Genomic DNA, 57,671 nt, shown 5'->3' with positions numbered 1-57,671 from the left:
GAATTGTTGCCGCACACGCTGCCGCACAAGCACACGTTTCCAAGGCGCAATCGTTTGGTTGCTGGACTGAGCCTCGCGACTATTGTGACAGAAGCTACGATTCAAAGTGGCTCGCTGATTACTGCTAGGCTTACCTCGGAGCAAGGCAAGCAAGTCTTTGCCATTCCTAGTCATATTGATAATAGTAATGCTGAGGGTTGTCATCATTTGATACGTGAAGGCGCAACCTTGATTTATCATCCTCAGCAAGTACTCGAAGATGTTAATAGTCAATTAGGCTATAATAATGATTCACGTGCACCAACACACCTACCTAAATCTGATAACGATTCATCGAATAACAATCAATGGCCTAGCAGTCAGCCTTCTAATTCTATAGATATAGACCGAAGCGTTGGCAAAGCTACGGGTCAGCCACCACCTTCTAATATCAAATCTCCTCCTAGTGCTATTGTCGTACCTGAGCATCTAACGCTCGTTTATGAGCAGCTTGATTGGCATGGGCAGGATTTAGATGCGCTTATCGTAACTACCAAGCTTGCGCCACCGCAGCTGATTGGACAATTAATGGAGCTTGAGTTGCTGGGTGTTGTCAGTGTGCATGGCGGGCGTTATCTACGCGTTTAGTCTTATATTGCAATACTTTTAACTTTCTAAAAACATTCTATTGATTTCTAAGTATCACTATCTTAGTCAGTCTTTCTACTGTGCTATGATTAGCGCCTACTTCTCTATCATCCTGAACGTTCAAGCTATGAGCCAATCCAAATTATTCATCACTGATTCTGTCATTCAAGCTGCTAAGTGGCTCAAAGAAGGACAGCTGCTCGCTTATCCAACCGAGAGCGTGTGGGGAATTGGCTGTGACGCTTATAATAAAAAAGCCGTTCAGCGTATTTTGGCCATCAAACAACGTCCACAAGCTAAAGGCATGATCGTTATTACTGATAGCATAGAGCGTTTGGCACCTTTATTAGCCTCTTTAAATGAGGCGCAACGTTACCCCATCCTCAAGAGTTGGCAGACAGATAGTGAGTATATAGATCTACAATATCAGCAAGCGCATACCTGGCTATTACCTATCCCGCAGACGCTTGCTGTGACTATTCCGCCTTGGATCACAGGTCAGCACCAAACTGTAGCTGTTAGAGTTATTAGTCATCCTATTATCCGTCAGCTCTGCCAACAGCTGGTCAGTGCCCATAATCCATTTGGGCTCTTGGTTTCCACAAGCTGCAACCCATCAGCTCAACCTCCAGCGATTAACTTTATTGAAGCATATGCTTATTTTGGTGAGCAAATCAGTTACTTACAAGCTAAGACATTAGGTTATACTTTACCCAGTCAAATACGTGACGCGACAACAGGCTTAATATTGCGTTAAAACACATTTAGCTATTAGACAATAAGTAATATTTTATAATTTCACTCTTGACAGAAATAAAAGAATAGTGCAATATGAATTATTAAGATAACCAAATTATTCAAGATAGTGAGTAGATAGTAATCATGAAACTAAATCCTGTGACCGAAAAATTTATCTTACATTGGGGCGAAATGGGCTCGCAGTGGGGGGTCAATCGCACCATGTCACAGATTCATGCGCTGTTGTTTATTATTGGCAAGCCATTAAATGCTGAAGAAATCACCGAAACGCTTGGCGTTGCACGCTCTAATGTTTCAAACAGTATTAAAGAACTACAGCACTGGGGATTAGTACAAAAGGTTTCGATATTGGGTGATCGTCGTGATCACTTTACCACCAATACCGATGTTTGGGAGTTGGCGCGCATCATTGTCGTTGAAAGGCAAAAGCGCGAACTGGAGCCAACGGTGCAGTTTTTACAAGAGTTGATGGACAGCCCTGAGTTTGAGCATGAGAATAATGAAGTAAAAACTCGTATTCGTGAGACGCAAGAATTCGTTGAGACCGTGACTACTTGGTCTTCTGAGATGCTTAGGTTGCCGACAAGCGCACTTAAAAAGATATTGAAATTGGGCGCTAGCATTAAAAAAGTTTTACGTTAGTGGTGCGTTAATAGTGCCATAGCTTATTTAAAATAAAAAATTTATATATTTGTTTCTGTTATGACAGAAATTTATGTAATGAATTGAAGTTTTATTAGCTCTTTTCATAGTAATAACAAATGGATGTGTCATATGAAAGCGAATAACACACAGGGTAATAAAAGCATAGCGATTAAAAATGCGATCAACGTAGTGCAGTGGCAAGACTTGCGCCAGTTAACTCGCGGTCAAATCGTTTATAACGTTATTCTACCTTATCCATTTTTATTGCTGTCATGGTGGTTTGCCAGTCAATCTTGGTATGTACTAGCGTGCGGCGCTTCTTATTTATTCTTTGCCGCGGCTTTTCGCCAAGCTCATGATGGTTATCATCATAGTTTAGGAACGGGTAAACGCACGACTACTGGGATATTGCTGTTGCTTAGCGTGCTCTTGATGACCAGTTTGCACAGCATTCGAGCCACTCACATGGCGCATCATCGTGACCCATTGGGCGACAGTGACATTGAGGGCAGTCTGGCAAAAGTATCGTGGTGGCGAGCGATGTTAGGTGGTGTCACTTACCGACTGGATATTTATCGCCAAGGACTACGTCTAAGCAGTCGTCGTAATCAGCGTATCGCGTATTTAGAGTTTGGTTTGATTGCTTTGGTCGTCTTGGTTGCTCTCGTATTGACCGCCTTTACTTTTCCTGCTCTTGCTATGTTAGCGCAAATATTGATGTATCACATATTGACCATGACATTGGCCAATGCCAGCGTCGGTATCATTGCCGTGTGGGGCGTACACCATGATTGTGATGAGACGATAGCCCGCACCGAGCGTAATCCATTGGTCAACTTGCTGACCTTCAATTTACTCTATCACGTGGAGCATCATCTATTCCCTGCTGTACCATCCAAACATTTACCGGCGCTCGCCAAGCGTTTAGATGCGGCAACGCCACACCTGACCAAGCAGCATGTATTGCCAACAATGGCTACTATCATGGAATTTATTAATAATTGCTGGAATAAATTAAAAGACAAATATCAAAATAATAATAATAGTGACTGTCCTATTCGTAAGCGTTTTGCCTAAAATTTCGCTAAATATTAACGAAAAATTTCATACTATCAATTTTTTATTCATCAGTTCTTCATAGCAAATTCATCATCGCTACTAACGCACTATTTATACTCAATTAACGACGAATGTTAATAGGATAAATATAATGAAAGCGAATAATAATTTAGGTGCTTATCCTTACTTACCAGTGATTATTTTGTTTGCAGGGCTTGGTAGCATAGTTGGTGGATTAATTGCAGAGCTGGCTTTATTGTTTATCTTTCGAGAAGCAGATTTTGCCCAAATTGGTTATCAGCCATTAGTATACGTCGGTTTATTGGGTTTTATCCCTGCTTTATTAACGGGCGTTATCATCGCTAGTCAAAAGCTATGGCGCGAGGATCATAAAAGTATACGCACGACGTTTTTAGTAGGGTTTATAACCTCAGCAAGTTATATGGGTGCAATTGTCCTATATTTAGGCATCAACTCATGGATAGAGGTTGGCGTGCTGTTGGCATTTATGGCTGGTGTTGGGCTATTTGGTGCTATTAACTCAGCTATCGCTGGCTGCATAGCTTTACCAAAAGTATGTAAAACTGGTTTTGATATCAGCGCTAAAAAAGAAGACGATGGTTATAAAGGATTAAGTTTTACTGAACAATAAGTAATAAATAAAATAATTCATACATATAAGGAGTAGGACATGGATATTTTAATTAGCGGTGGCTCAGGATTTCTAGGGAGCGCTTTTAGTAAAGAGATTATGGCACGTTATCGTGCGCAGAATAAAACCGTGCATATTACTTGGCTCACGCGTGATAGCAGTCAGGCACATCCTAACGATATTGAAATGGTGACTTATGATGAGCTGGCGAGTTCTGATAAACGCTTCGATGTGATTTTAAATCTAGCAGGTGCGGGGATTGCTGACGCACGTTGGAGCGATGCACGCAAAGAGCAACTACTTGCCAGCCGTATGAAACCTACCGAATCATTATTGTCATTCATTGCCCGCAGCAGTATTAAACCCAAACTGTTGGTCAGTGGTTCAGCGATTGGCTGGTATGGTGCACAAGGCAATAAACCACTGACCGAAAGCAGTGGCTTTGAGGTGGATTTTGCTCATCAATTATGTGATAAATGGGAGCAATTAGCATTGACAGCAATCGAATATGGCGTACCGGTGGCTATCGTGCGTACCGGTGTGATTATCCATCCTGAAGGCGGTATGCTCGGCAAGCTTTTGACACCATTTAAAATGGGTGTCGGTGGGCAGTTGGGCGATGGTCAGCAAATCATGAGCTGGGTGAGCCGCGAAGATTGGGTAGGGGCAGCCATATTTATCATTGAGCAGCATCTGGCTGGCAACAATGCTACTAATAATGCTGGGCAAACTAACAAATCCACCACACACGATAATACGCTAAAGACAGCAAATGATACGCCAGCCGTCGTTTATAATCTGACTGCGCCGAATCCAGTGACCAATCATACTTTTACTAAAACATTGGGGGCATGGTTACATCGTCCGACCTTTTTTACTTTACCAGAGTTTTTACTCAAACTGATGTTTGGCGAGATGTCGACATTATTGATCGATGGACAAAAAGTAATACCACAAGCATTACAGAGCGCAGGTTATGAGTTTAAGCAGCCAACGCTGAAGCAAGCGTTAGAGCAGCAAGTATTATAGCAATAGTGGTTAAGAAAGTAGTTTTTAGGATTAAAAATAATAATAATTAAAAGTAATTGTCATCAAATAAGCAGTGGATTGTTTCACATGAAACAATCCACTGCTTATTTTTTTCGAGAACCGATTGATATACAAGCTCTATAAAGTTTCAATAAACTAAGACTCTGTCTTCAATAGGTAAGAATCTTGACGTACTATACGTCCGTCTTCGTTTGATTGAATTTTACTATGTGGCTTTTTATCCTCATCACCCAACTGCTTGCGATTATGAGCAGCATCGTCTTCTACTGGCTGATCCAACCAAAACAAAGCTTTGGTAAAGTCCTTTTGGTCTTAAGTGCTTTTCTGATTAATAATCTCTTTCTCATCTACGGGCTCAGTGAATTTTGGCATGAGCGTTTCCATGTTTATCTGGTTGTTAGTATTTTGCAAGGTTTTATGTTTTATGCGGGCTTAATAACGGCTGTAATTGCAGTAGTTTATGCTCTAATTCTTAAACAAAAACTACGACCAATATCTATCCGTGCGTTTGCCGTTGTCGTTTATATCAGTATTGTGAGCTTGGCAGTATTTAATGCCTATTCGCCAGTCGTACATCGTCTGACGGTAACGACAGATAAAGCTTTAGACAAACCAATGGAAATTGCCTTGGTTTCTGATACGCATCTGGGGAGATGGTTTGGTAATCGGCAGATAGATAAAATGGTTAAGCTGATAGATGCGCAAAATCCTGATGTGGTGGTCATCGCTGGTGACGTTATGAATGATTCCACTGATGCTTATGAAAAAACCAATATGCATGAGCATTTATCAAAATTGAGAGCGCCGCTTGGTGTCTATGCAACCTTAGGCAATCATGATTATTCCGGTAATGAGGTTGCTATTGCCAAAGCAATTGAGCGTGCAGGCATACAGGTTATTGATAATAAAAGTGTCTGGTTGGACGATGCAGTCTTGTTGGTTGGACGTTCAGATGCAACAGATCCTGTACGTCCTGCAGCCGCCGATTTATTAACTAGGGTGGAGGGCAAAAAACCTGTGATTTTTTTGGAACACAGCCCTGACGCCTTAGAAGAAATAAAAGATTTACCCGTTGATTTGCATCTATCAGGGCATACGCATGGTGGTCAGATATTCCCTTTAACTGTGTTGTTAAAATGGTTCACGCCTTTAGTTTATGGTCATGAGCAGATAAATGGCACACAGTTTTTGGTAACGTCAGGTTATGGTATTGGAGCAGTGCCGTTTAGGCTAGGTACGCGCTCTGAGATATGGATGATTACTTTACAATCGACCTAATGCACTTCGATACATTATTGTTAGATAAATTTAGCTCAACATAAAAGAGATAGCAGTTAATTAGTGCTTAAACCCCGCCCAAGGATATCCTCATGCGTTACGCCTTTATTCTCACCATTATTGTGCTGCTAGAGCTTTTTAGTACAGGCGCAGCGCTCAGCTTGCAGTGGTGGCTGCAGCCTTGGCTCACATCGCAACCAGCATCAGCAACTATTGCGGTGTGGATGGCAGTATTTGTCATCACCAATTTTTTATTACTGTTGAGCGTCACCAAACTATTCGCTAATAGCTATCGCTGGATCAGTGGCTGGATGTTAGTCATGCACTTTATGATGCTGACGGCTTTATCTACCAGTCTATTATATGGAGGCTATTGGCTGTTGACACCCTTGCTTGATAGTACGATTGACTATTCAGAGGTGGTTGCTATAGGATTACGCATTTTTGCACTGATGTTCTTTGTAGCGTTGTTTGTTTACGCCTTATATAGTGCTTATATGCCGATTGTGCGTGAGTTGTCTATTCATATTAATAAACCGCTGACTAATCCATTACGTATCGCGGTAGCCAGTGATTTGCATTTAGGTCGCTTGTTCGGTAATAAGGCTATTAAACAGCTGCAGACTATGGTTAATAAGCATCAAGCAGATATTTTATTGATGCCAGGCGATATCATGGATGATAACGTGCAAGCCTTTAGCACGTACCATATGGCAGATAATCTAGCAAAACTTGTGAGTAGTTTGCCATACGGCAGCTATGCAACCTTAGGTAATCACGATTTATACGGTCATGAGCAGCCGATTAGTGATTCTCTACGTGAGGCTGGCGTGCAATTGTTAAATGATGAGGTAACAAGCCTAACACATAAAGGAGAAGCTATTTGGCTGATGGGGCGTTTTGATAATCATAAACGTCAACGTGTAGCAACCACTGATCTATTGGCGCAAGTTGATAGCACCAAACCGGTTATTCTGCTCGACCATAGGCCCAGTGATATCATGGAACATAGCCAATTACCGGTTGATTTACAAGTCTCAGGACATACTCATAATGGTCAAATATTTCCCGCTAACTTTATCGTAAGCGCCATCAATCGTTTGGGCTATGGTTATGAGGTTATTGGTAACGGCCACTTTGTTGTCTCCTCAGGCTACGGCTTTTGGGGCATACCGTTTCGCTTAGGGTCACGCTCTGAGGTTTGGATAATTACCTTTACTGGTAACACTGCTAATAAAAATACCGATGACATTATATAAACGAATCAATAGCTAGGCAGTTAACAAAGCTTGTGTCCTTATCATTTCACGGACAAACCTCGCAAAACCGTTAATGATATGCTTAGTCTCTTGCTCAAGCGCTGCATGAACGCTCATAAAATGGATAAATCCGTGTGGTGCGCCAACCACAGTATAGGTCTGAACAGCCACCCCATAGTCTTTTAATTGGCTAGCATAAGCAAACGCTTCATCACGCAATACGTCTAATTCTGCGGCGACGATATAAGTAGGGCAAATTTGTCGATTATCACCTAGCATAGGTGAGGTAAGAACATGCTGACGCGGTAGCGGGCTATTCTCTAAACAAGCAGCATCAAAAACCGCAACGTCAGCATGGTCTAACAATAAACCCTCACCATATAATTCCCAGCTCGGATAATCAGTCTCAATATCAGTCACCGGATACAAAGGCATTTGCGCCATTGGATGTGGTAAGCGCTGCAATATATCAAAGGTTTTTTGACCATCAGCACCCAAATCACACCAAGCATCTTTTCTCGGACTGATGATTTGTTGCGCAATCATAGTCGATAGCCCGCCACCAGCACTATCACCTGCTAGTACGATACGTGATGGCAACGCGCCAAGCGACTGACAATGCTCAACCAACCAAGCATAAGCAGCAATACAATCTCTTAATGCCGTAGGAGCGGGATGTTCAGGCGCTAAACGATAATCAACACTGACGACTGGCCAGCCAGTTTGCTCGCAAACGGCATGACAAAATTCATGGTGCGTATTGATATCACCGATACAAAACCCACCACCATGAAAGAACAATAAAACCGTCTCATCAGGATTGTGTTGTTGTGCTTTTTTAAAGCCAAAGCCAGTAGCATTAGCTCGTTTTTGATAGCAACGAAGCGTCATATCACCGTCGTCAGCATTGGCAATCGTTTTGTCTTGCCAACGGATAGAACTCTCACCTTTTTTAGCAAACGGCTTAATATTGCTAAATAGGTTATCACTGGCTTGCTGCCATACCTTTGGTGCTTGCATAGCCACCGCATCTGTGGCAAATCGTTTACGTAGTTCGGTCATTTCTACAAGGTGTAAAGGCGTTTTAAGCTTGCTATTGATTGCAAGAATTAAGCGTAGATGGGCATCGACGTGCATGTATTGCTTAGAATTAGGACCATTCAAATAATCGACTAAACTTTCTAATACAGGCGTTGGCAAGCAGCCTATGCCTTTTATGGCATAATGCAACAGATGCGGTTGGTAGTTTGTCATTAAGTGATGACCTAGCATCTTATCCTTAATAGATAAATACTTATCATCGGTAGCTTGCAACTCAATACTTTCTATTCTAGCGCTTTCTACTTTAATATTCTCTGGCTCATTACTATCAACTTGTTGATGACAGTTTGTTTTTCCCGCACTTTTTTCTTGACCTAAAGACGTTAGGTTCAGTGTCTTCACCGCTTTATTAAGTAAGGTGTTGACTGACAATACCGTTGAATTAGACATAACACCTCTTATAAATCATTACCAGCATCCACTGTCATAACATTGCTATTTTTAGTTATGCTATGAGTCAGCGTTTACTTGTGTTTAATTAATTATATTTACAGTCATAATAAGACAATCAAAAATTAAGTTGAGCACTCTTTGGTAATAGTTTGGGTACAAAGCGTAAATGATTTGGAATAAATGACGGCTTTTTGTACCTTTTGTTAGCAAAAAAGTATTTTAATTAACAATAAAGACAAACACGGTATAGGGCACTTTTTTTGCACTTTAGCGAGTATTTGTCTCTATCTGCCTAGCATTTGTCAGTATTAAGAAAAATTCCTCGTATTAGGCTTGAAATTTGGCCTTGCAACCTTTATCAATCAGCTATTGAAAGATATCTATAAAAACAATGAGTGATAAAGGTTAATCAAGTAATATAAGCCTATAAGCTATTGATAAACACACTAGGGCTAGCAATTAGCCAATTTTTTGTTTTATAAAGTCCATCATTATTATATCAATATTAGGGAGCTATCATGAGCGAGCAAAACACCAACCACGAATCGATTGACCAAAATATCTCACACGACAATGTTTCACACGATAACGTTGTACACGAAGAGAGTATCTTAGAAGAGACCTTGAAAGAATTTGATCCACAGAATAACTCAGGTGAAGAAAGTGTTATCGAAAACGATATTAATCTTGATACTTTTAAAGCCCGTATCGCTGAGCTAGAAGGTGAAGTTAAGCAAGCTAAAGAAAGTACTGCCCGTGCCAATGCTGAAACTTACAATGCGCAAAAACGCATTGAGCAAGAAGCGGATAAAAGTAAGCGTTTTGCGCTACAGAAATTTGCTAAAGAGCTGTTAGAAGTGGTCGATAACTTAGAGCGTGCGATTGAAAATGCCAATGCAGACGATCCTGTTACTGAAGGGGTGAGGTTGACGCATAAAGCATTGCTTGATGTACTGAATAAAAATGGCGTCGAAATGGTTGACCCACAAGGCGAGAAGTTCAACGCTGATTTTCATGAAGCCGTAGGTATCGACCCAGAAGCTGAAGCAGATATGGTTGGTACGGTCTTACAAAAAGGCTATAGCTTGAATGGTCGTCTATTGCGCCCAGCGATGGTGCGTGTCGGACAATAATTTTAAGACAATTGTATCGCTACGTCAGTCTTAAATACTATAGATAATAAAGAATCAGTCTTTAACGGTACTAAACCTTATTATTAGTAAGGCTTTTGACAAAAAATCACATAAAAGGGATTTTTCATACCGTGAATGACTTGAAAAAATGCATAAGTAAACCGATATAAAGCAACAAGTGATCGAATAGGTTTATATAACCTAAGGTCTGGATGTATAAATATTTAATTTAAAAACAAATTAGGAGTAATTAATTATGGGTAAAGTCATTGGTATTGATTTAGGTACAACCAACTCATGTGTCGCAGTGATGGAAGGTGATAAAGTTAAAATCATCGAAAACGCTGAAGGTACTCGTACCACACCATCGATTGTCGCTTATAAAGATGATGAGATCCTTGTCGGTCAGTCAGCGAAGCGTCAAGCGGTAACCAACCCAAACAACACGTTATTTGCCATCAAGCGTTTGATTGGTCGTCGTTTTGATGACAAAGTCGTGCAAAAAGATATCGGTATGGTACCTTACAAAATCGCCAAAGCTGATAACGGTGATGCATGGGTAGAGATCAACGGCAAAAAACTAGCGCCACCACAGGTTTCTGCTGAAATCTTGAAAAAAATGAAAAAAACAGCCGAAGACTATCTTGGTGAAGCAGTTACTGAAGCAGTTGTTACCGTACCTGCTTACTTTAATGATTCACAGCGTCAAGCAACCAAAGACGCGGGTAAAATCGCTGGTCTTGATGTAAAACGTATTATTAACGAACCAACTGCCGCCGCTCTTGCTTATGGTATGGATAAAAAGAAAGGCGATACTACAGTTGCTGTTTATGACTTAGGTGGTGGTACTTTTGACGTATCAATCATCGAAATCGCTGACGTTGATGGCGAGCAGCAGTTTGAAGTATTAGCAACCAATGGTGATACATTCCTTGGTGGTGAAGATTTTGACTCAGCGTTAATTGATTTCTTAGTAAGCGAGTTCAAAAAAGACCAAGACGTTAACCTAAAAGGTGACTCTCTTGCGATGCAGCGCCTAAAAGAAGCGGCAGAAAAAGCGAAGATTGAGCTATCAAGTGCCCAAAGCACTGAAGTGAACTTGCCGTATATCACTGCTGATAGCAGTGGTCCTAAGCATTTGGTGGTTACTATCAGCCGCTCGAAACTTGAGAGCCTAACTGAAGAATTAGTACAACGTACGATGGGTCCTTGTAAGATTGCCCTTGAAGATGCAGGTCTAAAAATCGGCGATATTGATGATGTCATCTTAGTTGGTGGTCAGACTCGTATGCCATTGGTACAGCAAAAAGTACAGGAATTCTTCGGGCAAGAGCCACGTAAAGACGTGAACCCTGATGAAGCAGTAGCAGCGGGTGCGGCTATTCAAGGCGCGGTATTGTCTGGTGAAAAAACTGACGTATTGCTACTTGATGTGACACCATTGACGCTTGGTATCGAGACTATGGGTGGCATCTTGACGCCAATCATTGAGAAAAACACCATGATTCCAACTAAGAAATCACAGGTATTCTCAACGGCTGAAGATAACCAGCCAGCGGTTAGCATTCAGGTTTATCAAGGCGAGCGTAAAATTGCCAACCAAAATAAACAGCTTGGTCGTTTTGATTTAACGGACATTCCACCAGCACCACGTGGTCTGCCACAAATCGAAGTCAGCTTTGACATCAACGCTGACGGTATCATGAATATCTCAGCGACTGATAAAGGTACTGGTAAAGCACAAAGTATCCAAATTAAAGCGGATTCTGGTTTGTCGGACGAAGAAGTTGAACAAATGATTCGTGATGCTGAAGCCAACGCTGCTGAAGACGAGAAATTCGCCAATCTAGCGCAAGTGCGTAACGAAGCAGATGGTCGTATTCATGCGGTACAAAAAGCGCTAAAAGATGCCGCAGATAAAGTATCTGACGATGAAAAATCATCAGTAGAAACGGCTATCTCTGAGCTTGAAGCGGCTGCGAAAGAAGATGACCATGAAGACATCAAAGCCAAGCTTGAAGCGTTAGACAATGCCTTCTTGCCAGTTAGCCAGAAGATTTATGCTGATGCAGGCGCTGGTGCTGAAGGTATGGATCCAAACCAGTTCCAACAAGGTGCGGATAATGCTGGCGAGAGCAACCAAGCAGACGACGATGTGGTGGATGCTGAGTTCACTGAAGTAGACGAAGATAAAAAATAATACTATTAATAAATAGTTAAGCTAAAAAACGCATCCTTCGGGGTGCGTTTTTTTTATTTTGCATGATAGTTTTTACTTAATACGTAGGGATTATTACCCAAACCAAGCGGTTGTAACAAAAGATTTCATATCTCAGTCTTTGTAACTCTAGTACTGATAAATACTTGCAAAACTTAACTTTCCTACCATTAAACACAGACAGAGTTTTTGACACGGTTTGTTACTATGTATACATCGTTAGCAGACAAGGCGATATGGCTAAAAAGCCAGTATAAATAAATAACTTGTTTGTCCAAATTGATTTTAAGGAGCTACAAATGAAAACTCTACAAAAAACTCTAATTGCACTAGCAGCCGGTTCTTTACTAACAGTAGGTGCACAAGCAGCTACCTCTTATGGTAATGGCTATACTGGTCAACCATACGTCGGTGCGAAAGTTGGTCAATTTGACTTAGATGTTGATGGCGCTGATGATCCAACTGCTTACGGTGTATACGCAGGCTACAACTTCGATCCTAACTTTGGTATGGAAGCTGAATTTGTAGGCTCTGATGATGCAGATTACAGAGGCGGTGACATCGATGCTAAAACTTACGGTGCTTATGGTACCTACCGTTATGCATTCCCAAACACTGGTTTATATGCCAAAGGTAAATTAGGTGTTGCGAGAACTGAAGTAGAACGCTCTAACACAACTTTGAATGCTTTCAATGGCACAGACAAAGATACTAGCCTAGCAGGCGGTGTTGGTCTTGGTTATTCAGTAAACCCTAACTTCAGTGTTGAAGCTGAATATGACAAGCTAGGTAGCGACGCAGATCTTATGACTGTAGGTGCACAGCTAAAATTCTAATCCTTTGATTAGTCATTACTTAAATAAAAAACGATCACTTAAGGTGGTCGTTTTTTTTGTAATACTTTTAATACACAACAAATGTTTTTTAGTAACAACAATATTGCTACTATATCGCCGTCATCTATAGACGAGATGGTTTTTCGGTGAAATATAGTCTATACGAAAGTTCAGTACCAACTAAAATAAATTCGGGGAATCCAATGAAAATGTTACAAACAACAGTATTAGCGTTAGCAACTGCATCTTTATTAAGTGTCAGTGCTCAAGCAGCAGTTAACTACGCAGGACAACCATATATTGGTGCAAAGGTTGGTCAGTATAGTCCAGATGACGTAGAAGATGATGCTGTATCCTACGGTGTTTACGGTGGTTATAAGTTCACGCCAGAGTTTGGTGTTGAAGCTGAGTATCTGACTACTAGCGACACCGATGCTTATGAAGACCGTTTTGAAAAAACAGAATATAGTGCTAATGTTCTAGGTCTTTATGCTACTTATGACTATGTATTTCCAACTACTGCGTTATATGCAAAAGGTCGTTTAGGCGTCGCTAAAAACGAAATCGATGTAGATTACAAAGATAAAGTTTTTAATACTAGTACAAGTGAAAGTTTCTCTGATACTGGTGTAGCTGGTGGTTTAGGTCTAGGTTATAACTTCAATCCTATGGTTTCTGCAGAAGTTATGTATAACTTCTACCCAACCATAGACTTAGATGACGGTGAAGATTTAGATTCTAATGGTGTTACGCTTGGTGCACATTTCAAATTCTAAAATTGCTGCTGTAAATTTATAAAATAAAAAACGATCGCTTCGGCGGTCGTTTTTTTTGCTTCAAGTTTTTTAGAATAGATATCGCATTGATATTTGTATTAAGCTGAAGATAAAGACGCGTGGCTAATTTTCAAGAAATATTTTTTATAGCATTGCTTTTAAAGGTATTGTTTTTAGAGCGTTTTCAGTTGAGGAAATGTGCTACATTGAAAGTTAGAATAGCAAAGATAGGGAATAGCGCAATGATGGAGACACTCTGGATGATTGAACCTTGGCATTGGTTGGTATTGGGTTTTGTGCTGCTGATTGTCGAGATGTTTGTTCCGACGTTTGCTAGCCTTTGGTTTGGAGCTGCCGCTATCATAGTTGCAGCGCTTTCATGGTTATTGCCTATTTCTATCTCCGTTCAAATTATTATTTGGTTGGTACTTTCCGCTATATTTCTGTTGGCATGGTTCAAGTTTGTAAAACCCTTGTCTGTTGATCGCACCGAAGCAGGACTGGGTGGCAGTATCATCGTTGGTGAAATCGGTATGATTATTGTGCAGCCACAACCAAATAGAGCAGGTATGGTACGCTTTAGTGTCCCTATTGTTGGGGCGGCTGAATGGATGTGCCGTACTAGAGATGAGCAAGTGGCAGTCGGTGATCGAGTTGTGGTGACGGATATCGTCGGTAACGAGCTGATCGTGAGCAGTATGAAGGCTTGGGCAGCAACGAACAAAAATACGTAAGTATAATAATAGGGATGAGTTATGGAAAGCTTTAGTATTGTAATGATAGTTTTGGTCGCACTGGTCGTATTTACAGTGTTTAAGGGTGTGCGCATCGTCCCGCAAGGTTACAAGTGGGTGGTGCAGCGATTGGGTAAATATAGCCAAACCCTAGAGCCTGGCTTAAATCTTATTATTCCCTATGTTGATGATGTCGCTTATAAAGTTACGACCAAAGACATCGTGCTTGATATTCCATCACAAGAAGTAATCACGCGAGATAACGTAGTGATTATCGCTAATGCCGTCGCCTATATTAGTATCGTGCGTCCTGACAAAGCAGTCTACGGTATCGAAGATTATGAATATGGTATCCGTAATCTTGTGCAGACATCACTACGTTCAATCATCGGTGAAATGGATCTCGATAGTGCTTTATCTAGCCGTGATGAAATCAAAATGAAGCTCAAGCATGCCATCTCAGAAGATATTGCTGATTGGGGTATCACGCTAAAAACAGTAGAAATTCAAGACATTAACCCCTCGCAGACTATGCAAGCATCAATGGAAGAGCAGGCAGCAGCTGAGCGCCTACGTCGTGCGACAGTGACCCGTGCTGATGGTCAAAAGCAAGCGGCTATCCTAGAAGCAGACGGTCGTTTAGAAGCCTCACGCCGTGACGCTGAAGCGCAGGTGGTACTAGCAAAAGGCTCAGAAGAATCTATTCGTCTAATCACTGCTGCAATGGGCACGGAAGAGATGCCGATAGTTTACTTACTTGGTGAGCAGTATATTAAAGCGATTCGTAAGCTGGCTGAGTCTGATAACTCAAAAATGGTGGTATTACCAGCTGACATTCTAAGTACAGTAAAAGGCATGGTCGGTGATAAGCTTAAAGTCTAAATCACTGTACTTGAACCACATCCTATAGAATTAGCCCTTTAAAATAGTCAGTAAGCGTGTAACGCGCTGGCTATTTTTTTGACTTTAATTTGCCAAGGCTACTTTTAATAGATTTTTTAGCGTGTGATGTCACTTTTTTAATAATAAGAATACTGATACAAGGAAAATAACAATGACAATGACCAAGCAAAATGTGAATACTGAAATAATCTCAATAGAGGATTTCTCGCAAGGCAGCCCATTACCCTATACCGTACTTGATGCGACGCATATTAATGCCGCTTATCCTGAGCAAAAATTAGAGATTCGAGGTGGTGGCTATGGCTCAGACGCGGCGGCACATCCAACCAATGCTAATCAATTTTATGTGCTTACCGATCGAGGTCCCAATGCCGATTTTGAAGGAATTGCTGGTAAAGGTAAGCAGTTTTTAGTGCCTGATTATACGCCGTCTATTGGGCTGTTTGAATTGCAAGCTGACGGAAAAATTATCAAGGTAATAGAGATAGTACTAAAAGATGGCAATGGCAAGCCGATCTCTGGGCTACCGAATCCAAAAGCCTTTGGCGGTACCAATGAAGTACCTTATGATATTAATGGTCAACCGATGACTGTGAACCCCAGCTTACCTTTTGATGAAGTAACCAATCCTATTAAAAGTGATATCAATGGTCTAGACCCCGAAGGACTTGCCGCGCTCAAAGATGGCAGTTTTTGGATTAGTGATGAATATGGTCCACATCTCATCCACTATGACGCGGATGGGGTAGAAATAGCCCGTATCAATCCTTTTGCCAGTGATGAGCGTAATAATGTGGTTGTGAATGATAAGCCGATTTTATTACCGGCAGAGTTTACCAAGCGCCGCGCCAATCGCGGCATGGAAGCACTAACGATTACTCCAGACCAGACTACGCTAGTGGGTATCATGGAGTCTTCGATGGACAATCCTGATAAGTCAGGGCGTCTGTCGAGTCTAGTGCGCATTGTTACTATTAACTTAATCTCAGGTCAGATAGCACAATATTTATATCGTCTTGATAATGCCGCATATGTGGCATCAGGGATAGTTGCTATCAATGAGCATGAATTTTATCTGATTGAGCACGATCGTAAATTTCCACTACAAGAGAAGGTGGCGAAAAAACTTATTTATAAAATGGATATCTCGCAAGCAACAGATATTGAAGCTGTGCTAAATGGCGAAAGTATCAAACAAGATAAGACTCTCGGCTTGACTATCAATGGACAAACGCTCGAGCAAATGATTGCAGAAAACGAAGCAAACTGGCAAACGCTAGAAGAGGTGGCTATCAAGCCTGTCAAAAAAACCTTGGTAGTCGATGTCCTAGCTACTTTAGATTATCCGCACGATAAGCTTGAAGGTTTATGGCTACGTCAAGATGGTTCATTGGGTTTACTGAATGATGACGATTTTGCCATGACAGATTCAGAGATAATCAATGTAAAAAGTACCGTTGAACAGAAGTATCTCGATAAAGAGAAAACAATAGAAGATGCCAATCGATTATATCTCGTGATGCCTACCGAGTAGATATAGATAGTTTTTATTAGATCAAAGTATTTATCGTAAGCCAAAAAAAGACCTCGCTTGAGGTCTTTTTTATTATTGGAATTTTAGTTTAGAAGTTAATTAGTTAAATAGCTTTTGAAAAGCGATTTTTATGTTTCTTTTCAAGGTATTCATCGAATACCATGGCAACGTTGCGACCGAGTAGGCGACCTTTTGGCAATACTCTAATACCGGCGGCATCCATGTCAATCAAACGATCGTCTTGCATCTGACCTAATTGTTGGATTTCATCAATAAAATAAGTAATGGCATCGATACCGAATTTTTGATTGACGTCTCTAAAGTCGATATAGTCGTGACATAATAAATTCATAATCACGTATTCACGTAAGCGATCTTTGATAGAGGTTTTAATCACGTTTACCGCTGGCATCACTGCAGGATTGTCGCGCGCCGCATCGATATTTTCTTTATAAACCTCCAAATCGGTATGATTTTGTAGGATATAGCTGCTATTGGCATTGGCAATTTGACTGATTGAAGAGACGCCAAAGCCTAATAAATCACAATCACCCATGATGGTGTAACCTTGAAAATTACGATGTAACTTACCTTCGCGCTGGGCGATAGCAAGCTCATCATCAGGCTTGGCAAAATGGTCGATACCAATATACTGATAACCTGCTTCGGTTAGGGTATTGATGGTATTACCAAGCATCGTAAGCTTGGCGGCTGGAGTAGGCAAGTCCGCCTCTTTAATTTGTCGTTGAGATTTAAAGCGTTCCGGCAAATGAGCATAATTAAATACCGACAAGCGATCTGGTGACATCTCAATAATACGGCGTACGGTTTTATCTAAGGTCGTTGGCGTTTGATGCGGTAAACCATAAATCAAATCGACATTGATAGAATGAAACCCTAGCGCGCGCGCCTCTGTTAAAACATTTTCAATTAATTCTGCTGAATGTACCCGATTAACCGCAATTTGTACGGTTTCATCTAAATCTTGTACGCCCAAACTCACACGATTAAAACCTAGGTTACGTAGAACTTGTAGCGTCTCGCCGCTCAGCTCACGTGGGTCAATTTCGATAGAATAATCGCCTTGGTCTTCCGGCAAAAACTCAAACTGGGTCTGCAAGAACTCCCAAAGTTGTATCAATTCATTATCTTGTAGAAATGTGGGTGTACCACCACCGAAATGTAGCTGTTTAACCAGTGGTTTTTTGCCGTTTTCTGGTGGGCTTAATAGGCTGCGTTTGTGCTTAATTTCAGCAATTAGGTACTCTAAATAATCGCCAGCATCGCTGTTCTTTTTGGTGATAATTTTATTACAAGCACAGTAATAGCAAAGGTGACGGCAAAATGGAATATGGAAATAGAGTGATAATGGCGCATGGGCTTCGCGTTCTTGAAGGATTTTTGTCTCGAGCCCTTCTGGCATTGGTGAAAATTCTAAAGCGGTTGGGTAGGAGGTATAGCGTGGCCCTGAACGATTATATTTATTAATGATGTCTTGATCGAATGCAGGTAGTTGTTTGCTGGTAATGCTGCCACGAGTGCTGGCATACGGATTGTCCATCTGCATGACAGGACGTACCGTGGTGGGCTGCTCGCTCGCATTGATGGAGGGTTGAGATGCGCTATTGATATCGAATTGTTCTGACATGCGAGATTCCTCGTTTGACTGTATAAATCGTCGTTTTTACGTGATTGGTAAACGGCTTTTTTAAGTCGGGTAATAGCTTTGTTGGTCGCTATTTTGATATAGGTTATTTGGCTCACTGCGAATGACAATAATGCATAAGTCAGCTGAGTTATTTAGCATAAATTTCAAAGCTAAGCAGGTAATGACTAGTATAACAAATCATTAACTATAGTGGCATGGACAGCGAGTTTTTGTATATACCCATAAAGTTGTATTGTTATAGGGTACAAAAAAAGACCTCAGGATTACCCTAAAGTCTTTTATATCAATATCAAGAATTACGCTAATTTATTCTCTGAGTTGAATCTTATTACCAACGGCTTGCTTAGATATTTCACCAGCGCTAAAGGGCAGACGAATCCATTCTTTCGCAGAATAACGGCGCGTTTTTTTATTATATATAGAAGTCAAAGCGATTCTGAAAATCTGAGTCATAACGCTCAGTATAAGAAAGTCGAGATATAATTAATTTAAAAATAAAAAACACAACATTTGCGCACTTAATAATAATACTTTATTATCGATAAACCTCTATATTAGGAAGGGCTCATGTCATTTGCTCAAGTCTATACCCGCTCAGTCGTCGGACTGCATGCACCCAAGGTAATTATTGAGGTGCATCTGTCACAAGGATTGCCAGCATTGACCATTGTTGGTTTACCTGAAGCGGCGGTACGTGAGAGTAAGGATAGAGTACGCTCAGCGATTCTTAATTCTGGTTTTCAATTCCCTAATCGACGTTTGACAATTAATTTAGCACCCGCAGATCTGCCTAAAGACGGGGCTCGTCTTGATTTACCGATTGCCATCGGTATTTTGGCAGCCAGTGATCAATTGGATCCAGAAGTGCTATCAGGATTTGAGTTCATCGGTGAGTTGGCGCTCAATGGCGAGCTTCGGCAAGTAACGGGGAGCTTAGCCGTCGCACGGGCGATGAAAGCTGAGGTATTAGCGTTAAAAATATTGCCAGTATCAGAGAGTGATGAACCAGAAACCAATGAAGGTCAGCCATTATCGCCGTCCAAACCGCGGCTATCCAAGCCGCAATTACCCACGCCGCAATTAATAGTACCGATTGATAATGGGCCTGAGGCCAGCCGTGTTGATGGAATAATAGTATTGGCGGCGCCAAACCTAAAGGCCGTCTGTAATCACTTGCAGTCATTGACAGATGCTAGCCTTTTAGATGAGCGTCTAGAGGTGGTGCAGCCCAGTCCAGCACAGCAGCATATTGGCTATCAAGTGGATTTGGCTGATGTCAAAGGGCAGCACCATGCTCGGCGTGCCTTAGAGATTGCCGCAGCTGGTGGTCATTCGCTGTTATTTACAGGGCCACCTGGTTCCGGTAAAACCTTGATGGCCTCACGGTTACCCACTATTTTGCCGGACTTGAGTGCTGAGGATGCATTAGAGGTCGCCAGTACGTATTCGGTTGCAGATAGTGATTACGACTATGGCACACGTCCATTCAGACAAGTTCATCATACGATATCAGCTGTCGCTTTGGTCGGTGGCGGTTCACGTCCCAAACCTGGCGAGATTACGCTTGCGAATAAAGGCGTGTTATTCCTTGATGAATTACCGGAGTTTGACCGCACGGTGTTAGAGGTATTACGCCAGCCTTTAGAAGCTAAGCAAATCACTATTAGCCGTGCTAACTCGCAAATGACTTTTCCAGCAAACTTTCAATTGGTCGCAGCGATGAATCCGTGCCCATGTGGCTATGATGGTGATGGCTCAGGACGTTGTCGCTGCCGACCTGAACAGATTAAACGCTATCAAGATAAGCTATCAGGACCGCTGCTCGATCGGATTGATTTGCATATTACTGTGCCAGCATTGCCGATTGCCGATCTACAAAACGCTCAAGCCGGCGAAACCTCTGAGCAGGTGCGTAGTCGAGTATCCGCGGCACATAATCGCCAATTAATACGACAGAAAAAAGTCAATAATGAGCTTAGTCCTAGTGAGATTGATAAATATATCCGGCTAGGTGAGGGTGAGCAGCAGCTGTTACAGCTTGCTCAGCAACGGCTAAATTTATCCGCCCGTGGCTATCATCGGGTATTACGTGTCGCGCGGACGATTGCTGATCTCGCTGACAGTAGTGATATTACGAGTGCTCATGTATCTGAAGCACTAAGTTATCGTAGTAAATGATTTATTATTAAGGCAAAAAAGCCTATTGAGACTTCCTAGCTTATTTAAATCAATATATTTAGCTGAAGGGTGCTTTGAAGGAAGCGCAGTGGATATGAATTATTAATACTATGAGAGAGGTTCTAAGCAGGAAATTCAACAGAAGAAAATCACCTCAGGCATTCCTTTGCCTAAGGTGTTTTTGATAGCGATTAAAACTTATCGGTAATGGCACCTTCTGAGGCACTGCCAACCGTTTTAGCGTATTTAGCCAGTACACCGCGCTTTATGTTTGGCTCTGGTGCTTTCCATGTACTTAAACGCTTTTGAATGTCTTCTTCGCTAACGATTAAGTTTATTTCATTGTTATCGGCATCAATGGTAATGGTGTCGCCGTTTTCAATAATAGCAATTGGGCCACCAACCATTGCTTCAGGGGTAATGTGCCCAACGACAAAGCCATGACTGCCACCAGAGAAACGACCATCGGTAATAAGCGCCACGTCATTACCCAAGCCGCGCCCCATAATGGCGGAAGTCGGTGACAGCATTTCTCGCATACCCGGGCCACCTTTCGGGCCTTCGTAACGAATAACAACCACATCACCTGCGACTACTGTACCGTCAAGAATAGCGGTCATGGAGTCTTCTTCTGAATCAAACACACGTGCAGTACCGGTAAATAGAGTACCTTCTTGGCCACTGATTTTTGCCACTGAACCAGTTGGTGCGATGTTGCCACGTAATATGCGTAAGTGGCTGTCGGCTTTAAGTGGCTTGTCGAACGGCATGATAATGTCTTGGCCGGCTGGATAGTCTTTTACGTTAGCAAGGTTTTCAGCTATGGTTTTACCATTCACAGTTAAGCAGTCGCCGTGCAGTAAACCTTGTGCCAGTAAACGCTTCATTAGTGGGGCAATACCACCAATTTTGATGAGTTCAGACATTAAGTATTTACCTGATGGGCGTAAGTCGGCCAGTACCGGCACACGCTTACCTATTTCGGTAAAATCATCAATAGTGAGCTCTACGTCGATCGCATCAGCCATGGCCAGTAAATGCAGTACAGCGTTGGTAGAGCCACCCAAAGCAATAACCATCGTAATTGCATTTTCAAAGGCTTTACGCGTCATAATGTCGCTAGGCTTAATATCGTTATCAATGAGCCACTGAATCGCGCGGCCTGCTTGTCGGCAGTCTTCACGTTTTTCAGGAGAGATAGCTTCTTGAGCAGAGCTGCCCGGTAAGCTCATGCCTAACGCTTCAATCGCTGATGCCATGGTGTTAGCGGTATACATACCACCACAAGAACCAGGGCCAGGGATAGCCGTTCTTTCAATTTCTAATACTTCTTCTTCGGTCATATCGCCACGGGCATTGGCACCGACGGCTTCGAATACAGAAACGATGTCAGTATGATTTTTACCCGGCTGAATGGTACCGCCATAAATAAACAGTGAAGGACGGTTTAAGCGTGCCATGGCCATAATACAACCAGGCATATTCTTATCGCAGCCACCAATAGCAATTATAGCGTCGTGACCTTGGCAGCCTGATACGGTTTCAATAGAATCCGCAATCACCTCACGCGATACCAATGAGTATTTCATACCTTGGTAACCGTTAGCAATACCGTCAGAGATGGTAATGGTATTGAAAATAATGGGTTTGGCATAGGCAAGATAAACGCCTTTAGCCACTTCCTCAGCTAAGCCGTTAATATGAATATTACAAGGGGTTACTTGGCTCCAAGTAGAGGCAATCCCCACTTGCGGGCGCTTAAAATCTTCATCTGTAAAACCGACTGCACGCAACATAGAACGGGCTGGTGCTTTTTGAATGCCATCGACCAAAATAGCGGAGTATTTTCTGTTGGTATCGTCTTTTTTAATCATGCTCTGTCTCCAATAGCGTAACGGTTTATTGGCTTGTTTAAGCTTAAGTAAAGGCTAGTGTATGTCCTCAATCTGAACGAAAGTAACTAAATACGCCCTAATCTTTTAAAATATATTCAACCAATGCCGCAAAACTATCAAACGCTGCGGTAGGGTTTAGCTCACGAATATCCTGCCCATAGTTATAGCCGTATGACAGTCCAAGCGTATCCATATTGGCGTTTTGTCCTGCCAAGATGTCGTTTCTGGAGTCACCAATCATGATTGCTTGCGCTGGAGTAACGTTTAGAGTTTCACAGACATGTAGTAGTGGGGTAGGATCTGGTTTTTTAACGGGCAGACTATCACCACCAAGTACTTCGCTAAACAAGTCTTGCCAGCCAAAGAATTGTAATATTTTGGGTACAAAACGAATCGGCTTATTGGTGACTAATGCTAGTGTATAGCCCGCTGCCTTTAGCTTTTTTAGTCCGCTATCCACATCTGGGTAGGCGACGGTTTTGCTACCACTAAGATTCTTATAAGCATCAAAAAAAACTTGTTCGGCATGATCAGTTGCCTCGACCGTTAACTCACCTTCTACAACCTCAATTTTACCGAGCAAGGCGCGTTCGACCAGCATTCTTGAGCCATTGCCCACCCAGTTACGTATGGTATCGATAGGATAAGGGTGTTTACCAAGCGTAGTCAGCATCGCATTAGTCGCATCAGCCAAATCTGGTACGCTATCAATGAGAGTGCCGTCAAAATCGAAAATTAAAAGCTGCTTATTCATTATTCCTCGCGATTTAGAATTATTCATTCTATTTTTAAGTTATTAGTTTTTAAAAGTACTGTTTAAAGTCTTTGTTACCATAACATAGGTAAGCCATAGCACTCACTTTTACTGCTATTTCAGTATCTACTATTCAACGTCTTGATAACGCTGACGGTGTTCAGCTTTCATTTTTAAATAGCTTTCATTCTCACGGCATAAATCCCATTTCTGCTTAAATATGCACGCAGATTCAGCTTTGATAGGATCTTCTGGCTGGCGTGGTAGCTCTTCACGACCATGAGCTCCGCTTTGGCCTTTTTTATCATCAGGAACCGCTCCCTTATATTTTTTACCACCTTTATGATTGGCATAACGCTGAGCGCGGGTATAGCCCATTTGAAGAAACTTGCGTGCCATATCAGCACCAACAAAGTCATCAGCTGACAAATACTCTAAAAACATTTGATAAATAACACCGCTACTCTCAAGCGCAATGTCGGGCGTTGCAAAGCGCCAATGCGGAAGAATCTCGGACTTATAAGGCTCTACTAGTAACACTCCTTGCTCGCCACGACCAACGCGGTACAGCTCAGGCTGCGCACGCAAGTCCAAGTTTTTATAATCTAAATCATAATCAAACTCTCTCATAGTTCTTACTCTTAACCTATCTCTGTTTATCGCTTTTAGTATACTTAGCGGGTAGGCACATAAAACAGCACAAAAGTGTTATGAATGAGTGACAGTAGTTGTTTAAGATATTGTAAAAACCGCCATGCAAGATTAACAGGCGCTACAAAATTGACTTTAGAAAAAGTAAACGGGATAAGTTACAATGAATAGATTTACTACGGACGAGCTAATGTCGTCTAGGACAGGAATGCTAATATTATTAGGATTGACGATAGCTTTTCTAAGTATTAATAGCGCTCATAGTGCTTGGTTTGAGCGATCATTGTTAAGTGATAATACGGTCAAAGATAACACTTACACAGTCAAAGACGTCGACCGTGATGAGATGTTTGTTATTGATGACTTTATCTATGATGCGCGTCAATCTTGTTATTTATCAATAGGTGATCAAGTAGTATTCTCTGAAGGTCGATATGGTATTGATTATCGCGCAACTATTTACGATTTAAATTATCGTGAGCCTTGTGAGCTGTTATTAAGAGACCCCGTGTCATAAAAACAACTTTATTAAAAACAAATATTTAAAGCCTAAAGACATAAAAAAAGCCCTGAACATAAATGTTCAGGGCTTTTTAGAATGCTTAAACGAATGGTGGCTCGAGGCAGGTTCGAACTGCCGACACACGGATTTTCAATCCGTTGCTCTACCGACTGAGCTATCGAGCCGTCTTCGTTGAGGCGCTATTAAACTAAATATAGGCGTTCCTGTCAAGTTATTTCTGCATTATATGTGACAAAAGGGCAAAAATAATTGATAGGTCATTAAAATAAGCCTTTTTTATCCTAAAACTAATCTTTAACACGCAGTAGCTCATATTCACTCATAATCCGGTGAATATCTGCATCAACAGGAACAAACTGGCGCACGCCTTTTTTCACTTCGGCGTCATAAACCAGTTTAATAAACTTAGCATCAATCGCGCGACCACGATTTTGTTGATGTACCGTTAAATATTGCAAGCGCTTAGCATCAGTCTGCCCATCATCAAAGCAGGCAACTGCGGCGATAGGCTTATCATTGAACATGCCGACATATAGATACTGCCCACGTTTAAACCCTTGCTCAATAAGTGCCAATACTTCAGTGCCATCAGGTTGGCTATTATCCGTATCATACAATGCTTGCAAGCGCTCGGCTAATTCATTTTCACGTGCAGGCTTTTTCATCAAAGGAGTTTGCAAGTCGTTAATGGCAATCGCTTCTAAAGGCATAGTGGCTTCCTATTTTTTTTTCATTTGATAGTTAGTTATCTGGTGCGGCATGACTTAATATAATGAGCATAACGGTTATTGGGCAATGATTGATAATATTAAAGTCACTATTTTAGCAGAAAGGTGCGAATTTGCCTGTAGATTACTGCATGGTCGTGGCAGTAAATCTTAGGGTTTGCTATGATAAGGATAGATAATGCATCATCTGTCCTTATTATAATATTTTGCGATAGGATAGAATGAACTATAAGCAATTTATACTTATTAAAATTTTATGCTTCTATTTTATGGTTCTCAAATTGAGAACACGCCGGGCTTATCGATAGCCCTATTTTATTGTTTGCTTTTATATTTATAGAGAGTAGCCATGACAGCCAATTCTACTGAACAATCTCAAGATCAAAACTCTGCTAAAAATCTTTACGGTCATGCTGCGCGTACCGCGACTGTAACGCGCAATACCGCTGAGACTCAAGTCACTTGTACGGTCAATCTTGATGGTACTGGTCAAGGTACTGTAGATACGGGCGTGCCATTTTTAGATCATATGATTGATCAAATCAAGCGTCATGGTCTATTTGACTTAGATATTAAATGTAATGGCGATACCTTTATTGATGATCACCATAGTGTTGAAGATACGGGTATTACGCTTGGACAAGCCTTTGCTAAAGCATTGGGTGATAAAAAAGGCATTCGTCGTTATGGACATTTTTATGCGCCACTAGACGAAGCATTAACGCGTGCGGTGGTTGATTTATCTGGACGTCCAGGTCTGCATATGGAGATTCCATTCACGCGCTCGCACGTTGGTACCTTTGATGTTGATTTATTCAGTGAGTTTTTCTACGGCTTTGTCAATCATTCGTGGATGACGGTACATTTAGACAATTTAAAAGGTAAAAATAGCCATCATCAAATTGAATGTACTTTTAAAGCCTTTGCTCGTGCGCTGCGTATGGCGTGTGAATATGATGAGCGTGCGTTAAACACCTTGCCATCGACCAAAGAGGCCTTTTAGATGAGTCGAGCAACAAAGATTGCACTACTAGATTATGGTATGGGTAATTTGCACTCTGCCAGTAAGGCACTATCAGCGGTCGGTGCGGAAGTTACTGTTACTAATGACCCAAAAGTCGTCGCTGCTGCCGATAAGATTTTTTTCCCCGGTGTTGGTGCGATGCGTGATTGTATCGCTGGCATGCACGAGGCAGGTATTGATGAGGTCATACGTCATGCCATATTCAATAAGCCTGTTATGGCCATCTGTGTCGGTATGCAGGCGTTATTTGAGCAATCCGCTGAGAATGGTGGTACAAAATGCTTGGGTATCTTAGATGGCAGCGTAGAAGCGTTTGATCCGACATGGACAGATGAGCAAGGCGCGACTATTAAAGTACCGCATATGGGCTGGAATACCATCAGTGGTATGGGTTTTGACCATCCGCTGTGGAACAGTATTGAAGACAATGCGCACTTTTACTTTGTACACAGTTATTATTGCGAGCCAGTAGATAACTCGCAAGTGGCGGCCGTTTGTGATTATGGTCAGCCGTTTTGTGCCAGTATTTTGCAAGATAACTTATTTGCTACTCAGTTCCATCCAGAAAAAAGCCATACCGCAGGCTTGCAACTGTTAAAGAATTTTGTGGATTGGGATATTTAAAGAAGCATGAATTAAATATTTGATTGAGCAGTAAGGTAGGTTAGCAAATATATAACCTGCCTTTTTTATTCTCAATTTATACTCAGTTATTTTCTACCTCTTATACGCGGAATAAAATCGTGGATTTTTATCTATTCAAAAACGGTGTCGTCGATGCTACAGGCTTAGACAAAGATGCCTTACATATTTATGTGGGCATCAGCGTTTATCTATTAAGTTTAATCCTGCTGCGTCCAATTTTCAAAAAATATAGTATCAGAGCGTTTATTGCTTTAATTATGGTCACGGCTATCGCTGTATTGGGCGAGTATTTGGACAATCGGCATACTATTACAGATTTAGGCCTCTCAGGCTTAACGGGTGCAGAAATAAAGGCCAGTATCCATGATATTATCAATACGAGCCTGCTCTCTTACGTCATTTATGGATTTACCGTATGCACAAAGACTTTTCAGTCGATCAATACAGTCAAACCCATGATTAAACGACAGAAAAAAACGGACTATTCATAAGTTCGTTTTTTTATTTCTATGATTAACTATTTGTATATTAAAAGGCTTAGTCGTTTTGACTCTTAGCCTCATCATACAGCTCGCGCACCACTTCACCAATCACTCGAATACCATCAATCAGCGTTTGCTCATCAGCGGCAATACTCATACGAATACATTCATGCGCATGTTGGTAGTTGCTCACATCGACACCAGGGAAGAAGTGTTTACTTGGCACAATAAGCGTGCCTTTTTCTTTTAGACGCTCATACAGCTCAACGGTCGTAATCGGCAAGTCTTTAAACCATAGCCATAAGAATATCGCGCCTTCAGGCTTATGAATCGCTAGTGGATAATCGCCCAACGCTTCTTTTAATAAGCGTACGGCGGTATTCGCTTGCTGCTGATAAAACGGCTTAATCTCATTATCAGATAGCTGCTTAATTCGGTCGTTTTTGACTAGTGGCGTGGCAATCGCAGCGCCGAAACGCGTCGGTGCGAGATTCACCACCGCATTCATCGCACTAACAGCGGCAATGACTTTGGGAGCTGCAACGATAATACCGGTACGCATACCGGGTAAGCCAATTTTAGATAGGCTGAAACAAAGGATAGTATTGTCATCCCAAGTGAGATGCGCGTCAGAATAAATAATGTTAGGAAACGGCATACCGTAAGCATTGTCAATAATCAACGGTATGTCATAGCGCTTGGCAATCTCAGCTAAATGCGCCATTTCGTCATCAGTCAGGACGTTGCCAGTAGGATTGGTCGGGCGTGAGCAACAGATAGCACCGATACGACCTTCTTTTAGCGCCGGTAAATTCTCTAACGCCTCAAAATCGACGCGATACTTAAAGAAACCTTCTTCGCCATCATGCGTCACTTCATCGATATGCGGTAATACAGCAGCAAAATGCTGACCTTCTACGTGGACATCACTATAGCCAATATATTCAGGGGTCAATGGCAGTAAAATAGATTTATCTATCGCTTGGCTCTTCTCATCAGTAAACGCTCCGCCAAATAAATTGAACAAGTAGAAAAAGGCGTTTTGTGAGCCATTGGTTAGGGCAATATTTTCTGCTGTCAGATTCCAATCATAATGACGGTTAAAGAAGCCGACTAACGCATCGATAAAGGCAGCATCACCTTGCGGATTAGAATAATTCGCCATGCTGATAATCGCACTACTATTGGCTTCACCCGTATCGTTATCAACGCCAAGCGCTTTGTAAGTCTCTAAAAACAGCTCATTGACGGCATCAATCTTGGCAGGATTTCCGCCACCCAGCATATTAATTGGCTGATCGCTTTTTAGCGCATCGCCAAGATCATCCATCAATTGCGAGATACCAGTAGGTTGGGTAAATTTTTGACCGAATTTTGAGAATTTCATAAGGTTACCATGCTGTTTTATAGGGATTTATAAGGTGTTATTTAATCGATAAAGTTGGGCTAGTATAGCAAATGGCAGGTCTGTTTAGTGAGCAAAGCATATGACTGATAATAAGTTATATTTCTATATATATGGCAACTAAATTAAAAAACGCCCACTAAGTGAATAGATGGCGTTTTGGTTTGAGACTTCAGGGGATTAGAGCTTTGGAGCTAATTCTGTTTTTCGCTAGAGCTAATATTTCATTCACATAGATAGTTGTATTGCTATTAATTTACTCTATACTTTCTAAAATTATGAGAATGAGTAAATATGTAATGTCTAATAATAAAAAATCAGCAACACTTTATTTTGATGAATCAGGATTTACAGGTAATGACTTACTTAGTCCTAATCAAACGGTATTCAGCTACGCATCTGTAGAAAGTAGCCAAGAGGAGTCTGAAAATTTTGTTAAGTATCTTTTAAATAAATACCATGTACAAAATGGCGAAATCAAGAGTTCAAAATTACTTAGAGGGGCTAAAGGTAAAAAATTGGTTGATGAGGTCTTAGAGCATTATGAGGGACGGTTTAAGGTAATGGTATGTCATAAAAAATTTGCCTTATCAGCTAAGTTTTTTGAATACATTTTTGAGCCAGCTTTATCACAATCGAATTCTTTATTCTATGGTGTCAATTTTCATATGTTTATTAGCAATATGCTATATTTGGAATTGTTTCTAAAACACCAAAATGCTGAAGACATTTTTTCAGATTTTGCACAGCTTATGAGAGAAGGTGAGTTTGAAAAATTAAAGGTATTATTCAAAGGATCTAGCGAAGATGAACCTATCTTCTTAAAGCAAATTACAGAATTTGCAATATTAAATAAGGAAGCTGTAATATCAGAGTTATCTAGCTTAGAAGGGACAATGACAGGAAAGTGGATATTGGACTTAACAAATACTTCACTTTTTAGTCTACTAGGTGAATGGGGAGAAGAATATGAAGAATTAGTAGCATATTGTGATAAATCTAAGCCATTAGATGATGACCAAGATATATTCAACGCAATGGTAGGAAGGAAAGATAAAGTTTATATGAACTACGAAGATTTTAAAGCACCAGTCACGTTTAACTTAAAAGAGCCCTTAAATTTGGTAGATTCGAAGGACTTTTATGGTATTCAAATAGCTGATGCTATAGCAGGTGCATTCGCTTACGCTTTTGATGAGAATAAAGAAGAGGATAAATATAAATTAAAATGGCAAAAAATGGGTGAAACACATCTTTCAAAAACTAATTTGTTTCCTAATATTTCATACTTAGACATGGCTAGTCCAGAGGTTCAGTTAAACACAATGATATTAAGAGAGCTTCTTGATAGAAGTAAAAGAGGTATGAGCCTTATAGAAGGAATGGGCTTGTTTATCCATTTTATCAAATCTAAGTTGGAAGAAAGCCCTATGAAAATTATTTAATAGGGCAGGTTATATGTATTAGAAAAGTTATAACTGATCCAGTTTTCTATTGTCTAATATGTGCGTGATCTCAAGTCAAACGAATTATGCTACTGCCACTATATCCTACTCTTATCAAAAATTTAAACCCTTTTCTCTCAATAATAGAACGGAGTGACAGAATTTATTTGCAAGGATAGAAGTTTTTTCAGAATATTCAGTCCAATGCTTTATATCTTTAGGTGTTGACCCCCTAAACGAATCATTAAGGTTTATATAGTCGTAGCCATGTGGTAAACCACCAGATTGAGCTCCAAAGTAATTTAGAAATTCTTTAGCGTTATTAACTATAACTAGACGAAGTTGTTCAAGGCTTTGATCGTGGAAGCGTAAAGATGGATCAAATTCTCTTTGCTCAATTATATTGAATGGTGTGATTATCTCTCTTTTCACAAACGACCCGAACAGTTCGTTTTGTATAGCGTTAATTAAATCATAAGGCAATATTTTTTCGAGTTCAGATAAAACATTTAAATCATTCTGGCTATAGCTAGCTGATGAATTAAACTGCGCTAGATTATTACTCTGTAAACCTAATGCTTTTTTGTACTCTCTCAAATCTTTTCTCGACACTTTATCACTATGCGCTAACGTATGATGTGATGGACATAGAACGATTAGGTTCTCAGGATCATTATTCTCTCTATTTTCATCAATATGATGTATTTCATAGGCTTCAAAACCACATCGATTAAAAGAACAGCGGTGTCCGGCTTCAACTAAAACCTTTCTTTTAACTTCTGCTGAAATATTCGGTCTAGACTCATTATATTTTTTTATCATTTCAAAGTTCCATTATGAATGTGATGCATTATTCTCGCATTATCCATTTTAAGTACCTAATACAATACTAGGTAGTGGTTTTTAGTATATTGGTTTATGAGTGTTTTGCTGTCTAAATATCTTTAGATATGAACAAAAGCAGGATTAGCTACAAACAACTAAACCGTCACCAATCTCTGCTAAACCTCTAGAGATAACCATTAAATCATCGCCCGCACCCGCGCCATAATCCCACGCCCAATCACCAATCTCACATAAATAATAGCAATGGCAAATAGCAAACCAATTAACGCTATACCGCCAATACCCAAACTTGCCCACGGCACACTAAAGCGTAGATTAAACCATTGAGTAATAGCAGCCCACGCGCCAACGCTGGCGATAATAACGGCGAATGTCGCGGCACTCAGTCCAAGCAATCCAAGCTCTAGTATATTCAGCATATATAAGTCACGCTTTTGCATCCCTAGCAGCCTAAACGAAGCGCTTTCTTGCATGCGATCTTGCGAGGTGGACAGTAACGAGCTAATCAATACCATGATGCCAGTCAATAGAGCCAGTAGCGTAAAGACATAAACCAAGCGACTCATTTGCGCAACCAACTCTTGGACTTGCTGCGCGATAGCCGTGCCATCAATAGTCGTCACGGCAGGAAACGTTCTGACCAGTTGTCCTTGTAAGTCTGGAATATCATCGGCTGCGACATGCGCCGTGGCAAATTGGATTTGCGGGGCAGCAGAGAGGACAGAGGGCTCAAATAAAAAGTAAAAATAAGGGCTTGGACCTTGCTCATAACGCGAGCGGATACTGGTAATTTGCCCGACGATTTCAATCCCTTGAATATTAAAGCGCACCTGATCGCCCATACCAACATTTAATAAACTGGCAGCGGTATCTAAAATAGACATTGGTGCTATTGTTTGGGTTGGTGTCTGGTCTGGTGTTTGCGCTGATGCTTGTACTGAGTCTTGCCCGTTTTGAGTCTGTTTTTGCGAATTAACAGGCGCGTAAAGCTGACTATCTTTGACGGCATCAGTAATGAACTCGGTTTCCATCACGGTATCAGCATAGCTTAAATTAAAGACACGCGTAGGGTCATCAAAGCCATCGGCAGGCTCGATATCTTGTACAGGTACATCATTTGCGGTTACTACGCGGGCACGAATGACAGGATAGTAGCTCACTGGTGCCTCAATAATTTTATTAATCTCATCATGTTGATCGCTTTGAATATCTAACAAAAATAAATTCGGCGCATCTTCAGGATAGGCATTAATAAACTGGGTATTGATACTATGATTGAGGGTAGTGATTAGTGTAAGCACAGCGACCGACAGTGATAGCGTGACAAAAAATAGCGCTGATTGATTGCCTTTACGTGCAAGGTTGTGAATAGCAATCCGTTGCATCCAACTGATATTGCTATTGGTCGCCAACTTGGCAAGTAGCCATAACCAAGCACGTGCTAACAGCCAAAATATTGCTACGAAACCGATTAAACCTACTAACAGCTGAGCGCCTAGCTTTAACGAACCTACTTCATAGGCAAAGAACGCATAAAGCCCTGTGAGCATTAGCGCATACCATAGTAAAGGCAAGCGTTTATACCAAGGCAGGTTTTGCGCTTGCTGGCTCGCACCTTGGCTAAGTAAGGTTGCGGGTTTGGTGGTATTAAGCGAACTTAAGCCACGCTGTGCGATAAGCAACGTCAGCACCAAAGCGATAATGATGGTTTTAATGGCACTGATAGGATTGATGGTTAAGCCAACATCTGCTGGCAAGATAGCCACAAGATATGGCTGACCAACTTTGAGTAAGCCAAAACTGACGATAATCGCGGCGATACCAGCAATGATAGTGGTAATGATTAATAGTTGATAGTAGCTACGTTTAAGACTGCCAAGAGGCTCACCCAATGCTAAGCGAATGGCATTACTAGACTGCTGCTTGGTCACAAATGCGGTGATGACGCCATACATTGCTACCGCTGATAATAAAAGTACCGCGATGACCAAGAGTTTTAAAAACATCAACACATTATCAGAGATACGCGAAACAGAAGTATCTGCTGACTCAGCATCTGACAGCTCAATATCAGGATAATTGGTTAATATTTGCGTCAGCTTATCGCGCTGCTCAGCGATTAATTCGGGCTCTCCTGCTAACTCAATACGATAGTTGATACGGCTACGCTCACCTAATAGATTGGTTGCGGCGAGCGCGTCTTGTTGCATCAGCACTCGTCCACCAAAGCCAAAGGCCGTCAACGGGCGGTCAGGCTCTTTCGTCAGCACATCGCTAATCGTGAACTGTCCTTCACCAATGGTAATTTTATCACCAATACTAGCGTTTAGGCTTTTAAGGACTTCTGGGGCGACGACCACATTATTAGAGGTGAGCTGCTGCCATAAAGGCTGACCAGATGCCAGCTCGACGTCACCATATAATGGATAGGCAGGGGAGACGGCTTTGACCCGTGCAAGTAAGGTTTGCTCAGCGGTTACCACCATCGCACTAAACTGATAATCATAAACTTTTTGCGTATCAGCGACCGTTGCTACCTGCGTTAACACCTCGCTTGGCCAGTCTTGCTGACTGTTTAAGATCAAATCGCCACCAACCAGTGCGCGCTGATTGTCATTGATATAGGTATTAACCGATTGCTGAATCGAATCTAGGGTTAGATAAGTTGCCAGTGATAGCGTTAAAGTCAGTAAAAATAATACCGGATATATCCAGCGCTGCCACCAGCTACGTCTTAGTGCTTGCGCGCCCAAGCCTTTAAATAAATGGTAGATGATACTGCCAGTATAATCTGACTCTTTTGTCATTGCCGTATCAGTCGTATCTTTTGGTGAATGCTTTTCTGTTTGCTTATTATTTATCAAGTTATTCATTAAGATACAATCCGCCCATCATGCATAGTAATGACACGATCTGCCATCTCAGCTAACGCGGCATCATGGGTGACCACGACCAATGCTGAACCCACTTGCTGTCTTAGATCCAGTAATAATTGCATGACTTGATTGGCGTTTTGCTCATCTAAGTTACCTGTCGGCTCATCCGCGAACACAATTTTTGGCTGCGAAACCAGCGCGCGCGCAACCGCCGTACGCTGCTGCTCGCCGCCAGATAATTGATTGGGTAAACTATCACGCCTATGCCCCAAATCAACGGCTTCAATCAATTCATTCACTCGTGCTTTGTTTGGACGCCGAGCAATATCAAGTGGGAAGGCAATGTTTTCTGCCACCGTTAATGTCGGCAATAGATGAAAAGATTGAAAGACAAAACCCATGTCACGTTGACGAATAACGGCTAAGGCATCTTCATCAAGGCTGCTTAACGTTTGATCAGCCAACTCGACGGTGCCACTATCAGGATAATCTAGCGCTGCTAATAAGCCTAACAAAGTAGATTTTCCAGAGCCGGATTTGCCCATGATAACCACGAACTCGCCAGCATTGACATGAATATCGACGTCTTTAATAATGGATAAAGATTGGTCACCGACTTGCACGGTTTTATTAAGTTGTAAGGCGATAAGCAATGCTGAAGGTTTCGAAGCGGGCGTGATGGTTGCAGCTGAATCTAGGTCTGAAGATAAAGGTGTCATTGCGCAGTCTCAGTAGGCGTGCTCGTCGATGTTGGCGCTGGCTTGTTAGGTTTTATTGATTCACCAGCATTACTTGCTTCTAATTTTTTAAGCTCAGGTTGTAAGATTGGCAAAATATTGTCATTAACGATAATTGTATAACCCTCTTTGGTCGGATGGATAGCATCAGCTTGATTTAGCTTAGGGTCACCGCCAACACCGTCTAAAAAGAAGGGAATAAGTGTCACGTTCATATCTTTTGATACTCTTGGATATATCGCGGCAAATGATTTTACGTAATCCGAACCTAGGTTGTCATAAATTTGCATACCGCCTAATATCACCTCGCTACCATTATCCTGTAGACGTTTAACAGCGGTACGAATATTAGCTTCAACCGTCGCCACATCAATACCACGAATGGCGTCATTAGCACCGACGGTCAAAATTGTAATATCAGGTTTGGTCTGTAATACCCAGTCTAAGCGATTCACCAAGCCAGTGCTGGTTTCGCCACTTAATCCTGAATTGATGACTTTGACATTTTTATAACCAAGTTCTTGTAAGCGTTCTTGTAGCTGTGATGGGTAATTGGCATCATTATCGACGCCAAGACCTTCTGTCAACGAGTCACCTAGTGCCAATATAGTTACCGGTGCAGATTGCTGTTCAGTTGAAGTGGTCGTTTGCTGAGTTTCGGCAGCTTGAGGATCGGCGCTTGGAGCGCTATTTTGAGTGCCATTATCCGTCTTAGCATCATTGGCATCAGGCGTTTTTTGACAACCGCTGATAGCGATTGCTACGGTCAGTGCAGCGACCGTGAGCAAGCACTGCGGTAAGCGAAAAGGTCTGTTTATCATGATTCTGCTGTCCTATATACAATCGAACCAGTCTAGCAGAATCAGATAAGCAGCAATATGGTGCAAAAGTTAATTGCTTAATGATAAAAATTAAATCTTCTTACCGTCGACCATCACCGGACGGCTGACCACCCAAGCGAACCCCACATTAATAACCATCAATACCAACATAATAAATAACGGCAAATCCCAGCTGTCCGTTGCTTCATGCAACCAGCCCGTACCCAACGGACCGAAGAACGCAATCAGGTAGCCGACCGCTTGCGCCATTCCAGAAAGCTCACTAGATTGGTTGGCGGTATAAGTTCGCATCGAAAACAGCATCATACATAAGGTAAAAATGGCTGAGCAGCCAATACCCATTAGCGCTGACCACAACCACGCCAAATCTACCGATAGATAACTGATTCCTAAAAGGCCAATCACGTTCAAGACGGCAGCAAGTACCGCCAACGCTTGTATAGGACGCCCACGGTTCACCAGCCACGTCAAACTCAAAATCGCTACGGGTGCCATAAACTGAAAGATAGAGCCCATTTGACCAGCGCTTACCGCAGGCAACCCTTTACTCAGCCAAATCGAGGGCAAAAAGCTGGCAACAGTATAAAAAAGCAACGATTGTAAACCCATAAAGATTGCAATTTGCCAAGCAAAAGGTGTACGCCACATCGAGATGTGTGCCGGCGCTTGTACGCCCTTAGCAAGTGGCACGATTGGCTGATGGTTTGATGAGCCTAAGCGCAGCCGTAACAGTACCCAAATAATGAAAGCAAATATCCCCAACACAGACCAACCGCCAAGCGCCCATTGCCAACCGACTTGCGCAGATAATGGCAGGATCACACCTGCGACAATGCCTGCCGAGACCGTCATGGTGAGACTAAATAAGCCAGTAATTAAGGGAATGTGATTGGGCGTACGTTGCTTGATAACAGGAGCAGCGAGTGTATTGGCAAAACCAATTGCCAATGTCAGCAATAATGTGCCGCTTAAAAACCCAATCCAAGTGGGAATGAGGCTACGAATCATCATGCCCGTGGTCAATAAGGCAATCATCGCAATCAGCGTATTTTCAAGCCCAAACCGCTTACCAATCGCGGGCGAAACAAAAGCTCCCAGTGCAAAGGTCAGCATTGGCACCGCGCCAAGCCAACCGATTTGGGTTTCGGAGATGTTGAGCGCCTCCTGTACCACAGGCGCGATAGAGCCCAGCGCTACAATTGGCGAGCGCATATTGGTGGCCAATAAAATCATGGCACACAGTACCAGCCAAAACGTAAAGCGTGAAGATGGCAGCTTCAAGTTTGACGGAGCATCCGACTGTGATTGTGACTGGGACTGGGGTGTTAAATCAGTTTGCAAATTAGAAGAGGTAGACATAGCGGCACGACTATCAGCATAAGAAAAAAGACACGTCATTAAAAAGCGCTGGCGTACCATAGCTTATAAAATAACACCAGAATACGTCACCAAGATGGTGAATGAGACAATATACGGAAATACAGACATACTTGCAGAAAGCAGGTTATATGAGCTTGCTACCCTATCAATCAGGGCAAACTTATTATATAGACAATGAATTTGAGATTTCGATGATAAAGCGCTCTTTATCAATAGCTGCTTATAAAAATTGGTATGGCGTAAGCAAAAATAGCGTCAGCCTCTTTTTAAAAGACTTGACGCTATTATAAGAACAAATGATGACTAAATACTACCAGCGTATGGTAACAAATCTACCACTTACACCGATCTGCCTAATTGAGCTGCTTTGAGCGCATTTTCTTGTTGTTCAGCGATAAGTGAGTCGCATTTATTGGGATCGTCACCACAGTATGAGCATTTTTCATTGCCCATCAATTTAGCGACACCACCACAAGAGCCTCTAAGTGGTTTTTTTTGGACCATATAACCGATACCCATAAAGATAAAAAACAGCATGAATACGGTAAAGGTGATAGCGAGCATTGGCAGTAGTTGGCTAAGCATGGAGGAAACCTCACGTTTAAAAAATAGGACTGTCATCGGTAAGATAGCACTTCATCTATATGATAACTTATTAATAGTATAGCAAAATTTTGCGTTGTCGGTTTGTGCTTAGCAGTCGTCTCAATGCTGTATTGTTGAAAACTTATCGCTTTTGAAACTAAGGTTTTTTATCAGCGCGCATTTTCTGCATAGCCGTGCTTTGCACTACTTGCCAATCGTCAAGATTGTCAGCAGCATCGTCTACTTTGACACCTTTAGCCAATATAACAAATAACGCGGCTATATTTTGTTTTTCAGCAGTCGCCAACGCTTTTGCATAGGGCATCGCCGTTAATGCGGTTGCCCAAGCATCGGCAAGTGCGACTGAATCTGCAGCGACAGTTACTGATGGTGCGCCACCAACAATTGGCTCACCCGTTGTAGGATCAATCGTATGGCTATAATGCTTGCCATCAAATATGATTGAATTGCGATAGTTTCCTGAAGTCGCCAGATGCATCTTATTATCATTATTTATCGGTTGACGAATAGCTGCAATCGTTTGGCGCTCGCTGACCGTACTGCCTTCTATTGGTGCATCAATGGCAATTTGCCACGGTTGCTGTTGCGCGCTAACGCCTGATGACGCTACTTCACCGCCAATCTCAACCATATAGTTGCGAATTTGATAGTTGTTTTTAAGCACATCAGCGATAACGTCAACGCCATAACCTTTAGCCACTGCCGAAAAATCTAAGCCGATTCCATCTTTAGTTTTATAAATGGTATTGTCTTTTTGAATGACGCCTTCAAAGTCGACTAAGGCAAGCGCTTTAGCTATTTCAGCCGCACTCGGTGGACTTTGTAAACGCTCAACGGTCATTGTGCTACCAAAGCCCCACGTATCTATTAACGGCATAACAGTAGGATCAAATGCACCATCCGATTGTTGATAGACCTGCCGTGAGACTTCTAACACATGGCTAAAATCAGCATCAATAGTAATCGGCGTATTTTTAGCTAGACGATTAAACTTTGAGATAGTCGCGTCGTCTTGATAGGTCGACATACTGTCATTAATCTGTTGTAGGCGCTCATCGATAGCAGCTTGTATGGCGACCTCATCAGCACCTTTGGGCAACTGATAGCTAATATGGTAGCTGGTGCCCATCGTTTCACCGCTTAGATTGTTATAATCTGGCGGTTGTTGGCAAGCGCTAAGACCGATTACAGCGCTTATGGCAATAACGGGCAATAAGGTCGTGTTTATCGATTTGCTAGATAATGAGAGTGGGGCTGATTGTTGCATTATTGGTTTTTTCATATGAATCATAATAGCTTTTATGGCAAAGAAGTGAGAGGCGCTTTATATAAGGCGTGCCTATTTTACACCCTTTAGTAACTATAACGCCAATTCATAAGCTCAAGTCATTGATACTCACGCGCTAGATTTATTTTACTTGCGATTCACGGATGAGCTTATAAAGCTTGGGTGGCGATAATCGATTGACCATCATCGCAAGCTTTTCTTTTTGACCACCGATAATAATATATTCCTCACCTTTCATTAACGCTTTACGGACTTGTTTAGCAAATGCAGTAGCGGTTAAGCCCTTATTGGTAGCATCATCCATAGTGCCTTGCGCGCTACCATCGCCAGTTAACGCATTGATAGAGACATTAGTTTGAATAAATCCTGGGAATACCGTTGCCACCTCTATCCCTTGATCGTGCAATTCAGCGCGCAGACTGTTTGCCCACATATGGATAGCTGCTTTGGCTGCACCATATGCTCCACGATATTGCGAACCGAGTAGGCCGGCTATACTAGATATCATGACTATTTTACCGCCATTTTGAGCAATCATATCTGGCAACACCAATCTGCTCAGGCGTGTTTGCGCAAAATAGTCTATCTCCATCAATTGACGCTCGACTTCCTCAGTTGTGTCCATGATTAGCGAGCGTTGACTGACGCCAGCATTGTTAATCAACCAATCGATTTTTCCGGCTTGTGCTGTCACCGCTTGATAGGCTTGTTTTACTTGGTCGGCATCAGCAATATCAAAAGGCACAACGATATGTTTATCTGAATGTTTGCAGCGTTTTTTAACGGCCTCTAGTTTGTCATTATTACGACCGCTTAAAATAATTCTAGCCCCGCGTTTAGCAAATTCTAATGCCAGTGCTTCGCCGATGCCACTTGATGCGCCTGTTATCCAAATGGTCAAGTCTTTGTATTTGGTTTTCATAAGAATCCTTTCTTGTTAACCTGTTATTGCTATTATTTAGCCCATAAAAAAAGAGCCTCGATTGAGACTCTTAATTTAGCATATATTATCAAGTTAATCGTGCAGGCTTAATGAGGGAGCTTAACCACCAAAGTCATCAAGCATAATGTTTTCATCTTCGACACCTAGACTATGCAACATATCGATAACCGCCGCGTTCATCATCGGTGGCCCGCACATGTAGTATTCACAGTCTTCTGGGTTTGGATGGTCTTTCAGATATTCCTCTAACAAGACGTTATGGATAAAGCCAGTATAGCCATCCCAATTGTCTTCAGGAAGTGGATCAGACAAAGCCACATGCCATTCAAAGTTAGCAAATTCCGCTTCTAGTTGATCGTAATCTTCAACATAGAACATCTCACGAATAGAGCGCGCACCGTACCAAAAACTAATCTTACGATCAGAGTTCAAGCGTTTCAGCTGATCAAAGATGTGTGAGCGCATCGGTGCCATACCGGCACCACCACCGACAAAGATCATTTCAGCTTCGGTCTTTTTGGCGAAGAACTCACCATAAGGACCTGATACGGTCACTTTATCGCCAGGCTTCAAGCTAAACGTCCACGACGACATTTTACCTGGTGGAATACCATCAGGGCCACGTGGTGGCGGACTAGCAATACGAATATTAAACTTAATTAAGCCTTTTTCATCCGGATAGTTAGCCATTGAATAGGCACGAATAACGGGTTCGTCAACTTTTGACACATACTTAAAGATGCCAAAGTTATTCCAATCTTCTTGATATTCTTCGGCAATATCAAAGTCTTTATAATGTACTTCATGCGGTGGCGCTTCTAACTGTACATAACCACCAGCACGGAAGTTAACTTCTTCGCCATCTGGAATTTTAAGCACCAATTCTTTAATAAAAGTAGCAACGTTATCATTAGAGATAACTTCACATTCCCATTTCTGTACATCAAAGAATTCAGGGTCAATCTCAATTTTCATATCTTGCTTAACAGATACCTGACAAGCAAGGCGCATATGATCGCGAATCTCGCCTTGAGTAAAGTAGCCTTCTTCAGTAGCCAAAATAGAGCCACCACCTTCAATAACACGGCAGCGACATTGGGCACAAGTACCACCACCACCACATGCTGAAGATAAAAATATACCTTCACTAGCAAGGGTTTGTAGTAGCTTACCGCCTGCTGATGTTACCACGTCGTTGTCGGGATTATCGTTGATGTGAATGGTCACATCGCCTGAGCTGACCAGTCTTGAGCGCGCCGCCAAAATAATGGCGACGAGACCCATGATGATCAAGGTAAACATAGCAACGCCACCAATCGCCGTAGCATAATCCATGATAGGTATCCTTAATCTATGGGGTAGGGATGCGGGTTCATATAAACTGCCCGAATCTCTACCGAATAAATGAATTAATTAGGTCAAATAACTGAGTATGGTTTTAAGCATATGTTTTTAAATAAATGACTACTTAACTAAGGCTTAAAAAAAACACTTAGATAAATAAGCCTTTATATAAATAAACGCTTAAATCGACATGCCACCGAATGACATAAAGCCTAGCGACATCAGACCAACCGTAATAAAGGTAATACCAAGGCCTTGTAGCGGCGCTGGAATGTCTGAGTATTTAAGCTTTTCACGGATACCAGCCAATACGGTAATGGCAAGTGCCCAACCAAAACCAGCACCAGCACCATATACCACAGATTCACTAAAGTTGTAGTCACGCTCAACCATAAATAGTACGCCACCCAAGATGGCACAGTTGACGGTGATTAATGGTAAGAAGATCCCAAGCGCGTTGTATAGACTCGGGACAAACTTATCCAAAAACATCTCTAGAATCTGTACGACAGCAGCAATGAGACCAATATAACTGAGCAGACCTAAAAAGCTTAAGTCAATATCAGGAAAACCCGCCCAAGCTAGCGCACCATCTTTAAGGATAAACTGAAACAATAAATTGTTCAGCGGTACAGTGAGTGCCATAACGAAAACGACAGCAACCCCAAGACCGATAGCGGTGGATACTTTTTTCGATACCGCTAAAAAGGTACACATGCCTAAGAAGTAGGCTAGTGCCATATTTTCAATAAAGACTGAGGTTATAAATAAACTAACATAATGTCCCATTAGTGACCGCCTCCGTGTGCCATGCCTTTAGACTGCGGCTTCATTACAAATTCAGCATCTTCAACCTGTTCTGGTTTCCAAGTACGGATAATGACAATAAACAATGCAATAATAAAGAACGCTGAAGGTGGTAATAATAATAAGCCATTAGGGACATACCAGCCGCCATCAGTCGCCGGTTGTAATAGCGTCATTCCAAACCAGCTACCTGAGCCCAATATTTCACGAATAGTGGCCACAAATAGCAATACGGCAGAGTAGCCAAGACCGTTACCAATACCATCTAAAAAGCTTGGTACGGGTGGATTACTCATCGCAAAGGCTTCAGCGCGACCCATAACGATACAGTTGGTGATAATCAAACCAACGAATACCGACAGTCCTTTACTGACATCATAAGCGACCGCTTTTAATATCTGATCGACCACAATAACCAAGGAGGCAATAATCGTCATCTGTACAATAATACGAATGCTTGATGGGATTTGCTTACGAATACTAGAGATAAAGAAGCTTGAAAATGCCGTTACTAAAGTCAACGCCACACTCATAACCAATGCATTAGCGACGGTAGTGGTCACTGCCAATGCAGAACAAATACCCAATATTTGCAAGCCAATAGGGTTGTTATCAAAGATAGGGGAAACTAAAATACTTTTTGTATCAGCCACGTTAAGCCTCCTTGCCGTGTGTTGCTGGTGCTATTGATGCCAGCTCGGTTACGGGATGCGTCTCTTTCTGAGCATGCTTTTGACTCGCTTTGGTGTCGGCACTTTTAATCGTCTGACCACTTTCTTTGCGTAGAGAGTCTAAATAAGGCTTATAACCTTGCTCACCTAGCCAAAACTGAATCATGTTACTAACGCCGCGACTGGTCAAAGTCGCACCACTAATACCATCTACCCAATTCTCTTTTGAGCCTGAAGTGGCAACACCAGTAGCAACATCACCGTTTTCATCATAAGAGTGGATACCAGTCCACATCGCACGCCATTTTGGCTCTTCGATACGAGCCCCTAAGCCTGGAGTTTCTTTATGCTCATAAAAGCTGATACCTTTGATGGTATTCATATCGCCTTCAAGCGTTAAGAAGCCGTAGATTGTGCCCCAAAGGCCATAGCCTTGAATCGGTAACACGATCATCTCAGGTTTTCCAGCAGCATCATTCTTGACATAGACTTTCGCGTATTTAGGCTTACGACCAATACTTGCAGGGTCATTATCACCTAAGTCGTCGCTCAATGCCTTATTCTTAGTGGCTTGACTGGCGTCATAAGTATTACGATCGGCAATACCAACGGCTTTTAAGGCCTCGTCATCTAAGTAATTGCCTTTATTTAAGTCGACAATTTCAACATTAAAGTCTTTGAAACGCTCAGCCACATCTTCATTGGTATCTGTGTCTGGATTAAACATGCCAGCAGCGACCAAGATGTTCTTATTGCGATCCAATTTAGCATTTTCAACTTGCGCTGGCTTCAAGCCAACGGCTGCTGCTGCAACCAATACTGAACACACCAAGCATAGCGTCAACGCTACGATGATGGTTTTCATGTTGTTGCTTTTAGGCTTAAGGTTACTTTTGGGCTTGGACATGGCGAAGCCTCCGTGCTGTTTGGCGTTTAATATTTGCTTGGGTGACAAAGTAGTCAAACAATGGCGCAAATAAGTTAGCAAATAGGATGGCAAGCATGATGCCTTCTGGGAAGGCTGGATTGATGACGCGAATCAATACCGTCATAAAGCCAATCAAGATACCATAAGCCCAGCGGCCTTTATTGGTATGCGCAGCTGACACAGGATCGGTTGCCATAAATACCGCACCAAAGGCAAACCCACCGACAACTAAATGCCAGTAAAATGGCATATTCATCATCGAGTTGCTTTCAGAGCCAATCATATTAAAGACTAATGACGTAGCAATTAGACCAATCACGCAGCCTAACATAATGCGCCATGAGGCAATGCGCGTCCATAGTAGAACCACGGCACCCATTAAAATAGCAAGGGTTGAGACTTCACCGATACTGCCTTGAAGATTACCAAAGAAGGCATCGCTCCAGGTAATCGCTTGACCATAGACGTCAACGAACTTATCTGGAGTAACCCCAAGTGCGGCTAGACCAAGCGGCGTTGCGCCTGAGAAACCATCAACCGCTGTCCATACTGAGTCACCTGACATATAAGCAGGATAAGCAAAGTATAAGAACGCACGACCTGATAGGGCAGGGTTAAGGAAGTTTTTACCAGTACCGCCGAATACTTCTTTTGCAACGACAACACCAAAGATGATACCTAAGGCAACTTGCCATAAAGGAATATCTGGTGGCAGACATAGTGCAAATAGCACAGAGGTGACAAAGAAACCTTCGTTCACTTCGTGTCCGCGCGTCACAGCAAATATAATCTCACAGAGAATACCGACCGCAAAAGTCACGATATAAATGGGTAAGAACTGCATCGCCCCGTAGACAAAGCTTGCCCAAATACTTTCTGGGTTATAGCCTGCCATGCTGGTAATAATGGTACGCCAGCCTTCAGGTTGTAGACCAAGTTTATCAATTGCAGTCAGTGCTTGATGACCAATATTATACATACCCCAAAACATCGCTGGGAAGGTACACATCCATACCGTAATCATAATGCGTTTCAGGTCAATACCATCGCGCACGTGTGATGAGGCATAAGTCGTTGAGCTTGGTTGACGTAAAAATGTATCAAACATCTCAAAGAGGGCATAGTATTTTTCGTGTTTGCCACCCTTGGTGAAAGACGGCTCCATACGATCGAACATATTGTGTAAAAATTTCATCGTGGTTAGCCCTCCAGCTCAATGCGCGTTAAGTTATCACGCAAAATGTCACCGTATTCATATTTACCAGGAGAAACGAAGGTGCATAGCGCCACATCTTCTTCATCTAGCTCAAGCACACCTAAATCAACCGCAGTGATAATATCTTCGATAATCAGCGCACGCATGAGCTGCGTCGGCAGATAGTCTTGCGGCATAATCTCTTCATAAACCCCAATTGGCACCATCGCTCGCGGAGAGCCATTAGTAGTCGTAGTAAAGTTATACTTTTTACTACCAAAGAATTGCGAGATATAAATCGGCAATTTAGAAAAGCGATTTTTACCCGCTTGTAGGAAATGGAACGCTGGACGCTCACGACCTTCTGCAAGCACACTGATTTGATTATCAAAGCGCCCAAGATAAGCGATGTTATCGAACACTTTACGCCCAGATAGCACTGAACCTGTAATCACACGGTTCTCGCCGTCAGCCAACTCGCCTTTTGTTAAACCCGTAATATCGGCACCACGTTCTGTGGCAATAAGATGCGGGTTTTTAACAGCAGGACCAGCTAGACTTAATAGACGACGTGTGTATAAGCGACCCGTGGTAAATAATTTACCAATGGCAATCACATCTTGGTAGCCAATCGTCCAGACGCTTACGCCGCGTGCGATAGGATGCAAAAAGTGAATGTGCGTGCCTGCAAGCCCTGCCGGATGTTTACCGGTAAAGCTATGATACTCAGTGACATTATTAGCAGCGGTTTTCGCGACTGGCGTCAGCTGTGCATCACCATGATGGCAGACAAAGGTCTTTGGGCTAAGGGTAGATAATACGGCAAGTCCGTCATTGAACGCTTGCAGTTGCTCATTAATCAGCAACATCGGGTCAAAGGCTAATGGATTGGTATCCATCGCAGTGACAAAGATAGCATGCGGACGGGCGCCTATATCAGGCGAGCGGCTAAAAGGACGGGTACGGAACGCGGTCCATTCACCAGAGGCAAGCAGTTGAGTTTCAACGATTTCAGAATCTAAGTCAGCAAGTTGCTGGGAGTCATAACTCTGAAAATCGACTTCTTCACCGTTTGGATCAACCTGAATCACAAGACTTTCAAACACACGGCGTTCACCGCGTTTGATGGCGATGACTTTGCCAGCAGCAGGGGCAGTGTAGATAACGCCAACTCGTTTTTTATCTTCAAAAACGGGCTGACCTTTGGCTACGATGTCACCTTCTTTGACATTCATCGTGGGCTTCATGCCTACATAATCGTAGCCAATAAGCGCCACATATGCGGGTCTGTGCTCAGATATCTCGCGGGAGGGTTCGCCGGTGATGGGCAAATCCAAACCTTTTTTGATGGTAATCATAAGCGAAAACTTAGTCCATAGTCTAAAACGATACCAGACGTCCTGTTTGGTATATCGGCAGCATGAATGCTAACGTCATCAATAAAAAACCCCAATCAGATCCTATAAAAGGACAGCGATAAGGTGATCTAAAAATAACACTTCATGACTACTATTATAAGAGTATTAACGCTGACCTTAGACTCCTTAACAACACGTTAATGTCTTATTCGAATGACCAAAGTGGCGACTGGCTACCAAGGTGTATACTAAAACGCTTAAATCTGCTGCCATCCTAAACAAGGACGGTTTTAGATAAAATACAGTTTTACCATACGATTTATTAAAATCTTAAAATTCATAATATTTATGTGATTTAAACAGCGCTATTCATTCGATTGAATAAGAATGAGAGATAAATGACTTGTGATACTTAGTGAAAGCTATCTAAGCGCCTTTTAATGACCTATGATTATAGGATAAATTTAATTGCTCAATAACAGCAGCTGATAACACAAATTTTGACAGAGTGGTTAATGCTGCGCTGCCATCTACCTTATTCTCATTGAAATCATCTATAGATAGCAGACGATTGGCTTTTATCGCACAAATACAAATTTACCTAGGATTATACGCTAAACTGACCTAAAATTGCCAGTTGGTAATAGAATTTACCTAATGTTGCCAGTGATTCTACGTGCTAAAACTTATGGTTATGATTGTCTGTTTTCTATAGGTCTACAGAGATAGTCAATACAAAATAAAATTGATACATAAGTAGTTAGATGCTACTGGTATAAATTTTGCTCACGCGCTTTGTGCTTTGCTAGACATGGGCTACCAAAAGCCATGCAGCAGCATGTCTCGTTTTTAAAATGAGTCGACTATAACCCTGTCAGTGTTTTTTCGGGTTCTATTATTAAATGAACTTTTCATGACGACCTTTTTAAATTTGTTATTCTAATCTATTTATATTAAGTTACTGCTTAACCGGTTTTTTCAACTATCATTTAAACCTTGATTGTATTTTTATTATTAATATCGCTTTTTATAAGGAATGCTATATGTGCGCTGTCCCTGTCATTATCCCAGCTATCGATTTAAAAGATGGTAAGTGTGTGCGCTTAAAACAAGGCCGTATGGAAGATGATACGGTATTTTCTGATGACCCAGTAGCGATGGCAGCACGTTGGGTGAGAGAAGGTGCGCGCCGGTTGCATTTGGTCGATTTAAACGGTGCATTTGATGGTATTCCAGTGCATAAGCAAGTGGTAAATGATATTGCCAAAGCCTTTCCTAAGCTGCCTATTCAGCTTGGCGGCGGTGTGCGCAATATGAAAACTATTGAGCAATATATCACTGCCGGTTTGACGTATATCATTATCGGTACTAAAGCCGTGGAAGATCCGGAGTTTGTTGCCGAAGCTTGCCGCGAATTCGCGGGACATATTATCGTTGGTATCGACGCCAAAGACGGTTTGGTTGCTACTCATGGTTGGGCAAATGTGACCGATACCAAAGCCACAGAGCTTGCTAAACGCTTTGCTGATGTTGGCGTCTCTTCTATCGTCTATACTGATATTAATCGTGATGGCATGATGCAAGGCGTCAATGTCGAGCAAACAGTCAACTTAGCACGTGAAGGCGGGTTACCGGTGATTGCCTCTGGCGGCGTGACTGATATGAAAGATATTGAACTGCTAAAACCTTACGGCGACTGTATCGAAGGTATCATTACCGGTCGCGCTATTTACGAGGGCACCTTAGATTTGGGTGAAGCGCAAAACTATTTAGACAGTCGTAAATAAATTGGACCGTTAATAGCCTTAAATAATCTATTCGTAAAACTGTCTATGCCCAAAATAAATTGATAACCATCAAGGATGCTTATGGCAGCTTATTTTGACCACCCAACGTTGCGCAAGCGCCTAAAGTTTTGGGGTCAGCTGCTGCTGCTATTAAGCATCACCGGTACTTTACCGGTATATGCTGCTGTTGAAAATGCTGCTAATGAGAGCTTGGTAGATGAAACCAGTGCATTAGATGCTAGTAGCACTGTTAATAGTGATATAAAAGCCACTACTAGCAGTGTTACCAATAACAGTGTTACCAATTCTTCAGATATTTCATCTTCAAACGTTTCACCTTCAGATCCCCCAGCAACCGTTAATATATTGCCTATTGAGGCAGTAGATACTTTATCCTTACCAACGATCAGCGGTGAGAGTAGCAACAATGCGCAAATTGAAACCACACCAACCCTGCTAAAAGACAAGGATATTCGTCAACGTATCAGTGGTATTTTTTCAGAGATTGAAGGCTTACAAGCGATCAATGTCAGCGTTACCCAAGGTGTGGTTACTTTAAGCGGTGAAACCCCCAATGAGAAAAAAGCCCAGCAAGCCATTAATCTAACCAATCGTCTGACAGATGTAGTGACGGTAGAAGATAGGATTAATCGAACGCTTGATGTGCAAGATAATGTCTCCACGGTGTATCAGGGTCTCAAGGCTCAAACTAGAAATCTAATCAAAGCCTTACCTTTATTAGTGGTAGGTATTATTTTATTCGCGTTTGTGACTTGGTTTGGTAGTTGGTTGTCTAACCGGCAAAAGATGTGGCAACGTCTGACGCCCAATCCATTTGTGGCTGAGCTATTGGCACAAACGGTTAAAGTGATATTTATCGTTTTTGGCCTTATCTTAGCGTTAAGTCTAGTCGGCGCAGAGACTATCTTAGGTACGCTGCTTGGCGGTGCAGGGGTGATTGGTATTGCGGTCGGTTTTGCGGTCAAAGATACCATTGAGAACTATATTGCCTCTTTAATGCTGAGTATTCGCCAACCATTTCGCGCGCGTGATCACATCGTGATTAATGGCAAAGAAGGAATTGTAGTACGTCTGACTTCACGGGCGACTATTTTAATGACCTTAGATGGTAACCAGCTACGTATTCCTAACGCCGAAGTCTTTAAAAGTACAATTTTAAATTATACTAAAAACCCTGAACGCCGTTTCTCTTTTGAATTGGGCGTGGATGCCAATGACGACCCAATGGCAGCAATTAAGGTGGCGATTGATGAGATACGTCAATTAGATTTTGTCTTAGATAAGCCCAAAGCCATTGCAACTATCAAAGAGGTTGGCGACTCTAATATCATCCTTGAATTTAAAATATGGGTCAATCAGTTAGAAACAGACTTTTCTAAAGCGCGCAGTATCGCTATTCGTGAGGCCAAGCACGCTCTAGAGAATGCAGGCTTCAGCTTACCTGAACCCATTTATCGATTACGCTTTAATCATAAGTTAGAAAAGATGCTTGCAAATTTACCAAGTGACAGTAAAGCTCGGAATAGCAGTTCTGAAATTATAGTAGCGCCCGCTGCGCCTATACCGGTAAGTCCTTCTCAAGCTGAAAAAACGACGATAGATGGCAAAGATAAAAAACAGGCTAAAGCGCGTGCTAAGCATATTTTACAGGGTGATGCTGCTGAAGATATTCTTGACTCACGTCCTGATAAAAAGCTAATGGAAAAAGTCGAACAAGAAATTGCTGAAAATTCAGATGAGACCGATTTATTGAGTAATAATAGCCCGCAAGAGTAGTTTTAAAGATAAGTTTAAAAACTCGGCATAGAAAATGCATAGAACGTATATAGATCAATAATTATCTAAATATACGAGAAGCTACCTATGGAAATGAAACACCTAATTATTTTTGCATTAGCAGGTTTTGTCATATTAATCGGTTTTAATATGATGAATAGTAGCCGTGATGAGGACAATAGAACCGCGGTAGTTGATAGCAACGCGCCAGCCACTGTTTCAACGGATGCTACTATGCAATCAGCTGGATCAGAAAGTATCGCAAACCAACCTTTAGGTCAGCAGCCAAAAGCCATCCTTGATAATGCTACTAGCAAGATAGATCAAGCACAGCAAGCGGACAAGGAACGTCTAGACCAGATGAGCAATGCCCAGTAATAATTTAAGCAGTTGTTATAAACTACTGAGCATAAAAAAGGCTAACGATAACGTTAGCCTTTTTTACGGTAAGATTTTTAGTCAAATCTAGCTTTTCTTGCTAGCGCCTTTATTGTTGCGACTGCTTGTTTTCTTAGCTAGGCTTTTCTTGGCTGGATTCGCTTTGCTTTGATTCATTTTGCTTGCTTGCAGTTTTTCTTTTAAATCGAAGTCAATTTGCAGCAGATCCATATTCACACCAGCTACTTTTACTTTGACTGAATCACCCAATCCAAATAACGTACCTTTGTCTTTACCGACAAGCTGCTGCTGCTGTTCGTCATAGACAAAGAAGTCATTGCCAACGTTCGAGATGTGGACTAAGCCATCGATATAAAGGTCAGTCAATGTGACAAATAAACCAAAGCTTGTAACCGTGGTCACAACGCCATCGAATTCTTCGCCGACATGGTCTTTCATATAATGACATTTGAGCCATGATTCTACATAACGTGATGCTTTTTCAGCACGGCGCTCAGTATCTGAAGTTTGCGTACCGGCTCCCTCTAAAGAGAATTCCATTACTGGCTGCGGGCTATTGGTCACCTTTGCCTTGATGGCACGATGTAGCATTAAATCAGGGTAACGGCGAATAGGCGAGGTAAAGTGGCTATATTCGTCATAAGCCAAACCAAAGTGACCGATATTGTCAGGTGAATAATTGGCTTGCATCATCGAGCGCAGTAACATGCTATGGATGCTAATCGCGTCAGGACGGTCTTTAGTCGCTTCGATAATGCGCTGATAATCTGCTTGGGTTGGGCTTTCTTCTGGGAAGCTTAGACCAAAGTTTTTAGCATATTCATGAATACGCATCGACTTTTCGCCATCAGGTTTATCATGGTTACGATATAAGACAGGCAGCTCGTTTTTTAGCGCAAAGTTTGCGGCAGACGTATTGGCAAGCAACATACACTCTTCAATCAATTTATGCGCATCACCACGAGTACGCGGCAAGATAGCAGCGATACCACCTTTTTCGTTGAACTCAATATAAGTCTCAACCGTTTCAAACTCCATCGCATGACGTTCTTCACGCTTTTTAAGCAGTAACTCATACAATTGATGTAGCGTATCGACCGATTTTTTGACTTCTTTATTATCGGTTAATGACTTAGGCACACTACTGTCTTTTGGATTGGCCAGATAATCATTCACTTGATCATATGTTAAGCGCGCCTGTGAATTCATCACCGCTGGATAAAAGTCATAACCAGTGACTTTACCTGCACGAGAGATTTTAATATCGGCAACCATACATAAGCGATCTACGTTAGGGTTCAATGAACACAGACCGTTTGATAGTACTTCAGGCAACATCGGAATCACACGATGCGGGAAATATACTGAAGTACCACGCTCGAAAGCATCTAAATCCAGTGGAGAATTTGGGGTGACATAATGACTGACATCAGCGATAGCGACTAAAACGCGATAGTTACCACCACTACGTTTTTCAGCAAATACGGCATCATCAAAATCACGTGCATCTGCGCCATCAATCGTAACCAATGGCAATTCACGTAAATCAGTACGACCTTTTAAGTCTTTGCCACTTGGCTCGCGATAATCATTGGCTTGTTTGAGTGCCGCTTCGCTAAATTCAGAAGGAATATCGTAGTTGAGTAGTGTGGTCTCAATAATCAGCTCGCGATCATTGTCATCGTTGAGCAATTCAGTGATTTTACCCGTGGCAAACTCATGCTGATTCGGCCAATCGATGACATCCACTTTTACGGGACTACCAATTTTTGCGCCCAGTGTTTGTACATTATCTTCAGTAACGGTAATCGGTTGATGATTGTTAGGGCTACCGAGCTCCACACAATAACCATCTTCATCTTGAGCAAGTGTACCGATAAAGTGGTTTTGATGACGTTCAGTCACGTCGACAATACGGCCTTCCATGCGACCACGGTTGTCGGTTGACGTACCGATCGCATCAACTATGTCGCCATTAAACACCCAGCGCATTTGTTTTTCATGCAAGAATAAATCGGGCATATCAGCTAATAATACAAAGCCAAAGCCTTTAGGGTGAGCAGACACTGTGCCTCTAACGACATCGTGCTGTGTAACTGTACGAAAGCGATAAGGACGACCATCGCGATTGACCTGTCCATCACGAACCATCGCTTTGAGGCGATTGCCTAAAGCATCAAATTGATCAGGATCAGTGATGTTAAAAACTTTTGCCAGTTGTTGATGCGTCAATTCACCTTGCTCTGTAATCGTGCTCAATATCAGCTCACGACTAGGAACAGGGTTAATGTATTTTTGGGCTTCAGCCGAGGCGTTTGGATCATTCCAACTCATAAAGTACCGTATCTGTTTTAAATTATTAATAAGGACTATCTTAACACGAACAACGCTGTAATATCTTGCGTCAATTATCTTATGTGCGTCCGATAGCAGGTAACGGTTAACTTCAATAATAAAAGTAACCGCTGTATTTTAGATATCAATAGAGCCGGATTTATCCGTAATTTTCTTAGTATCCAACTCTTTTGAGACTTCAAGTACCGTAGTCTGATTCGACTTATCTAAGTACTTTTGTGCTTTATCCACTTCTGTAGTCAAAGTATTCACCGTTTGCTTCATGTTTTCTAGCGCTTCAAGTTTATAATTACTAATCATATCCATCGTATCATAGACATTATTGAAGGCGTTTTGCAATTTATCAAGCTCAATGGTGCTGCTGGTTGCTTGCTCATGAATCTCGCCTGATTGGCGTTTTAGCATGGCTGAGGTCGATTCAATTAAACTGCTGGTGGTTTTGTTTAAAGCCGTAATTTGATCAAGGACAAGTTTCTGATTGGTCATTGCTTGAGCCACTATTACGGCCGTACGTAATGCCGATACAGTAGTCGTGGTCGCACGATCAACCCCTTTAATCAGCTCTAAGTTATTACGGCGAATGGTATCAAGCGCCAAATAACCTTGGACGTTGACAGCCAATTGCGTCAAAAAATCTGTATTTTTTTGGCGAACATAAAACAGCATCTCTTCTTTAATAATACGCGCTTTTTCAGGGTCAGTCGCTTCTATTGCATAAACCTTTTGCTCTAGCTGCTCATCGATTTTCTTACCAACATAGACGTACTGACGAATAGATTGCATCAACTCCCACATATTAACTTTTTCTTGCTCGATCATGGCATTGTCTTTGAGCAGCTCATCCTTACCATTATAAAGACTTGTCACGACCGCATTGATATGGGATTGCGCTGACTCGTATTGGCGAAAGTAGTCTTGTACTTTATTACCAAATGGGATGAGACCAAACAGCTTACGCGAGCTGGTCAGCTCTTTTTTACTGGGGTCTAAATCTTCTACGATACCGCGTAGTTCAGTCAATGACTTAGCAATAGGGGAGTTGTCAAATAAGCTATCGTTCAAGCTTTTAGCCGGTAGCTCTAACATCCGATTAGACACTTGTGCTGATTCACGAATTTCTTTATTACCCAAGTTATGGATAGATTGCACGTTTTGTTTAAACTCAGAGCTGTGCACCGAATTGTTGATCACATGATCGACAAAGGCATCAACCTTGGCATCAAGTTCTGGAATATGACTTTCATCCAATTTGACCATCTGATCGGCTTCGCTTTTTTGTACTTCTTTAACCGCTGCAGGCGCAGTCAGAGTGATACTTGGTGTAGAAGTATTTTCGGGTGGGGTCAATTCTTGCATGGAGTTTCCTATAATATCTAAAAGAGTTTGTATTTTTTGCCAATAGTATTAATAGATGGATGGCTATACGTTATTTTTATTTGCTTAATCGTTTTTATTCGAATTATTATTAAGAGGGACAAAACAGATCTTTAGATTACCGTGTAATGAAAAGCTTGAGAAGATGGGTTTTGTAAAGCAGCGTAGGCTTCCTATGTTTACAAGTCATACAGTATTACTGCTAGGGATTTTTTGCAGCGTTTGTTATACCTGCAAGTAGTAAGTAAGAAAAATTGCTAGCACTAGCACGTTGCTATAATTGACGACACTAGCAATTGACGGCACTAGCACGTTGCTATAAACGCAACTTTGAACGTATTTTCTTGTTTTAAGCTGATTGTTTTATTTCAAACTGAGTGTGTTTATAAGTTTTCATACTAAAAAACCATCAATATTCCGCAGTATATTGATGGTTAAGATTATAAATATCTAGATAGACTAACAGTCACCACTAATCGCAGTCTATCTAATAGACTATTTTTTCTTAGTAGGACCTAACAGCATACCCATTTGACGACCTTCCATCTTAGGGTACTGTTCGACGTTTGAGATATCAGCGGTGTCTTCAATGATACGATCAAGTTGTTTGCGACCAATCTCTTGGTGTGCCATTTCACGTCCGCGGAAACGGATGCTAATTTTAACTTTGTCTTGATCTTCTAAGAAGCTAACGATTTTTCTCAGTTTAACCTGATAATCCGCTTCTTCGGTGCTAGGACGTAGCTTCATCTCTTTCAGCTGAGTCTGCTTTTGGTTTTTCTTAGCTTCTTTCGCCTTTTGCTTTTGATCATAGAGGAAATGCTTATAATCCATGATTTTGCATACAGGCGGTTTGGCTTCGGGAACCAATTCGACCAAATCTAGACTGTCTTCACGTGCCGCTTTCATCGCGGTTTCGATATCGACCACGCCCATTTGTTCGCCATCTTCTTTAACCAGACGGACTTCTTTGGCACTGATATCTTCATTGATGTTTAAACGGTTTGACTGTTTAATAGGTATTACTCCTGATCTGTTTTTGGTGTCTGTCTGCCTTTTTCGGCGACAGCTGTCTCTACTAATGTGATAAATTCAGGGACACTCATCACGCCTAGATTTTCGCCTTCGCGGGTTCGGACGTTGACGCTGCCTGATTCGACTTCTTTATCTCCTAATACTAGCATATAGGGAATACGTTCTAATGTTTTCTCTCGTATCTTAAATCCAATCTTTTCGTTACGCAAGTCACTAATAGCGCGTAAGCCTGCTTTTTTCAACTCACTGACGACATTTTCACAGGTTTCTGCTTGTTTATCCGTGATATTCATCACCACCACTTGTTGCGGCGCCAGCCATACTGGCATCCAACCGGCATAGTTTTCAATCAAGATACCGATGAAGCGCTCAAATGAACCTAAGATAGCACGGTGCAACATAATGGGCACTTCGCGCTCGTTTTGCTCATTGACGAATTCGGCATCGAGACGCTCAGGCATATTAGGATCGACCTGAATGGTACCGCATTGCCATACGCGACCTAATGAATCTTTGAGACTAAATTCAATCTTTGGACCGTAAAATGCGCCTTCACCTGGTAGATAAGCCCAATCAAGCCCTGAACTATCAAGCGCATCAGCCAATGCTTTTTCTGCAAAATCCCAAGACTCATCGCTACCAACACGTTTTTCAGGACGGGTTGAGAGTTTCATAATAATATTATCAAAACCAAAGTCTTCATAAACAGCAAGCGTCAGCTTAATAAAATCAGCGACTTCTTGTTGAATCTGCGCTTGCGTACAGAAAATATGCGCGTCATCTTGCGTAAAACCACGTACACGCATCAAGCCGTGCAATGATCCTGAAGGTTCGTTACGGTGACACGAGCCAAATTCTGCCATACGTAATGGCAATTCACGGTAAGACTTTAAGCCTTGGTTAAATACTTGTACGTGACAAGGGCAGTTCATCGGCTTCACCGCATAATCACGGTTTTCGCTAGACGTGGTAAACATGTTGGTCGCGTAATTGCCCCAGTGACCTGAACGTTCCCACAAGCTACGATCGACGATTTGCGGCGTTTTAATTTCTTCATAGCCATTATCATGTTGTACTTTACGCATATATTGCTCAAGTACTTGATAAATCGTCCAACCATTGGCATGCCAAAAAACCATACCCGGTGCTTGCTCTTGCATATGGAACAAATTAAGCGCTTTACCAATTTTACGATGGTCGCGTTTTTCTGCTTCTTCAATACGTTGGATATAAGCTTTTAGATCTTTTTTATCCGCCCACGCCGTACCATAGATACGTTGCAGCTGTTCATTTTTTGCATCGCCACGCCAGTAAGCACCTGACATCTTGGTTAGTTTAAAGACTTTTAAGAATCTAGTGTTTGGTACATGCGGACCACGGCACATATCGACATATTCTTGATGATGATAGAGACCAAAGGCTTCTTCACCTGGCATATCGTTAATCAGCTTAAGCTTATAATCTTCACCACGCTCTTCAAAGATTTTAATCACTTCAGCGCGTGGCGTCATTTTCTTAATAACGTCATAATCTTGCTTGATCAGCTCCATCATGCGTTTTTCAATTTTTTCCATGTGTTCAGGTGTAAACGGCGTTTCACTATAGATGTCATAATAAAAGCCGTCATCGATAACTGGACCAATGACCATCTTCACATCAGGATATAATTGCTTGACCGCATGACCTAATAAGTGGGCACAAGAATGGCGAATGATATCGACGCCGTCATCATCTCTTGGCGTTACGATCTCGACTTTAGCATCAGCAACGATAGGGTCGTGCGCATCCACTAAATGACCATCCACACGTCCAGCGACGGTCGCTTTAGCAAGTCCTGCCCCAATACTCTGCGCCACTTCCATGACGGTCGTGTTGCCTTCGAATTCTTTTACGCTACCATCGGGTAAAGTAATCGCTACCATAATCTATTCACCTTTTTGCGTCCGTTGGCAGTGATGATTGCAACCATCAATCATATAACCGTAAGACTACGTCAATTATATCCAGCACTGTGATATGTTGTAAGAGACATGCACTACTTAAGAGCACTAAGCTTAGATTCATATAGCGTCATGACTAATGAACATCTAATAGCTATAATAGAATCGCTAAAATCTCAGATAAGCTACCTTTTAGGTAAGGTCAACGAGAAGTGCCATTAAGTAAAGTCATAAAAGCCACCATTATAGCAAAAACTGTTTATTAACACTAGATGGCAAGGAACAGTGCATAGATTTGCACTCTTATAAATTATATTAAATAGCCGTTCTACCTATATATGCATATATAGGTAGCAACAATATGGAATGCATGCATATATAGGTGCTATGAATACAGTTATCAACACCTTGTGAACTACCACAATTATGAATGGGGACAAGCTATCGTTAAGATAATAAGCCGTTTTAGATACACGGTTAAATAGGAGCAGCCTAATAAAGTAACGACAAGATAAAAGCTTGGAAGACGATGAGGCTCTGAGAAAGAGATGATAAGGATCAGTCGGTAATTAATATTTAGCGACTATAAATAATAAGCTAGAATTTAATTTTAAAGCTAACTCATTGAAACCTATCTAGTATTCATATCCAACCAAACCAATATGATAAACATTTAGAATAACCCCTTGACCCCCTCCTGAAACTGCGTATAATACGCCCCTATCGGAACGAAGCTAAACTTATTAGGGCAAGTGATTGATCACTTAGTACTGAAGTTTAGCGAGATTGGCATTAGAGTTTACATTT

At 41.8% G+C, this 57,671-nt stretch carries 50 protein-coding genes and 1 tRNA gene (1 of these 51 running past the window's edge); 24 read left to right on the top strand and 27 right to left on the bottom strand.

Going from position 1 to position 57,671, the window contains the following annotated elements:
- From dprA to EPB74_RS11190, 8 genes are all read left to right on the top strand, one after another.
- Window positions 1–627: the final stretch of a DNA-processing protein DprA gene (gene dprA, locus EPB74_RS11225; RefSeq protein ID WP_274904215.1), read on the top strand. 639 nt of this gene lie to the left of the window's left edge; 627 of the gene's 1,266 nt are visible here — the last part of the coding sequence; its start codon lies off the left edge, out of view; it ends in the stop codon at window positions 625–627.
- A 127-nt stretch (window positions 628–754) separates the two neighbouring features.
- Complete coding sequence (locus EPB74_RS11220) at window positions 755–1,384, top strand: L-threonylcarbamoyladenylate synthase (RefSeq protein WP_274904214.1); 630 nt, start codon at window positions 755–757, stop codon at window positions 1,382–1,384.
- A gap of 125 nt (window positions 1,385–1,509) precedes the next feature.
- Window positions 1,510–2,028 (top strand): GbsR/MarR family transcriptional regulator, encoded by a 519-nt coding sequence (locus EPB74_RS11215; protein ID WP_274904213.1) that lies wholly within the window; start codon window positions 1,510–1,512, stop codon window positions 2,026–2,028.
- A 132-nt stretch (window positions 2,029–2,160) separates the two neighbouring features.
- A complete protein-coding gene (locus tag EPB74_RS11210) occupies window positions 2,161–3,108 on the top strand; it encodes a fatty acid desaturase family protein (protein ID WP_274904212.1) in 948 nt (315 codons plus the stop codon).
- Between the two features lie 133 nt (window positions 3,109–3,241).
- The gene (locus EPB74_RS11205) at window positions 3,242–3,742 is read left to right on the top strand and encodes a hypothetical protein (RefSeq protein ID WP_274904211.1); all 501 of its coding nucleotides are present in this window, start codon (window positions 3,242–3,244) and stop codon (window positions 3,740–3,742) included.
- 39 nt (window positions 3,743–3,781) lie between these two features.
- Window positions 3,782–4,771, top strand: coding sequence for an epimerase (locus EPB74_RS11200; protein ID WP_274904210.1), 990 nt, complete (start codon window positions 3,782–3,784; stop codon window positions 4,769–4,771).
- A gap of 228 nt (window positions 4,772–4,999) precedes the next feature.
- Window positions 5,000–6,070: a metallophosphoesterase gene (locus EPB74_RS11195; RefSeq protein ID WP_274904209.1), complete on the top strand. Its 1,071-nt coding sequence runs from the start codon at window positions 5,000–5,002 to the stop codon at window positions 6,068–6,070.
- A gap of 92 nt (window positions 6,071–6,162) precedes the next feature.
- The gene (locus EPB74_RS11190; protein WP_274904208.1) at window positions 6,163–7,329 is read left to right on the top strand and encodes a metallophosphoesterase; all 1,167 of its coding nucleotides are present in this window, start codon (window positions 6,163–6,165) and stop codon (window positions 7,327–7,329) included.
- 12 nt (window positions 7,330–7,341) lie between these two features.
- Here the strand turns inward: EPB74_RS11190 and EPB74_RS11185 are convergent, their stop codons facing one another.
- Window positions 7,342–8,820, bottom strand: coding sequence for an alpha/beta hydrolase (locus EPB74_RS11185; protein ID WP_274904207.1), 1,479 nt, complete (start codon window positions 8,818–8,820; stop codon window positions 7,342–7,344).
- Window positions 8,821–9,341: 521 nt separating this feature from the next.
- Here EPB74_RS11185 and grpE point away from each other — a divergent pair.
- From grpE to EPB74_RS11150, 7 genes are all read left to right on the top strand, one after another.
- On the top strand, window positions 9,342–9,956 hold the full coding sequence (gene grpE / locus EPB74_RS11180; RefSeq protein WP_079692953.1) for a nucleotide exchange factor GrpE: 615 nt from the start codon (window positions 9,342–9,344) through the stop codon (window positions 9,954–9,956).
- 256 nt (window positions 9,957–10,212) lie between these two features.
- On the top strand, window positions 10,213–12,156 hold the full coding sequence (gene dnaK / locus EPB74_RS11175; protein WP_089555369.1) for a molecular chaperone DnaK: 1,944 nt from the start codon (window positions 10,213–10,215) through the stop codon (window positions 12,154–12,156).
- 317 nt (window positions 12,157–12,473) lie between these two features.
- The gene (locus tag EPB74_RS11170; protein WP_274904206.1) at window positions 12,474–13,010 is read left to right on the top strand and encodes a porin family protein; all 537 of its coding nucleotides are present in this window, start codon (window positions 12,474–12,476) and stop codon (window positions 13,008–13,010) included.
- Between the two features lie 203 nt (window positions 13,011–13,213).
- Window positions 13,214–13,786 (top strand): porin family protein, encoded by a 573-nt coding sequence (locus EPB74_RS11165; RefSeq protein WP_079692950.1) that lies wholly within the window; start codon window positions 13,214–13,216, stop codon window positions 13,784–13,786.
- A gap of 242 nt (window positions 13,787–14,028) precedes the next feature.
- Window positions 14,029–14,520 (top strand): NfeD family protein, encoded by a 492-nt coding sequence (locus EPB74_RS11160; RefSeq protein WP_274904205.1) that lies wholly within the window; start codon window positions 14,029–14,031, stop codon window positions 14,518–14,520.
- 21 nt (window positions 14,521–14,541) lie between these two features.
- Window positions 14,542–15,402, top strand: coding sequence for an SPFH domain-containing protein (locus EPB74_RS11155; RefSeq protein WP_079692948.1), 861 nt, complete (start codon window positions 14,542–14,544; stop codon window positions 15,400–15,402).
- Window positions 15,403–15,574: 172 nt separating this feature from the next.
- Entirely contained in the window at window positions 15,575–16,957 is a 1,383-nt protein-coding gene (locus EPB74_RS11150) for an esterase-like activity of phytase family protein (RefSeq protein ID WP_274904204.1), read from the top strand.
- A 103-nt stretch (window positions 16,958–17,060) separates the two neighbouring features.
- On the opposite strand, the gene hemN is transcribed toward EPB74_RS11150, so the two are convergent.
- Both hemN and EPB74_RS11140 read right to left on the bottom strand, forming a co-directional pair.
- Complete coding sequence (gene hemN / locus EPB74_RS11145) at window positions 17,061–18,524, bottom strand: oxygen-independent coproporphyrinogen III oxidase (protein ID WP_413771851.1); 1,464 nt, start codon at window positions 18,522–18,524, stop codon at window positions 17,061–17,063.
- Between the two features lie 408 nt (window positions 18,525–18,932).
- Complete coding sequence (locus EPB74_RS11140; protein ID WP_274904203.1) at window positions 18,933–19,079, bottom strand: hypothetical protein; 147 nt, start codon at window positions 19,077–19,079, stop codon at window positions 18,933–18,935.
- A gap of 114 nt (window positions 19,080–19,193) precedes the next feature.
- Here EPB74_RS11140 and EPB74_RS11135 point away from each other — a divergent pair, with 114 nt between their 5' ends.
- Complete coding sequence (locus tag EPB74_RS11135; protein WP_274904202.1) at window positions 19,194–20,804, top strand: YifB family Mg chelatase-like AAA ATPase; 1,611 nt, start codon at window positions 19,194–19,196, stop codon at window positions 20,802–20,804.
- 191 nt (window positions 20,805–20,995) lie between these two features.
- Here EPB74_RS11135 and ilvD read toward each other — a convergent pair whose 3' ends face one another.
- The 3 genes from ilvD to EPB74_RS11120 all read right to left on the bottom strand — a co-directional run bounded on the left by ilvD (window position 20,996) and on the right by EPB74_RS11120 (window position 24,083).
- Window positions 20,996–22,678: a dihydroxy-acid dehydratase gene (gene ilvD, locus EPB74_RS11130; protein ID WP_274904201.1), complete on the bottom strand. Its 1,683-nt coding sequence runs from the start codon at window positions 22,676–22,678 to the stop codon at window positions 20,996–20,998.
- A gap of 97 nt (window positions 22,679–22,775) precedes the next feature.
- Window positions 22,776–23,453 carry a phosphoglycolate phosphatase gene (locus EPB74_RS11125; RefSeq protein ID WP_274904200.1) on the bottom strand — a complete coding sequence of 226 codons (678 nt, stop codon included), beginning with the start codon at window positions 23,451–23,453 and terminating at the stop codon, window positions 22,776–22,778.
- Between the two features lie 129 nt (window positions 23,454–23,582).
- Complete coding sequence (locus EPB74_RS11120; protein ID WP_274904199.1) at window positions 23,583–24,083, bottom strand: DUF4385 domain-containing protein; 501 nt, start codon at window positions 24,081–24,083, stop codon at window positions 23,583–23,585.
- A 229-nt stretch (window positions 24,084–24,312) separates the two neighbouring features.
- On the opposite strand from EPB74_RS11120, the gene EPB74_RS11115 reads away from it, so the two are divergent.
- Window positions 24,313–24,621 carry a hypothetical protein gene (locus EPB74_RS11115; protein ID WP_274904198.1) on the top strand — a complete coding sequence of 103 codons (309 nt, stop codon included), beginning with the start codon at window positions 24,313–24,315 and terminating at the stop codon, window positions 24,619–24,621.
- A gap of 94 nt (window positions 24,622–24,715) precedes the next feature.
- Here the strand turns inward: EPB74_RS11115 and EPB74_RS11110 are convergent.
- A tRNA-Phe gene (locus EPB74_RS11110) sits at window positions 24,716–24,791 on the bottom strand.
- 123 nt (window positions 24,792–24,914) lie between these two features.
- A complete protein-coding gene (locus EPB74_RS11105; protein WP_274904197.1) occupies window positions 24,915–25,337 on the bottom strand; it encodes a hypothetical protein in 423 nt (140 codons plus the stop codon).
- Between the two features lie 367 nt (window positions 25,338–25,704).
- Here EPB74_RS11105 and hisB point away from each other — a divergent pair, with 367 nt between their 5' ends.
- From hisB to EPB74_RS11090, 3 genes are all read left to right on the top strand, one after another.
- Window positions 25,705–26,358, top strand: a complete 654-nt coding sequence (gene hisB, locus EPB74_RS11100) for an imidazoleglycerol-phosphate dehydratase HisB (RefSeq protein WP_274904196.1) — start codon at window positions 25,705–25,707, stop codon at window positions 26,356–26,358.
- Window positions 26,359–27,003 carry an imidazole glycerol phosphate synthase subunit HisH gene (gene hisH / locus EPB74_RS11095; RefSeq protein WP_274904195.1) on the top strand — a complete coding sequence of 215 codons (645 nt, stop codon included), beginning with the start codon at window positions 26,359–26,361 and terminating at the stop codon, window positions 27,001–27,003.
- A gap of 119 nt (window positions 27,004–27,122) precedes the next feature.
- Entirely contained in the window at window positions 27,123–27,515 is a 393-nt protein-coding gene (locus EPB74_RS11090) for a hypothetical protein (RefSeq protein WP_274904194.1), read from the top strand.
- 46 nt (window positions 27,516–27,561) lie between these two features.
- On the opposite strand, the gene EPB74_RS11085 is transcribed toward EPB74_RS11090, so the two are convergent.
- Window positions 27,562–28,893, bottom strand: coding sequence for a valine--pyruvate transaminase (locus EPB74_RS11085; protein WP_274904193.1), 1,332 nt, complete (start codon window positions 28,891–28,893; stop codon window positions 27,562–27,564).
- A 317-nt stretch (window positions 28,894–29,210) separates the two neighbouring features.
- Between EPB74_RS11085 and EPB74_RS11080 the strand changes: the two genes are divergently transcribed.
- Window positions 29,211–30,356: a DUF3800 domain-containing protein gene (locus EPB74_RS11080; protein ID WP_274904192.1), complete on the top strand. Its 1,146-nt coding sequence runs from the start codon at window positions 29,211–29,213 to the stop codon at window positions 30,354–30,356.
- A 114-nt stretch (window positions 30,357–30,470) separates the two neighbouring features.
- Here the strand turns inward: EPB74_RS11080 and EPB74_RS11075 are convergent, their stop codons facing one another.
- The 14 genes from EPB74_RS11075 to EPB74_RS11010 form a co-directional block, all read right to left on the bottom strand.
- Window positions 30,471–31,178 (bottom strand): HNH endonuclease signature motif containing protein, encoded by a 708-nt coding sequence (locus EPB74_RS11075; protein ID WP_274904191.1) that lies wholly within the window; start codon window positions 31,176–31,178, stop codon window positions 30,471–30,473.
- Between the two features lie 200 nt (window positions 31,179–31,378).
- The gene (locus EPB74_RS11070; protein ID WP_274904244.1) at window positions 31,379–34,009 is read right to left on the bottom strand and encodes an ABC transporter permease; all 2,631 of its coding nucleotides are present in this window, start codon (window positions 34,007–34,009) and stop codon (window positions 31,379–31,381) included.
- Window positions 34,010–34,074: 65 nt separating this feature from the next.
- Window positions 34,075–34,797, bottom strand: coding sequence for an ABC transporter ATP-binding protein (locus tag EPB74_RS11065; protein WP_274904190.1), 723 nt, complete (start codon window positions 34,795–34,797; stop codon window positions 34,075–34,077).
- Complete coding sequence (locus EPB74_RS11060; RefSeq protein ID WP_274904189.1) at window positions 34,794–35,636, bottom strand: arylesterase; 843 nt, start codon at window positions 35,634–35,636, stop codon at window positions 34,794–34,796. The genes EPB74_RS11065 and EPB74_RS11060 overlap by 4 nt, the downstream gene beginning before the upstream one ends.
- A gap of 90 nt (window positions 35,637–35,726) precedes the next feature.
- The gene (locus tag EPB74_RS11055; protein ID WP_446740044.1) at window positions 35,727–37,055 is read right to left on the bottom strand and encodes an MFS transporter; all 1,329 of its coding nucleotides are present in this window, start codon (window positions 37,053–37,055) and stop codon (window positions 35,727–35,729) included.
- 321 nt (window positions 37,056–37,376) lie between these two features.
- A complete protein-coding gene (gene nqrM / locus EPB74_RS11050; RefSeq protein ID WP_274904187.1) occupies window positions 37,377–37,622 on the bottom strand; it encodes a (Na+)-NQR maturation NqrM in 246 nt (81 codons plus the stop codon).
- Between the two features lie 157 nt (window positions 37,623–37,779).
- Entirely contained in the window at window positions 37,780–38,925 is a 1,146-nt protein-coding gene (locus EPB74_RS11045) for an FAD:protein FMN transferase (protein WP_274904186.1), read from the bottom strand.
- A gap of 127 nt (window positions 38,926–39,052) precedes the next feature.
- Window positions 39,053–39,853 (bottom strand): SDR family NAD(P)-dependent oxidoreductase, encoded by an 801-nt coding sequence (locus EPB74_RS11040; protein ID WP_274904185.1) that lies wholly within the window; start codon window positions 39,851–39,853, stop codon window positions 39,053–39,055.
- Between the two features lie 120 nt (window positions 39,854–39,973).
- The gene (gene nqrF, locus EPB74_RS11035) at window positions 39,974–41,209 is read right to left on the bottom strand and encodes an NADH:ubiquinone reductase (Na(+)-transporting) subunit F (protein ID WP_274904184.1); all 1,236 of its coding nucleotides are present in this window, start codon (window positions 41,207–41,209) and stop codon (window positions 39,974–39,976) included.
- A 189-nt stretch (window positions 41,210–41,398) separates the two neighbouring features.
- Window positions 41,399–42,007 carry an NADH:ubiquinone reductase (Na(+)-transporting) subunit E gene (gene nqrE, locus EPB74_RS11030; RefSeq protein WP_079692908.1) on the bottom strand — a complete coding sequence of 203 codons (609 nt, stop codon included), beginning with the start codon at window positions 42,005–42,007 and terminating at the stop codon, window positions 41,399–41,401.
- Complete coding sequence (locus EPB74_RS11025) at window positions 42,007–42,678, bottom strand: NADH:ubiquinone reductase (Na(+)-transporting) subunit D (protein WP_079692907.1); 672 nt, start codon at window positions 42,676–42,678, stop codon at window positions 42,007–42,009. The genes nqrE and EPB74_RS11025 overlap by 1 nt, the downstream gene beginning before the upstream one ends.
- A gap of 1 nt (window position 42,679) precedes the next feature.
- A complete protein-coding gene (locus EPB74_RS11020) occupies window positions 42,680–43,603 on the bottom strand; it encodes a Na(+)-translocating NADH-quinone reductase subunit C (protein ID WP_274904183.1) in 924 nt (307 codons plus the stop codon).
- The gene (locus EPB74_RS11015) at window positions 43,584–44,819 is read right to left on the bottom strand and encodes an NADH:ubiquinone reductase (Na(+)-transporting) subunit B (protein ID WP_079692905.1); all 1,236 of its coding nucleotides are present in this window, start codon (window positions 44,817–44,819) and stop codon (window positions 43,584–43,586) included. The genes EPB74_RS11020 and EPB74_RS11015 overlap by 20 nt, the downstream gene beginning before the upstream one ends.
- Window positions 44,820–44,824: 5 nt before the next feature.
- Window positions 44,825–46,177, bottom strand: coding sequence for a Na(+)-translocating NADH-quinone reductase subunit A (locus EPB74_RS11010; protein ID WP_079692904.1), 1,353 nt, complete (start codon window positions 46,175–46,177; stop codon window positions 44,825–44,827).
- A gap of 1,043 nt (window positions 46,178–47,220) precedes the next feature.
- Between EPB74_RS11010 and hisA the strand changes: the two genes are divergently transcribed.
- The 3 genes from hisA (at window position 47,221) to EPB74_RS10995 (ending at window position 50,139) form a co-directional block, all read left to right on the top strand.
- Window positions 47,221–47,964 (top strand): 1-(5-phosphoribosyl)-5-[(5-phosphoribosylamino)methylideneamino]imidazole-4-carboxamide isomerase, encoded by a 744-nt coding sequence (hisA, locus tag EPB74_RS11005; protein WP_079692903.1) that lies wholly within the window; start codon window positions 47,221–47,223, stop codon window positions 47,962–47,964.
- Window positions 47,965–48,045: 81 nt separating this feature from the next.
- Window positions 48,046–49,761, top strand: coding sequence for a mechanosensitive ion channel family protein (locus EPB74_RS11000; RefSeq protein WP_274904182.1), 1,716 nt, complete (start codon window positions 48,046–48,048; stop codon window positions 49,759–49,761).
- Window positions 49,762–49,848: 87 nt separating this feature from the next.
- Entirely contained in the window at window positions 49,849–50,139 is a 291-nt protein-coding gene (locus EPB74_RS10995) for a hypothetical protein (RefSeq protein ID WP_274904181.1), read from the top strand.
- A gap of 87 nt (window positions 50,140–50,226) precedes the next feature.
- On the opposite strand, the gene rnr is transcribed toward EPB74_RS10995, so the two are convergent.
- The 4 genes from rnr to thrS all read right to left on the bottom strand — a co-directional run bounded on the left by rnr (window position 50,227) and on the right by thrS (window position 56,846).
- A complete protein-coding gene (gene rnr, locus EPB74_RS10990) occupies window positions 50,227–52,494 on the bottom strand; it encodes a ribonuclease R (RefSeq protein WP_274904180.1) in 2,268 nt (755 codons plus the stop codon).
- A 138-nt stretch (window positions 52,495–52,632) separates the two neighbouring features.
- Complete coding sequence (locus EPB74_RS10985; protein ID WP_079692899.1) at window positions 52,633–53,871, bottom strand: toxic anion resistance protein; 1,239 nt, start codon at window positions 53,869–53,871, stop codon at window positions 52,633–52,635.
- Between the two features lie 513 nt (window positions 53,872–54,384).
- Complete coding sequence (infC, locus tag EPB74_RS10980) at window positions 54,385–54,906, bottom strand: translation initiation factor IF-3 (RefSeq protein WP_274904243.1); 522 nt, start codon at window positions 54,904–54,906, stop codon at window positions 54,385–54,387.
- A 5-nt stretch (window positions 54,907–54,911) separates the two neighbouring features.
- Window positions 54,912–56,846, bottom strand: a complete 1,935-nt coding sequence (gene thrS / locus EPB74_RS10975) for a threonine--tRNA ligase (RefSeq protein WP_274904179.1) — start codon at window positions 56,844–56,846, stop codon at window positions 54,912–54,914.
- Window positions 56,847–57,671 lie beyond the last annotated feature (825 nt).

The sequence above is a fragment of the Psychrobacter sp. DAB_AL62B genome, from assembly GCF_028895345.1.
Classification (GTDB): domain Bacteria; phylum Pseudomonadota; class Gammaproteobacteria; order Pseudomonadales; family Moraxellaceae; genus Psychrobacter.
This window is presented reverse-complemented; position numbering and strand designations above follow the sequence as displayed.

Excerpts from the sequence above, each read along its gene's own strand:
- EPB74_RS11220 (WP_274904214.1), top strand. The coding sequence starts at position 755 with ATGAGCCAATCCAAATTATTCATCACTGATTCTGTCATTCAAGCTGCT.
- EPB74_RS11215 (WP_274904213.1), top strand. The coding sequence starts at position 1,510 with ATGAAACTAAATCCTGTGACCGAAAAATTTATCTTACATTGGGGCGAA.
- EPB74_RS11210 (WP_274904212.1), top strand. The coding sequence starts at position 2,161 with ATGAAAGCGAATAACACACAGGGTAATAAAAGCATAGCGATTAAAAAT.
- EPB74_RS11205 (WP_274904211.1), top strand. The coding sequence starts at position 3,242 with ATGAAAGCGAATAATAATTTAGGTGCTTATCCTTACTTACCAGTGATT.
- EPB74_RS11200 (WP_274904210.1), top strand. The coding sequence starts at position 3,782 with ATGGATATTTTAATTAGCGGTGGCTCAGGATTTCTAGGGAGCGCTTTT.
- EPB74_RS11195 (WP_274904209.1), top strand. The coding sequence starts at position 5,000 with ATGTGGCTTTTTATCCTCATCACCCAACTGCTTGCGATTATGAGCAGC.
- EPB74_RS11190 (WP_274904208.1), top strand. The coding sequence starts at position 6,163 with ATGCGTTACGCCTTTATTCTCACCATTATTGTGCTGCTAGAGCTTTTT.
- EPB74_RS11185 (WP_274904207.1), bottom strand. The coding sequence starts at position 8,820 with ATGTCTAATTCAACGGTATTGTCAGTCAACACCTTACTTAATAAAGCG.
- grpE (WP_079692953.1), top strand. The coding sequence starts at position 9,342 with ATGAGCGAGCAAAACACCAACCACGAATCGATTGACCAAAATATCTCA.
- dnaK (WP_089555369.1), top strand. The coding sequence starts at position 10,213 with ATGGGTAAAGTCATTGGTATTGATTTAGGTACAACCAACTCATGTGTC.
- EPB74_RS11170 (WP_274904206.1), top strand. The coding sequence starts at position 12,474 with ATGAAAACTCTACAAAAAACTCTAATTGCACTAGCAGCCGGTTCTTTA.
- EPB74_RS11165 (WP_079692950.1), top strand. The coding sequence starts at position 13,214 with ATGAAAATGTTACAAACAACAGTATTAGCGTTAGCAACTGCATCTTTA.
- EPB74_RS11160 (WP_274904205.1), top strand. The coding sequence starts at position 14,029 with ATGATGGAGACACTCTGGATGATTGAACCTTGGCATTGGTTGGTATTG.
- EPB74_RS11155 (WP_079692948.1), top strand. The coding sequence starts at position 14,542 with ATGGAAAGCTTTAGTATTGTAATGATAGTTTTGGTCGCACTGGTCGTA.
- EPB74_RS11150 (WP_274904204.1), top strand. The coding sequence starts at position 15,575 with ATGACAATGACCAAGCAAAATGTGAATACTGAAATAATCTCAATAGAG.
- hemN (WP_413771851.1), bottom strand. The coding sequence starts at position 18,524 with ATGCAGATGGACAATCCGTATGCCAGCACTCGTGGCAGCATTACCAGC.
- EPB74_RS11140 (WP_274904203.1), bottom strand. The coding sequence starts at position 19,079 with ATGACTCAGATTTTCAGAATCGCTTTGACTTCTATATATAATAAAAAA.
- EPB74_RS11135 (WP_274904202.1), top strand. The coding sequence starts at position 19,194 with ATGTCATTTGCTCAAGTCTATACCCGCTCAGTCGTCGGACTGCATGCA.
- ilvD (WP_274904201.1), bottom strand. The coding sequence starts at position 22,678 with ATGATTAAAAAAGACGATACCAACAGAAAATACTCCGCTATTTTGGTC.
- EPB74_RS11125 (WP_274904200.1), bottom strand. The coding sequence starts at position 23,453 with ATGAATAAGCAGCTTTTAATTTTCGATTTTGACGGCACTCTCATTGAT.
- EPB74_RS11120 (WP_274904199.1), bottom strand. The coding sequence starts at position 24,083 with ATGAGAGAGTTTGATTATGATTTAGATTATAAAAACTTGGACTTGCGT.
- EPB74_RS11115 (WP_274904198.1), top strand. The coding sequence starts at position 24,313 with ATGCTAATATTATTAGGATTGACGATAGCTTTTCTAAGTATTAATAGC.
- EPB74_RS11105 (WP_274904197.1), bottom strand. The coding sequence starts at position 25,337 with ATGCCTTTAGAAGCGATTGCCATTAACGACTTGCAAACTCCTTTGATG.
- hisB (WP_274904196.1), top strand. The coding sequence starts at position 25,705 with ATGACAGCCAATTCTACTGAACAATCTCAAGATCAAAACTCTGCTAAA.
- hisH (WP_274904195.1), top strand. The coding sequence starts at position 26,359 with ATGAGTCGAGCAACAAAGATTGCACTACTAGATTATGGTATGGGTAAT.
- EPB74_RS11085 (WP_274904193.1), bottom strand. The coding sequence starts at position 28,893 with ATGAAATTCTCAAAATTCGGTCAAAAATTTACCCAACCTACTGGTATC.
- EPB74_RS11080 (WP_274904192.1), top strand. The coding sequence starts at position 29,211 with ATGTCTAATAATAAAAAATCAGCAACACTTTATTTTGATGAATCAGGA.
- EPB74_RS11075 (WP_274904191.1), bottom strand. The coding sequence starts at position 31,178 with ATGATAAAAAAATATAATGAGTCTAGACCGAATATTTCAGCAGAAGTT.
- EPB74_RS11070 (WP_274904244.1), bottom strand. The coding sequence starts at position 34,009 with ATGACAAAAGAGTCAGATTATACTGGCAGTATCATCTACCATTTATTT.
- EPB74_RS11065 (WP_274904190.1), bottom strand. The coding sequence starts at position 34,797 with ATGACACCTTTATCTTCAGACCTAGATTCAGCTGCAACCATCACGCCC.
- EPB74_RS11060 (WP_274904189.1), bottom strand. The coding sequence starts at position 35,636 with ATGATAAACAGACCTTTTCGCTTACCGCAGTGCTTGCTCACGGTCGCT.
- EPB74_RS11055 (WP_446740044.1), bottom strand. The coding sequence starts at position 37,055 with ATGACGTGTCTTTTTTCTTATGCTGATAGTCGTGCCGCTATGTCTACC.
- nqrM (WP_274904187.1), bottom strand. The coding sequence starts at position 37,622 with ATGCTTAGCCAACTACTGCCAATGCTCGCTATCACCTTTACCGTATTC.
- EPB74_RS11045 (WP_274904186.1), bottom strand. The coding sequence starts at position 38,925 with ATGAAAAAACCAATAATGCAACAATCAGCCCCACTCTCATTATCTAGC.
- EPB74_RS11040 (WP_274904185.1), bottom strand. The coding sequence starts at position 39,853 with ATGAAAACCAAATACAAAGACTTGACCATTTGGATAACAGGCGCATCA.
- nqrF (WP_274904184.1), bottom strand. The coding sequence starts at position 41,209 with ATGGATTATGCTACGGCGATTGGTGGCGTTGCTATGTTTACCTTGATC.
- nqrE (WP_079692908.1), bottom strand. The coding sequence starts at position 42,007 with ATGGGACATTATGTTAGTTTATTTATAACCTCAGTCTTTATTGAAAAT.
- EPB74_RS11020 (WP_274904183.1), bottom strand. The coding sequence starts at position 43,603 with ATGTCCAAGCCCAAAAGTAACCTTAAGCCTAAAAGCAACAACATGAAA.
- EPB74_RS11015 (WP_079692905.1), bottom strand. The coding sequence starts at position 44,819 with ATGAAATTTTTACACAATATGTTCGATCGTATGGAGCCGTCTTTCACC.
- EPB74_RS11010 (WP_079692904.1), bottom strand. The coding sequence starts at position 46,177 with ATGATTACCATCAAAAAAGGTTTGGATTTGCCCATCACCGGCGAACCC.
- hisA (WP_079692903.1), top strand. The coding sequence starts at position 47,221 with ATGTGCGCTGTCCCTGTCATTATCCCAGCTATCGATTTAAAAGATGGT.
- EPB74_RS11000 (WP_274904182.1), top strand. The coding sequence starts at position 48,046 with ATGGCAGCTTATTTTGACCACCCAACGTTGCGCAAGCGCCTAAAGTTT.
- EPB74_RS10995 (WP_274904181.1), top strand. The coding sequence starts at position 49,849 with ATGGAAATGAAACACCTAATTATTTTTGCATTAGCAGGTTTTGTCATA.
- rnr (WP_274904180.1), bottom strand. The coding sequence starts at position 52,494 with ATGAGTTGGAATGATCCAAACGCCTCGGCTGAAGCCCAAAAATACATT.
- EPB74_RS10985 (WP_079692899.1), bottom strand. The coding sequence starts at position 53,871 with ATGCAAGAATTGACCCCACCCGAAAATACTTCTACACCAAGTATCACT.
- thrS (WP_274904179.1), bottom strand. The coding sequence starts at position 56,846 with ATGGTAGCGATTACTTTACCCGATGGTAGCGTAAAAGAATTCGAAGGC.